We start from the raw sequence: 56,463 nt of genomic DNA, 5'->3' as shown, positions 1-56,463 counted from the left end.
CTGCCGAAGGAGACGCTGCGTTCCGCCCAGGCGTTCAGCACGGGGCTTCGTTCCTCCCAGGTCCCGGGGGCGGAACGACCGGCCGGAGCCGGCTTGCGGCCGAGGGCACTGGCCCACGCGGGCCTGGCGACACGCACGCTGCTCGGCCGTCTGACGGTGCTGCCGCCGGGAGTGGTCCTGCCCGGGGAGGCCGGGGGAGGGGCGGGAGGAGACATCGGAAGGGAGGATCGGACGGGGGTGGCCGGGGGAGGGGCGGGAGGAGACATCGGCGGGGAGGATCGGTCGACGTCGGCCGAGGCCCCACTGCGTGCCGTTGCGGATGCGGCGAGGGAGACCGCCGCCCGGCTCCGCGGCGGAAGCCCCGACGGCCGGGCCCATGCCCACCTGTGGCGGGTACGTCAGGCGCTGACGACACCCGAGGATGCCTCTCCCGCCGTGCTGCGACGCAGTGCGGCGCTCCTGGAGGTGACGGACGCGGCGCTCACGATGTCCACCGCGGCCGACATCGCCGTACGGGGCCGAGCCGCCGACGCACCGGCCCTCGGCTGGTTCTGGTACGCGCGGATGCGGGCGCCGCACTTGTGGTGGCGGCGCCTTGCGGGCCACGCAGGCAGCCGGTCGGTGTTCTTCCAGAACGCCGTACGGATCAGCCTCGCCCTGGCGGCGGCCCGGTCGATCGCGGGCATCGACACCCTCCCGCACGGCTTCTGGGTGCTGCTGGCCACCCTGACGCTGACGCGCACGACGGTACGGGAGACCCGGACGGCCATACGGACGGCGCTGACCGGCACGCTCGCCGGCGCCCTGGTCGCGGCGGCGCTCCTCGCACTGGCCGGCACCGACATCGAGGTCTATGCGGTGGCCCTGCCCCCGCTGATGCTGGTCACCTTCACCCTGGGGCCCGTGAAGGGCATCGGGTGGGCGCAGGCGCTGTTCACGGTGGTGGTCGCCCTGGTCTTCGCGCAGCTGGCGCCGGCCACCTGGCAGCTCGCCGAGTTCCGGCTGCTCGACGTGCTGACCGGCAGCGTGATCGGAGCGGTGTTCGGACTCCTGGCCTGGCCGCGGGGCGCCCACGACGAGCTGCGGCGGTCGGTCGCGCTGATGCTGCGGATCGCCGCGGAGATCGTCGTGGCCACGACGGGGCAGGTCGCGGCGGGCGGCCGGCGCGTACCGGTGGCCACCGCGCCGGGGCACCGGTCGCTGCAGCACGCCCTGGTCATGGCGGAGTCGGCGTACGCGCAGTACCAGAGCGAACCCAAGGGACCCCGCCCGCCGCCGACCGGTCAGGACTGGCAGGCCGCACTGATCACCGGACACCACACCCTGTGGGGCGCCGACCGACTCCTCGTACCTCCCGAGCCGGTCGTGGTTCCACCGCTGGACCGAGAACCGGCGGAGTCCGTCATCCGCACGGGCGACCGGGTCGCGGCCAGAATGCTGCTGACCTCAGCCCGAACGGACCCCACCGGCGATCCAACGGAAACCTCGGCCCCACTCCAGACCCCAACCCCCCTCACCGCGGACCCACCCGACGCACCGCGCGCGTACTACGCGACGGTGTCCTGGCTGACGTCCCTGACGACGGACTTGTCCCGGATCACAGGCGACGGCAAGGGACACGGTGGGTGACGGCGACGGGGACGAGGACGTGACGGCGACGACGGCGTGACGAACGGGGCGGCCACCGACGACGGGCTTGCCGCGAAGGGCAGCAGTGGGCGGTCCTGGAGCCGTTGTCGCCGAAGGGCGCGAAGGCGGGCCGACCGCCCGTCTGGCCTCGGCGGCAGCTGATCGACGGCGTACGCCCTGGGAGCAGGGTGCCCTCTAGAAGGAACCGCTGGGCGGCGTCTGCACCAAGCCTGGGACACTGTGCGGCGGCATCACCACCAAGCTGCACCTGGCCATCGAACAGGGCCCAAGGCCCATGTCGATCGTGGTGACGGCAGGGCAGCGTGGAGACTACCGGTGCTGGAGAGGGTTCGCGTGCCCCGCCTCGGGCCGGGCCGGCCACGCGTCCGCCCTGACCGCGTCCGGGCGGACAAGGCGTACGCCTCCCGCAGGACCCGCGCCACCGCGCAATCCGCTACACCATCCCGGACAAGGCCGCCCCGGCCCGCAACCGCCAGAAGCTCGGCTCCCGTGGCGGCCAACCACCGCGCTTCGACCCGGCCGACTACCGCCAGCGCCATGCCGTCGAGTGCGCGGCCGTCACGCGGTGGGATCCACGTTCCACGCCGCAGGCAGATCGCCGCCGCAGAAGACGCAGACGAAGTCGTCTTCGCGCACGATGTTGTGCTCCTCGCACTCGGAGCACCGCCGGAACACCACCTCGTGGGTGAAGCCGGAGGGCCGCCGGAGCCCTACGGCGTCCAGGGCACGGGCGACCCCCGCCCAGGAGTCGACGTCCGGGCAGTACCCGGTGGACTGGTTGCTGACCTCACTCACGGTCCACCGGTCTGCCTCGTACATGAAGCTGATCTCGCCGGCACTCAGAACCATGTCTCCGCCGGCACAGGCCACGTGCTCGCTTCGCCGCGGCGCCAGCCGAAGCACACCGTCCGTGCCGACGACAAAGGTGAACGGCTCGGCCAGCTCCGCCGCCGATTGCTCCACGATCCAGCCACTGAAGTCAGCCGCCGAGCCGATCCGACGCCCGCCGTCACCCGGCCGGACCGCAGCCTTCAGCTCGATCGGTCCGACATATCGATAACTCCGCCCACGCCCACTCACGTCAGCCAACCTAGTGCCGCATCAGACATCGTTTGCCTGGCCATGGGAGACTGCTCCGTCGCCTGGGGGAGAGTGTGGCCGTGGAGACTGCCAACCGCGCGCTGACGACGGACGTGATCGCGGCACTGACGTATTGGCCCGGTGTCATATGGGGAGGTCAGAAGAATCCTCCGGACCCAGTGGACATGACCGTCCTGCCGCCCTTCTTCAACGAGGTGCTGCAGGATCTTCCGTGGTGGAACCGCGACTGGAAAGTCGACCGCGTCCAGCCGGGACTTCCCGCGGAGACGGGGGATCACCGCTGCGATCCCGCCATAAGGTTCACCGAGGTGTCGATCCCGGGAACGGTCGCCTCCGGTGACGGTGAGAGCCTGCCGTTCGTCGCGAAAGTCGGGTTCACGGGCGACCGGCTGATCCGCTTCCAAGTCAAGGTCGGTGACGTTGTCATCGGCCCGGCCGTTGCCCCTACCGGGCGGTCTGAGCCACATCCGTTCGGACGGATGCTTACCGGCTTGATGGACCTGCGCGGGATTCCGGTCAGGGAGATGGCCAGGGCCGCCGGATTGTCGATGTCCACCATCCACATGCTCCGCCGCGGACACAACCCGAATCTGCTGCAGGCCCGCCTGATCGCCGAGATCCTGGACATGTCCGAAGCGGACGTCAGAGTCATCGCCGGACTCGACGACGGCGGTACGCAGTAGCTGATAGGTGGCGGCGTCACGATGCGGCCTTGGCGCTGCGTCAAGCTACGTTCGCCTTGGTAGCCACGTCGCGTAGGCACTCGTCCGCGGCGTGCTTGTCCGCCAGATGATGTAGCGGCGGATCATGCTGCCCTGGGCCTTGTGACTGGCATGGTCGGTGCCGTCGAGGGCGAAGTAGCGCAGAGCGGTGAACTGGGCTTCGATCCGGTTGAGCCATGAGCTGTTGGTCGGGGTGTAGGCGATCTTGACGTTGCTCGCCGCCGCCCACGTGCCGACCCGCTGGCAGCGCTTGGTCGTCAGGTGCGGCGAGTAGTTGTCGCGGACGATCGTGATGCGCACGTCGATGGGTGCAGGGAGCGCAGGTAGCGGCAGAATTCCAGGAACTTGGACCGTTTCTTGGTCTTCTTGATGTGGCCGTAGAGCTGGTCCTTGGCGAGGTCGTAGGCGGCGGGCAGGTGCCTCACCCCGTGCGGGCGGGTGTAGGTCGCCCGTCGGCGGGGCCGGGGTTCACGCCCCGGGGTCCTTGTGTCGTCCGCCGCGTTCGGCCCGCTGCCGGCCGGGGTGGGGCTGGAGCTTGAGCGGCCTGAACTCGTCCAGAAGGAAGATGACTTCGGGCTCATCTCCCTCGGGTATGACCTCGCCGTCGGCGATCGCGTAGAGGTGCTCGACCCGGGCCTTCTTGGCCGCGTAGTCCGGGGCGCATGAGGTCTTCCAGGTCTTCACGCGTTGAAAGGAGACGCCCTCCTCGCGGAGCAGGGCCCGAAGGCCCTTGTGGCTGATGTCGTCGACTACCCCCTCGGTAACCAGGAAGTCGGCCAGCTTGGCCAGGCTCGAGGTCGAGAACGGCAGGCCGTGCGCGGACGATCGCACCGCTGGGGGTGCGACCGTGGCGGCGTTCGAGGTGGTGCCCGGTGATGGGCTTCACGCCGTCGAACGTGGGCGCGCTCTTCCCGCGGCCTACCGGTGCGTCAGGAACCAGCTGTCTCGGTGATCAGGGCCACCGCCTCGTCGATCGCACCGACCTCCTCCGGGCTGAGCGTCGGGTTAGCGGCCCGTCGCGACCTGGCCTCCGCAAGGTGTACCTCGTCGATGCCGCCGAGATGCCGTAGCAGCGAGGAGAGCACGGCGCGGGCGACAACGGTTACGGCAGGCATGGTGAGGGCGGCCTGAGCCAGGATCAGTGCGGCCATCGCAGAGTCCAGGCCGGGCGGACCCTCCGCCGCCGTGGCCCAGTCGATCACCACCGGTCCTTGTGGTGTCAGCATGACGTTCTCGGGATGAAAATCCAGGTGCAGGACCCGATAGTCGGGGTCGGCGGAGAGTCGGGCCGGGATGGTATGCAGGCTCCGCAGCAGCTCCGCCAGTATCTCGCCCGCCCGTTCGGCCGTGACCGCTCCTTCGATCAGCGCCTCGACCATGGTCATTCCGGAGAGCCGCTGCATCACCAGTTCACCCGCGGCTGTCCCCGGCCAGACAGCCGGAACGGGAAACCCGTGCTCCGCCAGGTACGCCATTACGGCGACCTCGCCTGTGGTGTCATCACCACCCCGATAGCGCCGCAGCACCCGCCCGTCGTCCATCGCGAACACATCCGCCGTCCGGCCGGCCCCCACCAACTCGCCGATCTTCATGCCGAAGAACCTAGTTGGCGCACACAGGTTGACGCTAGATCAACTTGCTGGAGCGCTCCGCCCAAAGTCCTTGCTCCGCGGGTGCCGAGAAAGCCTGCACCAGACGGCCAGGAACCGGTTCGATGCCGCGATCGGCAATCCAGGATCACAGTCGGAGCAGATTGCGTAAAGCTGCGGTCCGCCTTCATGGAAGGTGCGGATCTTCGAAACGCCAGGCTGAGCGACGTCGACCTTCGCTTTGCAACCAAGCGCCGAGGAAGATCACAGCTGCAGACACGAGCCAGAGCACCCCGCCCCGGAGCGGTACTCGCGAACGGCGAGAACGAGCAGCATCACGCTGGCAAGGATGCCGAAGGCCGAGACCAGGGCGCTGATGCGGTGAGTGGCAGGCGGCAGACGTCGCCCGCCATTCGTCCCCCAACGCCAGCCGGGCTGGGTAGTGCCGTGGCTGCGACCTCCCCCAAGCTCTCGGCTGCGCTCGAGCAGGGGGACCCCCATCCCAGCCCGGAGACTCAGGCCGCCTCCGTCGCGGTGTGTTCGTGTGCGCAGGCGTCCTTGATGCCGTACGTCTCCCAAGCGGGGAAGTCGTCATCGGCCGGCACCTGCTCGCCGGGGGCGAGGAGGCAGGCGTCGAGGGCCGCGCGGAGGGCTTCGGTGCGCAGGCCCGTTCCGATGAACACCAGCTCTTGGCCCTGTTCGGTGCCGGGTCCTCGGGCGCCTGAGGGCTCGAAGCGGGCGACGGCGCCGGCCTGGGACCACAGGCCGGTGACGCGCGGCCTGGTGGCGAGCCAGAAGAAGCCCTTGGAGCGCAGGACCCGTCCGTACGTTCCGCTGTCGAGGCCCTTGGTGACGAAGGTCCAGAGTCGGCCGGGGTGGAAGGCGGCTCCGGCGCGGTACACGAGGGAGGAGATGCCGTACTCCTCGGTCTCGGGTACGTGGTCGCCGTTGAGCTCCTTGACCCAGCCGGGGGCCTGCTGGGCGCGTTCGACGTCGAAGAGGCCGGTGCCGAGGACCTGTTCGAGTGCCACGCGGCCGTGGACGGAGGGAACGATCCGGGCCTCGGGGTTGAGGCGGGCGAGTGTGGCGCGGAGTTGTGCGGCCTGGTCCGGCCCGACCAGGTCGAGCTTGTTGAGGACGATGACGTCCGCGAATTCGACCTGGTCCATGAGGAGATCGCTGACCGTGCGTTCGTCGTCCTCGTACTGGTCGAGTCCGCGTGTGACGAGCTCGTCGCCGCCGGCGAGTTCGGGCAGGAAGTTCGCCGCGTCGACGACGGTGACCATGGTGTCGAGGCGGGCGAGGTCGCCGAGGGTGGCGCCGTCGTCGCGGGGGAAGGAGAACGTGGCGGCGACGGGCATGGGCTCGGAGATGCCGCTGGACTCGATGAGCAGGTAGTCGAACCGGCCTTCGCGGGCGAGGCGGTCGACCTCTTCGAGCAGGTCGTCGCGCAGGGTGCAGCAGATGCAGCCGTTGGTCATCTCGACCAGGCGTTCCTCGGTGCGGGACAGGGCGGCCTCGCCGCCGCGCACGAGCGCCGCGTCGATGTTGACCTCGCTCATGTCGTTCACGATGACCGCGACCCGCAGGCCCTCGCGGTTGCCGAGGACGTGGTTGAGCAGGGTGGTCTTCCCCGCGCCGAGGAAGCCGGACAGGACGGTCACGGGCAGTCGGCCGTGCGTCGTCATGAGCGGCTCAGCCCTCGGGGCGGATCAGGCCGCGCTCGTACGCCTTCACCAGGCGCTGCGGCACCTGGTAGACCGAGCCGTCGACGGTGATCGGGACCAGCTGGGGCGTGGTGGCCTTCCACTGGGCCCTGCGGTGACGGGTGTTGCTGCGGGACATCTTCCGCTTGGGGACGGCCATGGGGATCTCCAGGAGGTGCGGGATCGGGTGGTCGCCGAGAATGTATATGAAAATGGATGTCGTTATCAAGCCGGTCGATCGCCTGTGCTTGCAGCCGCCCGGGCGGGCCGAGGTCGGGCAGGCTCTTCGCGCGGAACGCCCAGGTGGAGGGGGTGCGGTCGCCTCGTTGGGAGAACTCCCCTTGGTTGTCCGTGAGTTCTGGCGGCTCATGGGGGAAGCGGCTACCCCTGAGAGCCTAGATGAACATGATTGTCGTCGGCTATTGTGTGCCCGCTCGCGCCGGGCGATCTCCGGGGCGGGCTGGACCCGTTCCGCCGGATCACGGCGGACCAGAGCGAGGGGGCGCGGCGTGGCCGAGGTCTCGGCGAGTACGGCGACGGCATCACCACCACCATCACCACCCCGTCATCAGGGGCATCCCGGCGTCGAGGAGCCGCGCGCGGCCTGGAGCAGCAGGGCGGGCACCCTGCTGGTCGCGGTCGCGTTGGTCATGGTGCCCGTCGGGCCGTGGCTGGAGCGGCTGTTCGGATGGGCCGCGTTCGGGGCCTGGCGGACTCTGCTCGTGGCCATCGTCGTCCAAGGCGTACCGTTCCTGCTCCTCGGCACCGTCGTGTCGGCGGCCATCGGCGCCTTCGTCCCCGCCCGGGTCTTCTCCAAGGTGCTGCCCCGCAACCCCGTGCTCGCCGTTCCGGTGGCCGGTGCCGCCGGGGTGGTGCTGCCGGGGTGCGAATGCGCCTCCGTGCCGGTCGCGGGCAGCCTGATGCGCCGAGGTGTGGCGCCGGCCGCGGCCCTGACCTTCCTGCTGGCCGCGCCCGCGGTCAATCCGGTGGTGCTCGTCTCGACCGCCATCGCGTTCCCCGGCAGCCCGGAGATGGTGGCCGCGCGGTTCGGTGCCTCGCTCGTCACGTCGGTCGTCATGGGCTGGCTGTGGATCCGGTGGGGCCGCGAGGAATGGCTGCGCCTGCCCACGGGCCACGCGGACCACGAACCGGGCGCGAACCGACTGGCGGCCTTCCGCCGCGGGCTGCAGCACGACTTCCTGCACGCCGGCGGATTCCTGGTCGTCGGTGCCATGGCCGCGGCGACCTTCAACGTCCTCGTACCGCCCTCCGTCCTCGAGGTGTTCTCCGGTTCGCCGTGGCTCGGCGTCCTCGTGGCGGCGGCCCTCGCGGTGCTGCTCTCGGTGTGCTCGGAGGCGGACGCCTTCGTCGCGGCCTCGTTCACGGGCTTCTCGCCCACCGCGCGCCTCGCCTTCATGGTGGTGGGGCCGATGGTCGACATGAAGCTGATCGCCCTGCAGTCGGGAGCCTTCGGGCGGGCGTTCGCGGCGCGCTTCAGCGCCGCCACGTTCGTCGTGGCCGTCCTGTGCTGCGTACTCGTCGGAGGCATACTCCTGTGACCGGACGACCCCCCACCCGCGCGGACCAGCCGCGCCCGCTGAGCGAACTCGGACTTCCCCTGCTCCTGACGCTGACCGGCGCGGGCCTGCTGCGTGCCACCGTACGCAGCGATGTGTACCTCCGGTACGTGAAGGAAGGCCTGTGGCCCTACCTCGTCGCGTCCGGCACCCTGCTCGTCGTCCTCGGCCTCGCGGGCCTCGGCGCCGAGGTGGCGCGACGCCTGCGCCAGCCGGTGCTGCGGCGTGACGCGTCCGGGCGAAAGTACTGGCACGATCCGGCGGACGACCACGCGGACGCGCACGACGGGCACGGACACGGACACGGACACGGACATGGGCACGGTGGCGCCTCGCGTGTCGCCTGGCTCCTCGCCGTGCCCGCCCTCACCCTCCTGTTCGTCGCGCCGCCGGCGCTCGGTTCCTACACCGCCTCACGGGACGGTGGCGCGGCCCGCGTCGAGCGGACCGCGTACGAGGAGCTGGCGGACGCGCCGACCACGCCCATGGCGCTCGAGGAGTTCATCGGGCGGTCCGTGTACGACTCCACGAGCCTGCGGGGCCGCAAGATCCGGCTGCTCGGGTTCGTCACCGCCGGCAAGAGCCCGGACACCTGGTACCTCAACCGCCTGAAGGTCAGCTGCTGCGCGGGCGACGCGCGGACCATGCGGGTGGAGGTGCACGGTGTGAAGGCCCCCGGAAACGACACCTGGGTGGAGGTCACGGGCGTCTGGCGGGCCGAGGACGTCACCGTCGAGAACCCCGTCCCGGGCTTGGACGCCGGTGCTCTGAAGCCGGTCGCCGAGCCCCGTAACCCCTACCAGGACGCGCCGCCCAAGGACAGCTGAATCCGGCTGATCCGCCCCACGGCAACGCCCCACCCCTCCGCCCCGCCCGGAACGGCCTCGCAGGCATCGATCCGGGCGGGGCCGCGTTGTCCGAAGGGGCTTCCGGAGCGCTCCTCCTTCACGTCAGACCCCCGCCCCCTCCCCGTACCCCCGTGAGGACCACGCTGTGGCCGCACTGCCAGACCGTGCCCACCGCGGTGAAGCCCGCCTTGCGCATCAGCTCCGCGTGGTCCCGGGCGCCGAGACCGTTGTCGCCGCCCGGTCCGGTGTCCCGGCGGGACCGTTCCGCGAGGAGTTCCGTGAAGCCGTGGTGGGCGGCCGCCGCCCGCCACCAAGCGCCCCAGTCCTCCGCGGGCCGTTCGGTGTGCCGGGCCGAGTGCCCGTGTCCCACGGCGGCTGCCAGCTCGCGCACGGGGGTGTCGTCCTGGAAGAGGTGGTCGGCGTTGACGAGCACCCCGCCGGGCCGCAGCAGGTCGTGGACCTGCTCGTACACGGTGGCGAGTTCGGCGGCCGGCAGATAGTGGAGGGCGGTCGTGGACACCACCGCGTCCAGCGGGCCGTCCTCGGACAGCGCCGTCGTCCACGGTCCCTGCCCGATCCGTGCGTCGACGAAGGCGACGGCCGCGCCGTGCACCGCCCGCCCGAGCGCCAGCAGCAGCGGATCCTCGTCGACCGCGAGCACGCGCGCGTGCGGCAGCCGCTCCGCGAGCCGGGCCGCGAGTGAGCCGGGGCCGCAGCCGAGGTCCGCGATCGCGGGCCGGCGGCTGCGGCGGAGGGCGTGCGCGACCACGTCGGCGACGACGTGGAAGCGTTCGGTACGGGCGGTGGCGTAGAGCTGCTGCTGGATCTCCCAGCGCTCCACCCAGGGGGCGGCCTCGGTGGCCGTCAGGGGTCGTGCCATGGTGCGTCGTGTCCTTGCTGTGGTCGTGCGTCGAACGGTCGGAGAAGGGTGTGATCCGGGCTGTACGAGGTCAGCTCGCGGCCGTCTCCGGTATGCCTCCGGTGGCCGGAGCGGCGTTCTCCAGCCGTGCCACGGCCGCGACCGCCGCGGCGACCGCCGTCGCCACCGCGGCGGCGAGGAAGCCCCAGACGGCCCCGCCAGGCCGGTCGACCACGACCCCGGTGATCGCCGAACCCAGCGCCGCCATCGACAGGTTGACGGTGGTCAACCAGGTGTACGCCTCGTTCAGCATCGGCTCCGGCACGGTCTTCGACACCAGCTCCGCCTCCACCGTGAGCGCCGGGGCGATCACGGCGCCCGATACGAGGAGCAGCGCCCCGAGCGCGTACGAGTTCGGCATCAGCGCCCATGCCGCGTACCCGGCGGCCAGTGCGGCGAGCAGGACGAGGAAGCGCCGCGCGAGCGGACCCTCGAACGTACGGCTGCCGTACCAGAGACCGGCCGCCGCGCTGCCGATGCTCCACACGGCGATGAGGACACCCGTCACGCCCTCCGCCGACGCGCCGTCGTGCGCCTTGGCGTACGCGGCGATCGCCACCGGGGCCCCGCCGAACGAGAACGCGATGCCCGCCGCGCACAGCAGCAGCATCCGCAGCGCCGGCTCCCGCAGCGGGCCGATGCCACGGGTCGGTGTCTTGCCGCCCGACGGGAGGGCGCGCATGGCACGGCCGCGCGCCACCCCGTACGTCCCGAGGCCCGTACACAGCGAGGCGAAGACGAGTGCCGTCGCCGGGCCCGCGGTGGCGGCGCCCGTCCCGAACGCGTCGCCGAGCGGCCCGCCGAGCAGCATGAACCCCGAGAAGATGAGCGGTCCGACGACGAAGACCACCTCGAAGAGCGTGGACTCGGCGGCCATCGCGGTCTGACGCAGCCCCGAACGTCCGCTCTCCTCGTTGGTCAACGTGGTCCAGGCGGCCCGGAGCGCCGGGCTGATCGCCGGGAACGCCGCCCCGGACAGCGCCCCGAGCACACACAGCAGGACCAGGGGCGTCCGGGCCAGGACGGCGGCGAGCAGCAGCAGTTGGAGTGCCGCGTACGCCGTCCCGTACAGCGGAAGCACCCGGCCAGGACCGAACCGGTCGGCGAGCCGGCCGGCCACCGGGGCCGTCGCCGCGGTGGCCAGCGAGATGCTCGCGCCGACCAGGCCGGCCTCGCTGAAGCCGCCGGTGGTCTCCTTCACCAGGAGCAGCCACGCGAGGACGGTGACGCCCTGACCGAGCCGGGCCACCACCCCGCCCGTCAGCAGCAGCGGGGCGCCGGGCACCCGCCACAGCCGGGCGTACTGGGCCATGCCGGTCGCGGTCATCGGTCTCCTCCACAGCTCTCGCCGGTCACCCGGAAGTCGCGGGCGGTCGCCTCGACGGCGGCCGCCACGGTCGCGGCGTCGGGGCCCCGGAACCGGAACCGGCCCCCGACGTGCTCGTAGTACGCGTCGGCGTCCGGCAGTACCTCGCCGGGCCGCAGCAGTTCCTCCGCGTACGGGCCGGGGGAGCGGCCGGTCATCGGCGTGACGTCCGTGATCCGGCACGGGCGTGCCGCCGGGGCGGGGACGAGCAGCCATCCGGCGCACTCCCGCGGCCCGGGCGGCGGCTCCCATCCCGGGGGCGGCTGTCCCAGGGCGATGCGGAAGGCCGCCTCCATCAGGTCGTAGCCGTGCACCTCCCGCCACACGTACGGGATCTCCCCGCCGCCGACCCGCGCCCCGACCTCCAGGAACGTGACGGCCGGGCCGCCGGGCGCGTCGGCGTCGACGAACACCTCCAGGTGGAAGGGCGTCGGTGCGCCGGTCAGCGCGCGGAGAGACCGTACGGCGAAGTCGTGCACCGCCTCCGCGACGTGCGGCCTGTCCTCCTCGACGGAACCGAGCGCGGTGCCCTCCCGGAAGCCGAGGCAGGTGTTGAGATAGCGCGAGACCTTCAGGCACAACGCCTGTTCGCCGTCGAAGATCCCGTCCACGTGGAACACCGGATGGGGGACGTGGGTCTGAACGATCAGGTCCTGGCCGGTGTGGCACGGCACACCGGCCAGGACCCTTTCGTCCGCGACGAGCAGAACCCCCTCGCTGGAGCTCCCCGTCGCGGGCTTGACGACGACGGGCAGGCCGTGCGCGGCGGCGAACGCGCGCACGTCCTCGGGTCCGGTGACCCGGGCCGTCGCCGGGACCGGCAGACCGGCCCGGGCGACGGCGTCCGTCATCAGGTACTTGTCCCGGAACGGCAGCAGCTCGTCCGGGCGTCGGGCGGCGCAGCCCCACTCCTGCGCCAGCTGGGCGGCGACCAGCAGGTCGTCCTCCTTGAGGGCGACGACCGCGCTCGGTGCGCCGTGCCGGGCCGCGAGGCCGTCGACCTCCTTGCGGACCCGGGCGAGGTCGTCCGTGGCGGGGACCAGCACCACCTCGGCGGCTCCGTCGGGCACGGCCGCGGCTCCGACCTCGGTGGTGACGTAGGTGACGGCGTGGGCGTCGTGGTCGACGTACCGCTCGTAGTGCGCGTACCGGGCCCGCCACCGGTGCAGCACGACGACGTGCGGGCGAGCCTCCGCCGAGGGGCTGCTCACGCCGGCCCTCCCGGATCCTTGAGGACGTAGAACCCGGCCCCGTCCAGGTAATGGACGGTGTTGAGGTCACGCGCCAGGACGCTTTCCGACGCGTGCGCGAGGCCGATCATCATCGGCTCCGAGGTGTCGTCGACGGTCAGCGGCAGCTCACCGCCCGGCTGCACCGCGATCTGTACGTTGTGGAAGCTCTCCAGCGCCTCCACCCGCGGCAGCAGCGGGTACGCGGCGAGCGTGCCGCTGACCGGCGAGGTGAGGTACGCCATCGCCACGTGCCGCTCGACCCGGTGGGCGTCGCCGACCGACGCCAGGAACCGCTCGGGGTGGAGGTAGGCGTCCACGGTCCGCTCGATCTGAGACTCGCCGGCCGCGAGCCGGGCGAAGTAGGCGGCGTCCGCGCCGCAGAGCCGGATGCCCGCCTCCACGAGCCGGGGTCCGTCCGGTGTCAGCATGATCTCCAGGTGGGCGGGCCCGTACCGGACTTCGAGCGAGTCGAGGACCTCGCAGGCGTACTCCACCAGGCGGGCGCGCTCCACCGTGCCCGGCTGGACCGAGACCGCGGCGCTGATCCGGTCGGTGACCCCGTTGGCGGAGATCTTCAGGTAGCGCCACACGTCGGTGACCCGGTGCCGGCCCTCGCAGCTGACCGTGTTGACGACGAACTCGGTGCCGTCCAGGTGTTCCTGGACGACGACGCCCTCGTTGCGGACGTCGAAGATGTTCGTCGCGGCCATGATCTTGTCGTAGGCGGCCGCGGTCTCCTGTGGTGTCGCGGAGAAGGTGACGTGGTCGTTGCCCGCGCTGCGCACCGGCTTGACGACCGCCCGGCCACCCCGCTCCGCGTGCCACTGCGCCGCGTCCTCGGCGGACTCCGCCAGGTGTTGGGCGGTGCCGGGCAGTCCCGCCGCCTTGATCGTCTCGATCTGGAGGTGCTTGTGCCGGCGGGCCGCGCTGAGCCGGGTGCCGTTGCCGGGCAGGCCCAGGGCGCCGGCGAGCCGGTCGGCCAGTTCGACGCCCAGTTCGCCGCCGGTCAGCACGGCGACGGGCCGGTGTGCCGCCACGGCGCGGGCGGTGGCGTCGAGGTCGCCGGTGTGGACGATGTTGTCGGCGAACTCGGCGGTGTCGAAGCTGCCCCGGTATACGGGCGGCACACCGGGGGTGCTCTGCACCCGGACCACCGGGTGGCCCGCCTCCTGGAAGGCGCGGGACAGCCGCAGGGTCGGTGCGTAGACGTCGACCATGACGACCGTGCCCGTGCCGCGGGCGGTGTCGCCGCTCCTGTCGTCGCGCGTGTCGCGCACGTCGTGCATCGTTTCTCAGTTCTCCCTGTTGAGGCCGGCCAGGACGTCCAGCAGGCGGTCGATGTCGTCAGGGGTGTTGTGGACGTGCAGGCTCACCCGGACCGAGGAGTCCTTCTCGCCGGCGTGACCCTGGCAATGGCCGTCGGCGCGCACCATCAGTCCATGGCTGGCGAGGATGAACCCGAGGTCGTTGGAACCGATGTCGCGGTGCCGGAAGGTGACGATGCCCTGCCGCCGCTGCACGGTGGACGCGGCGTCGAGGCTCAGCGGGCAGCCGAGGATCTCGTACGAGCCGAGCCGGGAGAGTCCGTCGGTGAGCTGGGCACCGAGGCCCACGGTCCACTGCTCGATCCGGTCGAGGCCCGCCGTGTCCAGCCAGTCGAGCGCCACGTGCAGGCTCACGACGCCGCTGGTGTTGGGGCTGCCGCTCCAGCCTCCCGGCGCGAACCCGGGGCCCCGCTCGTTCCGCGACCAGATCGCTCCCACGCCGGGCAGGGCCATCGCCTTGTGTCCGGAGAACACCGCGAAGTCGACGTCGAGCGCCGTCAGGTCGACCGGCTTGTGGCCGACGCTCTGTGCCGCGTCCAGACAGATGACGACGTCCGGGCCGGCCGTGGCGCGGATGCGGTGCACGTTCATGTCCGCGCCGTAGACGTGGTGGACATGGGTGGCGGCGACGAACCGGGTGCGCGGGGTGATCAGTTCGGCCAGCGCCGCCTGGTCGTAGTCGCGCGAGGCGTCCTCGTACGGCATCTCCCGTACGGCGATCCGCACGCCGCGTTCGGCGAGCAGCCGCTGTGCCTCCAGCCAGGGCAGCGCGTTGGCCTGGTGGTCCGCGAACGGGACGACGATCTCGTCGCCGTCGCGCAGCCATCCGGTCAGCCAGTCCCGGGCGACGGTCCGCAGACCTTCGGTGGTGCCGCTGGTGAAGTGCACCCGGGAGCGCCGAGGGTCGGGGTCGTGGAAGAACGCCTTGACCCGGTCGCGGGCCCGCTCGATCAGCTCGGTCGTGCGGTTCGCCCACGGGTAGGTGCCGCGCCCCGCGTTGGCGTTGCTGGTGGTCAGGTAGTGGTGGACGGCGTCGAGGACCGCCTGCGGCTTCTGCGCGGTGGCGGAGCTGTCGAGGTAGCGCACGTCCGGGTGAGCGGTGACAATGGGGAACTGCGCATGCAGGTCCCGCTGCCAGGAGAGCAGTCCGGCGGTCGGGGAAGCGGTGGCGGGTGTGGTGTCGACGCTCATGGTCAGTCCCTCACCAGCGGGCCGCCGGCGTCGCGCCAGGCGATGATCCCGCCCTCCAGGCTGCGCACGTCCGTGTGCCCCATCCGGGTGAGCAGCGCCGCGTACTTCACCGACTGTTCGCCGACCGGGCAGGCGAGCAGCACCGGCTGCTTGCGGCCGAACGGCAGCCCGCCGTGGAGGAGTTCCGCGAAGATCTCGTCGACGATGTTGACCGAGCCGGGGATGTGCAGCGCGTCGAAGGCGAACGCACCCCGCAGGTCGACGACCAGGGGCCGCGCGTCGGCGATCCACCGACGGGCCTCCCCGGTCGGGATCGTGAGGGCGGCCGCGATTTCCGCCTCTGTCAGGGCGGCGACGGAGTTGCGGCGGGCGGGCTGCCGCAGCAGCTCCGGCCGGCGCTGCCTTACGTAGCTCATGTAGCTCTCGACCCGGTCGCACACGATGAAGACGGCGGTCTTGCGCTCCGCCAACTCGGCGTCGATTCCGCGCAGATGGCGTACGGCTCCGAAGTAGGCGGCGCCGCCCGTCGGTCCGGCGAGCATCCCGCAGCGGCGGACCAGGGTGAGCATCCCGTCGATCGCCTCGTCGGCGGACACCGACTCGATCGTGTCGTACGTGGCCGGGTCGAACAGGCCCACCTCGTGGACCTCGTCGATGTTGCGGATGCCGGGGATGAAGTCCGACTTGTGGGCGACCAGGCCGAGCACGCCGACGTTCGGGTCGTGTTCGCGCAGGGCGCGGGCGGTGCCGGTGGACGAGCCCGCGGTGCCGACGGCGGCGATGAAGTAGTCCGGGGCCGCGCCGTCGAGATCCTTGACGATCTCCGGCCCGGTCGCGGTGTGGTGCGCCTCGACGTTCCGCGGGTTGTAGTACTGGTCGGTGTGGATGTAGCTGTCGGCCTCGGCGGACAGCATGTGGTGGATCTTGGTGAGCGGGTCCTCGGTGTTCGTCGGGTCCAGGCACTCGGCCTGTCCGGGCAGCTCCTCGATCTCCGCGCCGAGCAGGAGCAGCAGGTCCTTGATCTCCGGGACCTTCATCCGGTTGGTGACGCTCTTGAACGGCAGCCCGTGCATGCCGGCGATGACGGCCAGGGCCTTGGCGGTGTTGCCGCTGGAGAGCTCGACGACCGTGCGCCGCCGCTGGTCGTCGTCCTCGGCGATGAGCGGCTGCGCCATGTTCCAGGCGGCGCGGTCCTTCACGGATCCGAAGGGGTTGAGCATTTCGAGCTTGGCGTACAGATCGATGTTCCGCAGGCCGTGTATCTCCGGCGCTATGCGCACGAGCGGTGTGTCACCGATGACCTCGGTGATCGAGTCGTACCTCAACAGTCTTCCCCCGTACAGTGGTTCGGCCAGTAGTTCTCGTCCAGGCACCAGCGCCAGTCGGCGCCGTCCTGGTACGCAGCGACCTTGCGGGCCACGGGCTGGTGCAGCGCGTGATCGGCGCTGAAGTCCATGAAGTAGCCGGCCGTGTTGGCGAAGGCGAGCAGGTCGCCCGGCTGCGGCAGCTCCGGCAGGAACACCTGGCGCCGGGTGATGAAGTCGGCCTCCAGGCAGAGGTTCCCGATCAGGTACACCCCGACCGGACCGCCCACGCCGGCAGCGCCCCGGCTCCCCGGGCGGCGGACGAGCACCGGGTCCATCAGGACGCCGTGCTCCTCCAGACTCACGTCCGACGCGTTCATCTCCAGCCGGACGAACGTCTCCCCGGCCGGGGTGTCACGGACTTCGAGGACGCGCGCGAGCGCGACACCGCACTGGTCGACCAGGGCGCGCCCCGGCTCGACGTGCAGGTCGTAGAGGTTCTCCAGGAGCAGCGTGGCCAGCGGCCGGCCCAGCGACGGCCCCCGGGCGGCGAGGAGTTCGTCGAAGTACCGCGGCCCGGACACCGGCCGGTGCGCCGGATAGAGCCCCAGCGCTCCGCGTACGGTCCCGGCGTCGTTGCGCAGCCCGTAGCCGTGCCCCTGCCAGGTCAGCGGGGTCCGCCGGCCGAGCACCGCGCTCGTCAGCTCGGAGGTGTACGCCTCCCACTGCGCGCCGTCGGCGAGGTAGTCCACGCCGAAGCCGCCGCCGATGTCGACCGCACGGGGCCGGAAGCCACGGGCCGCGCACTCGTTGAGCACCCGGATGCAGCCCTCGAAGGCGGTCGCCTTCTCGGCGGGACCGATGGTGTCGAGGTGGTACGCCACCCCGATCAGGTCCAGTGACTCCCGGTGCTTGTCCAGGAGGTCGAGCAGCCCGGTGGCCGCGCCGGCGGGTGTGCCGAAGCGGCTGCGCCGGCTGAGCACGGTCACGCCGGTGCTCTCGAAGTCCGACAGGCGCAGCAGCACGCGCGCCTGCGGCAGCCGGTGCCGCTCCACCAGCTCGGCGAGCTGGGCGAGTTCGTCGACCGAGTCCACGTTGACGGTGACTCCGGTGCGTGCGGCGAGCCACAGGAACTCGGGGCTCTTGGGGCCCGTCGCCATGATCCGGTCCGGGGCGAAGCCGCAGCCCAGGGCGTGCTGGAGTTCGCCGAGCGAGGCGATGTCGATGTGCGCCCGGGTGGCGGCGAGGCGCCGGACGAGGGCGCTGGAGCGGTTGGCCTTGTGCGCGAAGTAGATGTTCCCGGCCAGCCGGTGCCGGTCGTAGACCTGCTGGAAGCGGTCGACGTTGTCGGCGATGCCGTCCGGCAGGACGAGGTTGAGCGGTGAGCCGAGGGCGTGCAGGAGCTCGTGCAGGAACCCCGCCTCGTCGAGCAGGGAGGCGAGCCTGGGTTCGATTCGTGGTGCGAGATACAGCGGAGTGCTCATGGAGGTGCGAACTCCTGGTCTTCTCGTCATGGGTGTTCTCCCGGCAGGGCTGAGGAGCGCCGGAGGAAACAACGCGAGCGTAATCCGTAACGAGAATCGTTTTCAACTGTGGAATGCGACCCGCCGCTTCTACAGGTCCGCATGGCACGCGACGAGTCGACCGCGGCCATCGCCGCGCGGGCCGTTCCGGGCAAGGCCCGGTCGCACGCCCTCGCACAGCCCCCGGAGGGCGGAGTCGAGCGAGGGCAGCAGGGGGCACCTGTGCCGGAACGCGCAGGCCGTGTCCGTACCGGCCGGCGTCACCGGATCGCCGTACAGCACGATCCGCTCGCGGTTCCGCTCCCGTACCGGATCGAGGGTGGGGGAGGCGTCGATCAGGGCGCGGGTGTACGGGTGGCGGGGCCGTTCCAGTACGTCGCGGGTCCGGCCGCTCTCCACCACTCGCCCCAGGTGCGCCGCCGCAGCAGTCGCGGAACCACCGCGCCCGCATCCCGGGGGCGGGTCACTTCAGGTACCCGGCGCGCTCGAAGCCGTACGAACCCAGGCCCCCGGCTGCGCGCCGGGCACGATCCGTCCGAGCAGGGCGCTGGTGATCGCCTGCGGATCGACGGCCTGCGCGACGGCCCGGCGCAGGCGTTCGTCGGCCAGCGGCGCGCCCGCCGCCCCGTTGAAGGTGACCTGGCCGGCGAGCCGCTCCGGGGCCTGCCGGATCTCCACGCCGGGCATCGACCGGGCGCGGGTGTACAGGTCCAGATCTGCGCCGATCGGGTAGAGGTCGATGCCGTGGTTGGCGAGCTCGTCGGCGCGTGCGGCCGGGTCGAGGACCCGCAGCACGATCCGGTCCAGCGGAGGCCTCTGTGCCCACCAGGCCGGGTTGCGCCGGAGCGTGATCACCTTCCCGCTCTTGTCGATCCGGTCGACCGCGAACGGCTCCGCCGTGATGGCCGGAGACTCCAGCCACCCGGTGTTGAAGGCGGCCGGAGTGGCGGTCACCTCCTTGGGCAGGAGCGGGGAGAACAACCCCTGCCACTCGGCGAACGGCCGCCGCAGCGTCACCACGGCCTCGCGGTCCGAGCGGCCGCGCCGTACCGAGGAGATGTCCGCGTAGCCGACGTGGTGGTAGCCCTCGTACGCGGTGTCGGCCCCGCTGAGCGCCTGCCACTGGCCGCGCAGGTCCTCCCAGGACAGCGGGCGGCCGGTGCTCCGGACGGCGCCCTCGGCGATCGTGTACGTGATCACCTGGGGGGCTGTCGAGGTCAGCTCGGCCGCATCGAAGAAGGAGCGGTTCAGCACGGGTTCGCCGTCCGGTCCGTCGTCGAAGGTCCGGGGCAGGATCGCCTCGGCGAGCTGCCAGGTGACCACCCGCGCGCCGTTGACCTGGATCGGGTTGTAGTTGGCCGGCAACGCGTCCACGGGCAGACGCAGTTCGCCGCCGTCCCGCAGAGCCGTGAGCGGCCTGGCGTTGGCGGCCTGAGCGCCGCGCGCCGCGGTCCGGGGCGGCGCACCGTCCGCGCCGCCGGGCGCACTGCAGGCGCCGGACAGGAGCAGGAGGCAGGTCGCCGCTGCCGCGGCGGCCCCGCGTCGTATCCACGTTCCGGGCATGGCTGAGCGTCCCCTCGTTCGAAAGTAGCGGCTCCCTGGACTCACGCGCCGCCGCTTATCCATGCGGCAGGGGGATCTCGAAGTGGACGGTGTCGACGCCGGGGCCGTGTTCGCCGGTCGTGCGGGCGTCGAAGACCTCCTTGGCCATGCTCCGCCAGAAGGCTTCGGCGCCCGCCACCCGGACGTTGGTGTGCAGGTAGACGCTGTCGTAGCCGGGCGTCGCGGCGGCGAAACGGCACGCCCTGTCCACGAGGGCCCGCGCCAGGCCGTGCCGGCGATGGTCGGGATGGACGTAGACCCGGACCAGTTGGGCGGTGGTCACCGGGGGATAGCGGTCGGCGAGCCGGCGCGGGTGGGGCGGGTGACGGGGTCCTCCCGACCGAATGCCGGTGGTGGCCACGACCTCGCCGTCGAGCGTGGCCACCAGCAGGATGTGGCGAGGATCGTCCAGATAGGTGCCCTGGATGTCCACGACGTCGCCGTGCCACGCCGGGACGTAGCCGTAGCCGAACTCCCGGTAGAAGGTGTCGAGCATGAGGCGCCGCGCCCCCTCGACGTCGGCGGTCGTGGCCGGACCCAGGGTGTACGGGTGGTGTGGTGAGGCATCGGCCATCACGGGTCTCCTGTGTCGGGTTTGTCGGTGAGGCGCGGCTCGCCGGGCCTCCTCCGTCGGTCATGCCGACGAACCGGCCGGCGACGGCCAGTTAGATGACAATGAAAACGATTATCGATAACGTTGCGGCTCGTCAAGGCGGGACCGCCCGGCGAAGGCGTTCCTTCCCGTGTGTCCTCCACGCCCCCAGCCGCTCGTCACAAGGACACGCCATGCCCGAAACGCCCGTCTCCTCCGTCGACGCATCCCGCTACCCGGGACCGCGCCGCCGGGGCTTCCTCGCCGCCGCAGGCGGCATCGCCGGCCTCGGCGCCCTCGCCCTCACCGGCTGCGCCGGCTCCGGTCCCGCCGACGCCACCGACTCCAGCCAGGCGGACAGCGCGCCGCGGCGCGGCGGGCGACTCCGCGCGGCCTTCGCCGGCGGTGGCGCCGGCGAGACCCTCGACCCGCACCTCGCCAACCTCTTCGCCGACGCCGCCCGGGCCAAGGCGCTCTTCGACAAGCTCGCCGACCACGGACCCGACCTCTCCGCCCGGCCCCGCCTCGCTTCGGCGTGGGAGCCCGACGCCGGACTGGTGCGCTGGAAGGTGACGCTGCGCAAGGCGACCTTCCACGACGGCAAGCCCGTCACCGCCCAGGACGTCCTGTACAGCTACCGCCGCATAGCCGACCCCGCGAAGGCGTTCCGTGCCAAGGCGTCGCTGGAGCCCATCGACCTCAAGGCCAGCCGGGCCCTCGACGAGCGGACGGTCGAGTTCGTCCTCAAGCGACCGACCGCCGAATTCCCCAACGTGCTCGCGGCCTTCGGCGCGTACATCGTCCCCGACGGCGCGCAGGACTTCGACAGGAACCCGATCGGCAGCGGGCCGTTCCGCTTCGTCTCCTTCGCCCCCGGAAAGTCCGCCGTCTTCCGGCGCAACGACGCCTACTGGGACGGTGCCCCGCACCTCGACGAGGTGGAGTTCCTCGTCGCCAACGAGGAGTCCGCACGCGTCAACGCCCTTCTGGGCGGCCAGATCGAGTACGCGCACGAGCTCAACCCGACCACCGCCCGCGCCCACGAGAAGAACGGCACGATCCAGATCGTCCGGCTGCGGAACAGCGCCATGCAGGGCTTCGTCATGAAGACCGACCGGCCGCCGTTCGACGACAAGCGGGTCCGCGAGGCGTTCTTCCTGATCGCCGACCGCAAGGAACTGGTCGACGGGGCACTCTCCGGCGCCGGAGAGATCGGCAACGACCTCTTCGGCAAGGGCTACGAGTACTACCCCTCCTCCCTGCCCCAGCGGACACAGGACCTCGACCGCGCCAGGGCACTGCTCAAGCAGGCGGGCGCCGAAGGGCTCGAGGTCACCCTCGACACCTCGCCCGTCGCCGCCGGATTCACCGAGGCCGCGGCCATCTTCCGCGACCAGGCCGCCAAGGCCGGTGTCACCGTCACGATCAGGACCGGCAGCAAGGACAGCTACTGGAAGGACATCCTCGACTCCGGCGTCCTCGCCTCCTACCGCTCGGGAGCGATGCCCATCGAGGCGCACATCTCCCAGCGCCTGCTCACCGGGTCCACCACCAACGCGACCAAGTGGCACCACAAGGACTTCGACGCCCTGTACCAGCAGGCGCAGTCCACCAGGGACAAGACGGCACGCGCCGCGGTCTACGAGCGGATGCAGCGCCGCCTGCACGCCGAGGGCGGATTCCTGATCTGGGGCTTCGCCGACTGGATCATCGGCACCGCCCGCACGGTCCACGGCGTCGAGACGAAGGCGCCGGCCAACTCCCTCGACTGGGCGCGCTTCGACAAGGTGTGGCTGGCGTGAGCGGACTCCGCTCCTGGCTCGCCCGGCGGCTGCTGCTCGGCCTGGGGCAGACGGCGGCCGTCGTGCTGCTCGTCTTCGCCCTCACCGAGGCGTTGCCGGGCGACGCCGCCGTGGCCCTCGCCGGCGACCAGCCCGATCCGGAACGGATCGACGCCATCCGTGCGGCCATGCGCCTGGACCGGCCCGCGCACGAGCGGCTCGCCGAGTGGGCGGCAGGACTGCTGCACGGCGACTTCGGCGTCTCCCTCACCTCCGGCCGCCCCGTCGCCACGTACATCGCCGACGGCTTCGGGCCGACGCTGACCCTCACGGCCCTCACGGTGGTCCTGCTGCTGCCCGTCGGGGTCGGCCTCGGCGTGCTGGCCGCCCGCCACGAGGGGCGGCTCGTGGACCGCCTCGTCAGCTCGGTGACGCTCGGCGTGTACGCCGTACCGGAGTTCGCGTTCGGCGTGCTGCTCGTCACCGTCTTCGCCCTGCGGCTGGGCTGGCTGCCGCCGACCGCCGTCGGATACGGCACGGATCTGCTCGCCCACCCGGCGGCCCTGGTCCTGCCCGTTCTCGTCCTCCTGTCCCGCCCCGTGTGCTCCCTGGCCCGCCTGGTACGGGCCGGCATGATCGACGCACTGGCCTCGCCGTACGCCCTCCACGCACGGCGCTACGGCGTCCCGGGCGCCCGCGTCCGCTACACCCACGCGCTGCCGAACGCGATCACCCCCGCCGCCCAGCAGCTGGCGCGCACCATCGACTGGCTGCTGTGCGGCGTCATCGTCGTGGAGGCGCTGTACGTGATCCCCGGACTCGGCACCGTACTGATGAACGCCGTCGCGGAGCGCGACGTGCCCGTGGTGCAGGGCCTGGCGGTGGTCTTCGGAGTCACCACCGTCGTGCTCAACCTCGGCGCCGACCTGGTCACCCGTCGATTCGCCCCCCGGGCGGGGGTGGCGGCATGAGGTCACGCCGCGCACTGGGCGCGGTCCTCGTGGGCGTGCCCCTCACACTGGCCCTGTTGGGGCCTCTGCTCGCAGGTGAACCCGGTCCGCGCGCCGCCTCCTTCACCCTCGGCGACGGACACTGGCTCGGCACCGACTTCACCGGCCGCGACACGGGGCACCAGGTTCTGCTGGGCGGACGCTCCGTGGTGCTGGTCGCGCTCGCCGCGACGGCCCTCGCCTACCTGGTGGCGCTGCCCCTCGGACTGATCAGCGCGCTCACCCACCGGACATGGCTGGAGGAGCTGCTGATGCGGCCGCTGGACGTACTCCTCGCCGTGCCGTCGTTGTTGATGATCCTGCTGGTGGCGGCCGTCATCACCCCGGGAGCGGCGGGCCTCGCGCTGCTCGTCGCGTTCGTCAACATCCCGGACGCGGCCCGGATCGTGCGGGCTGCGGCCGCTGAGGTCGCCGCCCGCCCGGCGGTCGAAGCGCTGCGCATGCAGGGGGAGAGCTGGTGGCGCATCGCCTTCGGGTACGTCGGCAGGTCGGTCGCGCGCACCCTGGCCGCCGACGCGGGAGTACGGCTCACTGGGGTGCTCTACCTGGTGGCGACGGCCGCGTTCCTCGGTGTCGGGGTCGCGCCGGACGCCCCCGACTGGGCCGTGATGGTGGACCGCAACCGCACAGGACTGTTCGTGCAGCCCTGGGCCGTGGTGGTGCCCGCCCTCCTGATCGTCGCCCTGACCATGGGGAGCAACCTGCTCGTCGACGCCGTACTGCAGAAGAGGAAACGCACGTGAACGCGGTCGCCGAACTCAGGGATCTACGGGTCGGCATCGGCGGCCGGACGATCGTGGACGGGGTCAGCCTCCGGATCCCGCCCGGGAAGGTCACCGCGCTGGTCGGCGCGTCCGGCAGCGGCAAGACGACCACCGGACTCGCGCTGCTCGGCGAGTACCCCGCCGGCGCACGAGTGAGCGGCGAGGTCCGCGTCGCCGACGGCCTCGTCGGATACGTACCCCAGCACCCGGGCTCCGTCCTCAACCCCGCCCGGCGGGCCGGCGCCCTCCTGTGGGACATCGCCCGCGCCCGGGTACGGGCACTGCCCCGAGCCGCACGCGGGGCCGCCGCCCGGGAGCGCATCGCACAGGCCCTGTCGCTGGCTCAGATCGAGGAGGGCGAGGCGCTCCTGCGCCGCTACCCCCATCAGATGTCGGGCGGTCAGCAACAGCGCGTCGTCCTGGCCCAGGCCCTGCTCCTCGGGGCCAGGCTCGTGGTGGCCGACGAGCCGACCACCGGACAGGACCCACTGACGAAACAGCGCATCGTCGACCAGTTCGCCAAGGTCGCCCGAGAAGGCATCGCGGTGCTGCTGCTCAGCCACGATCTGGATGTCGTACGGGCACTGGCCGACGACGTCTTGGTGATGCGCGAGGGCCGGGTGGTGGAGTCGGGACCGGTCGAACGGCTCTGGCGAGCACCGCGACACCCGTGGACCCGAGAGCTCCTCGCGGATGCACGGGGCTCCGCATCCCCACCGGCGGCCGGCCGGGGCGAAGCCGTGCTCCAGGTCCGCGACCTCACCGCCCGGCACGGCCGGATCCCGGTGCTCCGCGCCGACGAGCTCACCCTCGACGCCGGCGCGTGCCTGGCCGTCGTCGGCCGCTCCGGCAGCGGGAAGACCACACTCGCCCGCTGCCTGGCCGGGCTCCACCGCGACCATGAGGGCGAGGTCCTGCTCGACGGGATGCCGCTGCCCCGAAGCCTGCGCGCCAGGTCCCCGGAACAGCTGGCCGCGGTGCAGTACGTCTTCCAGGACGCGCGAGCCGCATTCGACGAACACCGCCCGGTCCTGGACCAGGTGGCACGCACGGCGGTCCGGCTGCGGGGGACGCCGCCGGCCGAGGCCCGGGGCGAGGCACTGGCCGTCCTGACCACCCTCGGCCTCTCCCGCGAGCTCGTGGGGCGCCGGCCGGGGCGGTTGTCGGGCGGCGAGCTCCAGCGCGCCGCGCTGGCACGTGCCCTGTCGGCCCGGCCGAGAGTGCTGATCTGCGACGAGGTCACCTCCGGCCTCGACACGGTGACCCGGCGGGCCCTGCTGAACGTGCTCGCAGACCTTCGGCGCGACCGCCCGGACCTGACCGTCGTGCTGATCACTCACGACCTCGACGTAGCGGCCCTGGCGACTCGCATCGCCGTACTGAACGCCGGTGAACTCGTCGAGCAGGGGCCGACCGGAGAGGTGCTGGCACGGCCACGCCACCCGTTCACCGTCTCCCTCACGGAGACGTCGGCGCGCAGGACGGCGGCGACGAGGCCGTAGGCGGCTCATGCCGCCACGCGCTCGTACGGGCGGTGGTCGAACAGCCCCCCGTGGGCCGGCTGTTCGACCACGCCGAGCGTCTCAGCCCGGCCGCAGAGTCCTGCGGCCGGGCTGAAGGGGGTGTCTACCAGGATGACTTGGTCACTCCGGGCAGGAATCCCGCGTGGGCCTGCTGGCGTGTCCGTACGCGCGAGAGCCCGAACTTGCGCAGGAAGCCTCGGGGGCGGCCGTCCACGCTGTCCCGGTTGCGGACGCGGGTGGCGCTGGCGTTCCGCGGCTGCCGACGGAGCTCCTCCTGGGCGGCCGCCCGATCGGCCGGAGTGGTGGACGGGCGCCGGATGATCTCCTTCAGCTCGGCCCGCCGTGCGGCGTAGCGCTGGACGACCTCCTTGCGCTTCTCGTTCTGCGCGATCTTGCTCTTCTTCGCCATCAGACCTTCCCTCCCCGCGCGCGGATCCGCGCCACAGCGGCCTCGATGCCGATGGTGTCGATGGTCTTGATGGCCTTGGCGCTCAGGGTGAGACGGACGTGACGTCCCTCGCTGGGCAGCCAGTAGCGCTTGCGCTGGATGTTGGGGTCGAAGCGTCGTGACGTACGCCGGTGCGAGTGGGAGATGGCATTGCCGAATCCCGGCTTGGTGCCGGTCAGTTGGCAGTGGGCTGACATGGCTGTGCCGCCTTTCTCAAGGGCCGAGCTTGTCGAAAATGAAAATCGTTGCCATATAGTACCTGGCATGGCGCGCACCGAGATCCGCGCCGTCGGCCGACGCCACGTCGACTTCCGCGAAGAGCGCTGACGCCGCCCCTTCCCCGTCCCCACCCCACCCTCGAAAGGCTCCTGCCATGAAGCCCGGCATCCACCACGCCCACGGGCCCGTCCTCCTCCGCGACCCCGCCGGCCACCCCTCCCGTACGGGCACGGCCCGCGTGGAACGCTTCGAGCGCCGCTACGGGGCCCGCTGATGGCGCGCGATCAGCAGCTCCCGGTCGTGATCGTCGCCGGGCTGCACTCCGACGCCCGCAAGGAGGTCGTCGAACGCCTCCTGCGAGCCGTTCCGGGGAGCGTGGCACTGCACCACGACCTGGCCTCGGCGCCCGACGGCACCGTGCTCCGCCTCGTCCGCGACGCCTCCGGCCCCGTCTCCAGCGGCGAGACGCCGCTCGTGAACGACTGCGCCTGCTGCGCACTGCGCGAGGACCTCGTCCCCGAGCTGGAGCGCATGGCCGACAGCGGCCTCACCCGGCTGGCCGTCGTCGAACTGTGGGACTCGGTCGAACCCAAGGCCATGGCGGAGGTCATCGCCGGACACGGTGGTGACCGTCTGGCCGTGACGAGCGTGATCACCGCCGTGGACCCCGCACTCGTCCTGCCCTATCTCGGGAACGGGGACGATCTGGCCGAGGCCGGGCTGGCCGCCGCCGCCACCGACCAGCGGACCGTCGGCGACACCTGGGCCCGCCAGCTCGAGTACGCCCCCGTCCTCGCCGTGGTCGACAGCGACGAGGCCGACGAGGAGGACCACGCCCTCCTCGCCCAGCTGCATCCCACCGCCCGCCGCGTACCGGCCGCCTCCGCCGAACTCGCCAGGGCCGCGCTCGCGGGCTTCGACGTCGAGGCCGCCGCGGCCGCCCAGCACCCGGCGTGCGCGCTGCTGCCCCAGGAGGCGGACGAGGCCGGAGTCGCCACGTTCGTCTGGCACCGCCGGCGGCCCTTCCACCCCGAGCGCCTCTATCAGGCACTCGAGGACCTGTGCTGCGCGGCGGCGCGGAGCCGCGGCCGCTTCTGGCTCGCCGACCGCCCCGACACGCTGCTCGCCTGGGACGCGGCCGGCGGAGCGCTGTGCGTGGAGAGCGCCGGGCCCTGGCTGGCGTCGCTGCCCGACGCGGCCTGGGAGATGGTTCCTCCCGTGCGCCGTGCGGCGGCGGCGCTCGACTGGCATCCCGAACACGGCGACTGCTGCCAGCACCTCGTCTTCACCTCGCCCGGCCTGGACCGGGACGGGCTGGAACAGCTCCTCGACTCCTGTCTGCTGACCGACGCGGAGTACGCGTCGGGACCCGAGGCCTGGAAGCGACTGCCCGCCGCCTTCGCTCCCCTCCTCGACGCCGCCTGACGCACCGCCGTACGAAGCGAACCGCCCGATCACACAAGGAGAAGCCGCCATGGCTCGACGCGCCGAAGCCCGCAAGCCCGCCAAGTCCCGCCCCAACCCGCTCGACGCGGCCGGGATCACGTACATCGACTACAAGGACACCGACCTGCTGCGCAAGTTCATCTCCGACCGGGGCAAGATCCGCAGCAGGCGCGTCACCCGCGTGACGGCCCAGCAGCAGCGGTCCCTCGCCGCCGCCATCAAGAACGCCCGCGAGATGGCACTCCTCCCGTACGCGAGTCGCTGACCGCATCCGCGCACTGTGCCGGCCGCCTTCCCCCGGAGGGCGGCCGGCACAGGCGTGAGTGCGTCCCTTTCGTAACGGGTGCCCCAGGGGACACTTGCAACCCCTAGATGAAAACGATTATCGTCTTACTTGTTCTTGTCATGCTCAATCTCTGCCCAAGGGGGGCTTCTTTTGCGTGCCTTCACGCGCACTCTCACCGTTGCCGGTTCCATTGCCGCGGCCATCGCCGTCGGCGGAATGACCGCCGCACACGCCGCCGGGACAACCCTCTCCAAGGGGCACGTCGACGTCCTCGACGTCGAGTACGACGGGGCCGGCCTCGACCTGCACGTCCACGACGAGTCGGTCACCCCGGACGTCGAGTACGCCCCGGCGGACGTCGTCCTCCAGGCCCTGCCGGCCTCCGCGTACACCGTGCCGAGCGGCACCTGCTACAGCCACCTGGGTACGGCCGGCACCACCGTGTACCGCCTGCCGCAGGTCGAGAACACCACCCTGCTCTGGCCCGGCATCTCCGGCGAGCACCTCTCCACCGGCGTCTTCCAGAACGACAAGGTGCAGGTCAAGCTCACCTCCGTCAGCGGCCCGGGCAAGCTCACCGTCTACAAGAACGGCCTCTGCCCGAAGAGCAACCGCTCCTACGACAGCGGCGACGCGACGCTCACCAACAGCAAGGACGTCGCGGCCGGCGAGCACGACCACGCCAACTGGGTCTTCACCAAGGCCGGTTCGTACACCGCCACCTTCCAGGTGAGCGGCACCCTCACGAACGGCACCCCGGTCGGACCGACCTCCGCCACGTACACCTTCCAGGTCGGCTGACCCCGACCCGCGTCACAAGCCCCGCGCCGGGGGCGGGCCGTGCCCGCCGTTCGAACCGCCCCCGGCGCGGCCGTGGTCCGTCGTTCCCAGCCCCGAAGGAGACGCCCCGCCATGCGGGCCCCCATCGCACCCCGTCCCGTACGAGCCGCCACCCTCGCGGTCGCCCTGTCGCTGCTCTCCGCGGCCCCGCTCGCGCACGCGGCCGACACGCCACCGAGGGAGGCACCCCCCGGAGAGCGCACCGTCCTGAACGGCGGCCACCTCGACCTGGCGGCCAGGCTGAGGAACGGGCAGCTGGAGTTCAGGATCAAGGACGGGACGGTGCCGGGCTCGCTCGTCTGGCGCGAACCCTCCGACGTGCTGCTGCACTTCGACCCCCGCCACGAGATCGTCATCCCGCCGCGCGAGGAGGTCCCGCAGTTCGAGGGGTTCGGCGAACCGGGCGGCAGCCTGTGGGTCGACAAGGACTTCGAGGTGAAGGAAGGGCTGCTCTGGCCCGGCTGGAACACCCTGGAGATCCTGCCCGCGGACGTGGCGGGCGGGGTGAAGGTCACCTTCCCGAAGATCGAGGGACCGGGCCGGTTCGTCCTCGGGCAGTGGGCCGACGACCCCGACCTGGGGGTGAAGATCGGCGTCACCGTCGACAGCGCGAAGACCGACCCGGGTGCGGTCGACCTCCCCGCGTTCACCCACGCCCACCCGCTGTGGATCTTCAACGCCGAGGGCGTGTACCGCATCACGATGCAGATGACCGCCACCTTGCCGTCCGGTGCCACGGTCTCCGACCGGGAGACGCTGGCCGTCGTCGTCGGGGACGACGTCGACCCGGGGACGGTCGTACCGGGCGACGGCACGAACCCGACGCCCAGACCGACGCCGACGCCGACGCCGACGCCGACGCCCACGCCGAGTACGGGATCGCCTTCTGCGACTCCCACACCGTCCGCCACGCCCACCGTCACGACGAGCCCGTCCGAGACGCCCACCATCGGGACGAGCCCGTCCGCCCCTCCCGCCGAGCCGCCGACCCCCACCGCGAGCCCGACGGCGTCGACAACCCCCGCCGCCACGCCCGCTCCGGACTTCCCCACGGGAGACGACGGTTCCACCGTGGCGAACGCGGGCGCCGGCCGCCTGGCGTCGACCGGCGCCGGCGCGGCCCTGCCCGCCGGACTCGCGGCCGCCGCGCTCGCGGCGGGCGTCACGGCCGTCGTGGTCGTCCGGCGGAAGCGGGCGGTCCGATGAGCCACCGCCGCCGCACGGGCGCCCTCACTGCCGCCGCCCTCGCGACCGCCCTGCTCGTGTCCGGCTGTGGCGCCGGACCGGGCAAGGAAGGCGAGGACGCCGAACTCACCGTCTCCACGACCACCGCGATCATCGCCGACCTGGTGCGCAACGTGGGCGGCGAGCGGGTCGACGTCACCTCCATCGTCCCGCACCACGGTGACCCCCACTCGTACGAGCCGAGCCCCGGCGACGCCGCCAGGATCGCGAAGTCGGACCTGATCTTCAGCAACGGGCTGCTCCTCGAAGAGCCCGGCATCATGAAGATGATCCACACCAACGCACCCGAGAAGACCCCGAAGGTGCCGATCAGCGAGAAGCTGGAGCAGTACGGCGGCTCGGTCATCAAGCTCAAGGAGGACCTCGGCCTCGACGTGCTGTGGCTGGGGTGGGCCGTCGAGGGCGAGGTCGCGGGCGACGGGTCCCAGGTCCGCACCACGGCGACGAGGCTCGAAGGTCCGGGCGACCTCCACGTCTACCTGACCGACACCCTCGGCACCCCGCAGATCTCCATCGACTCCACGGACGGCTTCGACGCGAAGGACTCCTTCGCTCTGCCGCCGGAGGCCCACACCCACGTCAACTGGGCGTTCAGCAAGCCCGGTACGTACCGCCTGACCGTCGAGGGGCGCACGGAGACCCTGGACGGGAGGACGGCGCCCCTCGCGAGCGGCACCCTCACGTTCGTCGTCGGCGGCACCCACGGCCCCCCGGGCAGGACCGTCCTGGACGGCGGGCACGCCGACATCGCCGTCAACGCGCAGACCCGTACCGTCCAGGTGCGTTCCGACGATCCCAGGACCGGGCGGCGCACCCGGCATCGGGCCGACGCGGTCGTGCTCTCCGTCCCCGACCGGGCGAAGGCGGCCGTGCCCAAGGAGGAGACGTACCGCTTCCTGGGGCGTCCGGGCGCCGACATCTGGGTGCTGCCGCAGGCGGTCATCGGCAAGCACGTGCACGGCGAGATGGACCCGCACGCCTGGGAGGACGTGGCCAATGCCGAGGCGTACGTCCGCCGCATCGAGGCCGAGCTCATCACGGCCGACCCCGAGGGCAAGGCCGCGTACGAGCGCAACGCGGCGCGCTACCTGAAGCAACTGGGCGCGCTCGACGACGAAGTGGCCGGAAAGCTCGCCGCCGTCCCGGCCGAGAACCGCAAGCTGATCACCACCCACGACGCCTTCGGCTATCTGGCCCACGCCTACGGCATGGAGGTGGCCGGCTTCGTCGTCCCCGTGCCCAGCCGCGAGCCGAGCGCCGCGGAGATCGCCGCGCTCCGCGCCACGATCCGCGAGAAGAAGGTCCCGGCCGTGTTCCTGGAGCCGAACCTCGCCGCACGGGCGGACGTCCTGCGCCGGGTCGCCGAGGACGAGGGCGTCGGCATCTGCACCGTCTACGGCGACTCCTTCGACGACAAGATCCACGACTACGTCGCGATGATGCGCCACAACGCGAACGAACTGGCCCGCTGCCTGGGCCGCGAGGGGAGTGGGGCCCGATGAGGCTCGTACGCAACAGCAGGGTCGCCCTCGCGGCGGCGGGAGCGCTCGCGCTCGGAGGAACGGCCATGACCGTCCCGCCCGCGCCCCCGCTCGTCGTCGCGGCCGTCACGCTCACCGACGGCGTGCTCAGCCTGGGGGAGGGCGGGGTGATCGACGTCGACGACACCCACAAGGTGGTCGGGCCGGACGGCGCGTACCGCTGGGAGCTGAACCCGGAATGGGACACGACCCGGCTGCCCTCGGGCTCGGTGCACTGGTCGCTGACCGGCCTCGCGGGGCCGGGCATCCTCCGGGTCACCGAGCCGAACGGCGCCGAGATCGGAGAGGCCGGCGATGAGCCCCTCGTACGGTTCGACAGTGCGGACGGGCTGCCCGACGGGTACGACCTGCCGGCGGCGGCGCGCGGCGCGACCCGCTGGTCGTTCGACGCGCCCGGAACGTACACGCTGACCTTCACGGCCCGGACGCCGGGGGAGACGGAGGGACCGCCTCTGGTCGCCGAGACCACGTACACGGTACGGGTCGGGGACGCGGCCCTCGCTCAGCCGCAGCCGCAGCCGCAGCCGCAGCCCGTGCCGGAGGAGGTCGTTCAGCCCGGTCGAGAGCCGGTCCAGCCGGTGGAAACCGTCCCCGCACCGACCACCGGCCGGCAGGTCGCGGCCCAGGCCCCGAACCTGCTCCCGGCCGCCGAACCGGTCGAGACGGTGAAGAAGGTCCTCGACGAAGGACACATCGACATCGCGGCGCGCGTCGTCGACAGCAGGCTGCAGATCCACGTCAAGGACGGCACGGTCCCGGGCAAGACCCTGTGGCGCGAGCCCTCGTCGGTCGTCCTGCACGTCAAGCCGGGGGCGAAGAAGACGATCCCGGCGAACAAGGACTTCGCCTTCCTCGGGAAGGCGGGCGACCCGGTCTGGCTCCTCGACCAGGTGCAGCAGCCGGGGCTGCTGTGGCCCGGCTGGTCCACCGACAACATGGCGGCCGGAGCGACGCGGGGCGAGGTCGAGTTCAAGCTGGCGAAGGCCGACGGGCCGGGGAACTTCGCGCTGTACAACTACGACGGCCTTTCGGGCGCGACCGTCCGCTTCAACAGCGGAGACGGCGTGCCGGACACGTTCGGCGTACCGCAGAACACCCACGCGCACGGCGGCTGGGCCTTCGGCAAGGAGGGCGTGTACCGACTGACGCTCACGATGTCGGCCACACTGGCCGACGGTTCCCGGTCGACCGACACGGAGACGCTGGCCTTCAGCGTGGGCTCGGGCGACCCGAACCAGGTGACGCCCGGCGGCACGGGCGGAGGCTCGACCGGAGGGTCCACGGGGGGTACGACCGGTGGTACGACCGGTGGTTCGACCGGCGGCTCGACGGGCGGTGGGGCGGCTGACGGCGGCACCACGGGCGGTCCCACCGGCGGGGCGACGGGCGGCGGCACCGGCGATTCGACCGGCGGTACCACGGCTGGCTCCGGTTCGCCCACCGGCGGCGCCATGGCGAACACCGGATCGGACGGTACGTGGGTGCTCGCCGGTACGGCGGCCGCGCTCGCCGTGGCCGGTGCGGGTGCCGTCGCACTGACCCGCAGGCGCACCTCGTGAGCGCCCCCGAGCAGTTGCTCGGCGTCGAAGGAGTCTCCGTCGTCCTCGGCGGCCGAACGGCCGTACGGGACGCGTCGCTGACGGTGGCGGCCGGTGAACTCGTCGGCCTCCTCGGACCGAACGGCGCGGGCAAGACCACCCTCCTGCGCGCGGTCCTCGGCCTCGCCTCGCCCGCGACCGGTCGTGTCGAAGCTCCAGGACAGGTCGGCTACGTACCCCAACGGCACGAATTCGCCTGGGACTTCCCCATCGACGTGGCCGGTGCGGTGCTCAGCGGTCGTACCCGCACGATCGGCTGGCTCCGACGTCCCCGGGCGCACGACCGCGCCGCCACCGACGAGGCGCTGGAACGGGCCGGCCTGACCGCACTGCGACGCCGCCCCATCGGCGAGCTGTCGGGCGGACAGCGCCAGCGTGTTCTGGTGGCGCGTGCGCTCGCCGCGGAGCCCAGGCTGCTGCTTCTGGACGAACCGTTCACCGGTGTGGACGTCCCCACGCAGGAACTGCTGAACGAGCTCTTCGGTCGCCTCGCGGCCGAGGGCCGAGGACTGCTGATGACCACACACGACCTGGCCGCCGCGGCCCGCACCTGCACCCGCGTGGTCCTGCTCAACCGCACGGTCGTCGCGGAAGGCGGACCCGAACTCCTCTCCGACGCGGACCAGATGCTGCGGGCCTTCGGACTCGACCGAGCCGTCGCCGCCGCGGCCGGCGCGGAGGTGGCGGCATGACCGACCTGCTCGCCTTCTTCGCCGACCCGTGGCAACTGCCCTTCATGCGCCGCGCGTTCACCGTCGCGGCGATCGTCGGACTGGTCTGCGGAGTCGTCGGCGTCTACGTCGTCCTGCGGGGCATGGCCTTCATCGGTGACGCCGTCGCCCACTCCGCGTTCCCGGGCGTGGCGCTCGCCTACGCCTTCGAGGGCAACCTGCTCCTCGGCGGCGCGGCGGCCGGCGTCACGACGGCGGTCCTCATCGCCTTCGTCTCCCAGAACAGAAGACTGAAGGAGGACACCGTCATCGGCGTCTTCTTCGCCTTCGCGTTCGGCCTGGGCATCGTGCTCGTCTCGACCCGCGACAGCTGGACGACCGATCTGTCGTCCTTCCTCTTCGGGCAGGTGCTCGCCGTCGACGACGCCGACATCTGGCGGGTCGCGGCCATGGGCGCCGTACTCGTCGCGGTCGTCCTCGCGCTCCGCAAGGAACTCGTGGCGGTCAGCCTCGACCGCGAGACCGCACGCGCGGCCGGTCTCCCGGTGCTTCCCCTCGACCTGACGCTGTACGTGGCCGTGACCGCGACCATCGTGATGTCCCTGGAGGCCGTCGGCAACATCCTCGTCCTCGCCCTCCTGATCACCCCGGCCGCCACGGCCCGCCTCCTCACCGAACGACTGTGGGCGATGACGGCGCTCGCGTCTCTCTTCGGGTGCGCCGGCAGCCTGGCCGGGCTGTACGTCAGCTACGCCTACGACCTCGCGGCCGGCGGCTCGGTCGTCGTCGTCCTCACCGCGGTGTTCGCCCTCGTCTGGCTGCTCGCGCCCCGCCACGGACTGGCCGCGAAACTCCGCACCCGAGGCGGAGCCGTCGAGGAGGGGACACCAGAAGGCGGGACGGCTCCCATGCGGGCGTCCGCCGAGGTCCCGGCCGTGCGCTGACCGGCTCCGGGCGATCTGACACGCGCGCCGGAAGTCAGTCCCGGTGCTGGTCGGCCGGTTCCTTCAACAGCCGATCCAGCTCGCTCCCGGCCTCGGCATAGCCGGCGTCGGAGATCCGCTGCAGCTCGCGCAGGTCTCCGGCGGCGGTGGCGCGCCGGGTGAGCAGGAACCCGGCGCGCAGGGATCCCTCGTCCAACAGCTCGCTCAGCTCCTCCAGGTCACCGGCTGCGTCGACGAGGTCGGCCAGGCGGTCCAAGGCGGTCTCGCTGCCCTCGTCGGCGAGTGCGCGCAGGGTCTCACGATCGATGTTCATGTGCTCCATGACGCCATGGTGCGGCCCTGCCCCTGGGGAAAGGTCAAGTGGGACGATGGCCGGGTGATCACCATCGGGCAGCTCGCCGACTACGTCGGAGTGTCGGTCAAGACCATCCGCGTCTACCACGACAAGGGACTCCTCCCCGAGCCCGACCGGGACTCGTCCGGCTACCGGCGCTATGGCGCCGGCGACGTCGTCGACCTCATCAAGATCCGGACGCTCGCCCGGGCGGGCGTCCCCCTCGCCCGCATCCGAGACCTGAGATCAGCGACCGAGGAGGAGTTCCAGCAGGCGCTGCGGGGGATCGACCGCGAGCTCACCGCCCGCATCCGTGACCTGCGGGAGACACAACGTCGCCTGCGACGGCTCTCCGCCGGGCAGCCGGCACCGGTTCCCGCCGAGGTCGCCGCACATCTGGAGCAGCTGACGGACTGGGGGTTCACCTCGCGCTGGGTGGACCTCCAACGCGATCTGTGGATCCTCGTCTACGCCACGCACCCGGACCACGCGCCCGCCCTCTTCCACGACCAGGCCGCGTCCCTGGCCGACCCGGCGCTACGGCAGCTCTTCCACGACTACGACCACACGCACGACCTCGACCCCGCCGATCCACGCATCGACGACCTCGCCCACCGCATCGTCACCGCGGCCAGGGAACGCTACGGCTCCGAGGAGCCGCCCGGACTGACCGGGGACTCCGCCATCCCCGCTCTCATCCAGTCCTCGGTCAACGCGTCGTCCCCGGCCTGGGCGCGACTCGATCGACTGATCCGCGGACAGGCGGCGGGCGACTGACCGCCGGGCGGGTCCTTCCTGGGGGATCACACCCTGCTGATCCGAGGGCGGATCGCCTTGCAACCTGTACCCGGGTACAGGTTTACCGTCGGAGGTGTTCCCCACCGTGGGGACGTGCCGACGGGAGTGAGCGCGATGAGCGATCCGGAGTGGGTACCGCGGTCCTGCACGCTGCCCACCGAGGAGCGGCCCCTCAGGGTCGCCGAGTGGGATGCGCTGTGGGCCGAGCGCCTGACCTCCCTGTCCCGGCCGGAGCCGCTCCACCTGCGGCTCGACCTGGCAGGTGGAGACGGCGTCGAGGACCGGGTCCGAGACCTGGTGGAGCGCGAGAGCGGCTGCTGCGCCTTCTTCGCCTTCACCACGACTCCTGGCGCGGACGTGATCCGGCTGGACATCTCTGTGGACCCGGCGCACAAGGCCGTCCTGGACGCCCTCGTCGCACGCACAGGTGCTGCGGGGGAACAGCGGTGAGCACGGGCCTGCGCAGCGGCCAGGTCGCCGCTGCGGCGGGGGTGAACGTCCAGACGTTGCGGTACTACGAGCGGCGGGGCCTGCTGGCCGCGCCGGAACGCAGCAACGGCGGCCACCGCGTCTACGGATGGGCATGTCGCGCAGGTGCCCGGGGCCTGCCCGCGCCGGCCTGCGTGGTGCCCCCGACCTGCTGACGATCACGGGAAGGGGTCGCCGGTAGTGTCGGGCGTCATGACCGTCACCCGTTCCGTCGCCCTGTTCGTCGTCGCCGCCCTCTTCGAGATCGGCGGCGCGTGGTTGGTCTGGCAGGGCATCCGCGAACACAAGGGATGGATCTGGATCGGCGCCGGCGTCATCGCGCTCGGCCTGTACGGCGTCGTGGCCACCCTCCAGTCCGACGACAACTTCGGGCGCATCCTGGCCGCCTACGGCGGAATCTTCGTCGCCGGTTCGATCGCCTGGGCCATGGTCGCCGACGGCTACCGCCCCGATCGCTACGACGTCATCGGCGCCCTGGTCTGCCTGGCCGGCATGGCCGTGATCATGTACGCACCGCGCAGCCACTGACCGGGCAGCGGCGCGTCAACCCCGTGTGCGGCCACGTGGCACGTCCGGGTCCGTCAGGGACGCGCATGAAGACGACCGGCGGTCGTCAGGATCCCGTCAGGGGCCACCAGGAAGCGGTGGGTCGCGGGCATAGCTTCGATGTCGTGCCGGATCGCGCTCACGGGTCCGGCACGTACCTGTCCGACCGAGGTTCCTCAAGGAGCACCGCATGTGCCTCTACCAGTACGACGACGATCCCGAGCCCGAGGAACCCGACCCGGCCGGGCCCCTGTACGTCCCGGTCCGGCCGGGGACACAAGCGGTGGCGCTCCGCGCCTTCCGGACACCGCTGGGCAGCCGTACCGCCGTGGGGTTCACCACCGTGGAGGGGCTGACCGCCACACTCGGCGCGGAGCAGCCCTGGATCAGGCTCTCGGAGCCGGTTCTGCGCTCGCTGGCCGAGCCGCTCGGCATCGACCTCCTGACCGTCGACCCGACGCTCACCGCTCCCGCGGTCACCGGCCCGCCGCTCGCCGTCCAGGCAACGCGGAAGGGGCGGCCCGTCCGCGACATCGGACCGGCGGCCCGGACCACCTGACCCGTGCTGCGCACCGCGCCCCGCCGGATCCGCGACGACGGAACCGGCGGGGCGCGGTCGTGGCACACCACCCGGTGACCGCCGGTTCCGTGGGCTCTCGCGTCGCCTCGGGTGTCAGCCGACGTGGACCCGCGGGCGGCGTTCGCGGTTGGACTCGGCCTCGCGGAGGATCTCGCGGGTGGTGGGGGCGACCTCGCCACGGCCGAGCAGGAAGAAGCGGAAGAAGTTGGCGAAGGGGTTGCCCTCGGTCCACTCGAAGTAGATGTGCGGGCGGACGCCGGTGAGGTCGCGGGCGTGGAGGAGGAGGGCCGCGAGGGCGTTGGGTACGGAGGAGCTCTCCACGGTGAGGACCCGGAAACGGTCGTGGAGGACCTCGCCCTTGACCGTCAGACCGGCCTCGAACTCGGAGGGGTCCGTGACGGTGACCTCGACGAAGACGAAGTCCTCCGTTCCGGGGATCTCGTTGTCGGCGCGGATCTGGTCCTTCTTCGCCCGGTACTCGTCGGAGTCACGGGCGCCCGGTTCGTTGGCGATGAAGCGGGGGGTGCGGCGTGAGATGTCCTGGATGAATCGTTCCGCCATCTCGTCGAGCTCGATGTGGGTGACGCGGAGCTCGAAGGCGCGGCCGAGCCGGGAGAGGAGCGAGATGAGGATGATGCCGGCGATGAAGCAGGCGCCGATCTTCACGCCGTCGGGGCGTTCGATGACGTTGACGACGGTGGTGTAGAGGAAGACGGCGGAGATGGCGCCGAAGCCGATGGTCCAGCCGCGCTGGCCGGCCTTGCGGGCGGCGATGGTCACGGCGATGGCGGCCGAGCAGATCAGGACGAGGACGCCGGTGGCGTAGGCGCCGCCCTGGGCGTCGACGTCGGCGTCGAAGATCCAGGTGACCAGGAACGCGACCAGGGTGAAGACGATGACCATGGGGCGTACGGCGCGGGCCCAGTGGGGTGCCATGCTGTACTTGGGCAGGTAGCGCGGCATCAGGTTGAGCAGGCCCGCCATGGCGGAGGCGCCGGCGAACCAGAGGATGGCGATGGTGGAGATGTCGTAGATGGTGCCGAAGGTGTTGCCGATGTATTCGTGGGCGAGGTAGGCGAGCGCGCGGCCGTTGGCCTGGCCGCCGGACTCGAATTCCTTCTCCGGGATGAGGACGGTGGTGATGAAGCTGGTGCAGATCAGGAAGACGCTCATGATGAGCGCGGCCGTGGTCAGCAGTTTCTTCGTGTCCCGGATGCGGCCGGCGGGCTTCTCCTCGGTGTCGCCCGGGTCGCCCTGGACGTGGGGCATGACGGCGACGCCGGTCTCGAAGCCGGACAGGCCGAGGGCGAGCTTGGGGAAGACGAGCAGGGCGACGCCGATCATGGCGAAGACGTTTCCGTGTTCGGCGGTCAGGGCGGCGGTCCAGTCGGTGACGACATGGCCCTCGGTGATCACGTGCCACAGGCCGTTGACCACGACGACCACGTTGAGGGCGAGATAGACGCCGACGAGGAAGACCGCGACGCCGATGGCCTCCAGGAAGCCCTTGAGGAACACCGCGCCGAGCAGCGCGATGAGGATCATGGTGATCAGAACCTGCTTGTCGTGCAGGGCCGATTCGAGATGCGGGTTCTCGACGAGGTGGGTGGAGGCGTCGGCGGCCGACAGGGTGATGGTGATGAGGAAGTCGGTCGCGGCGAAGCCCAGCAGGGTGAGGACGAAGAGCTTGCCCTTCCAGAAGGAAAGCAGGCGCGCCAGCATCGCGATCGAACCCTCGCCGCGCGGGCTCTCCTCCGCCACCCGCCGGTAGACGGGCAGCGCGCCGGCCAGGGTGACGATCACCAGGACGATCGTGGCCACGGGGGAGAGGAGCCCGGCGGCCAGGGCGGCGATGCCGGGCTGGTAGCCGAGGGTGGAGAAGTAGTCGACACCGGTCAGGCACATGACCCGCCACCAGGGCTGGCCCTTGTGGTCGCCGTCCGCCGACGGTTCCTTGGGCCGGGAGGGCTTGCCCTTCCCCATGTCGGAGAGGCCCTCCAGCATCCACGCCCGCAATCGGGTGAGGCGCGCGTCCGGTGTGGTGGCCATGGGGTTCTCCTGAGCTGGGCTGGATGAGGGGTATTCGTCCATACGTGTGGACGGCCGGGCCAGCGTAAGCAACGCGTCAACGACTGATCGGCGCGGGCGCGTCAGGAAAGCGTCAAGATGCGCCGGACGGGCTCGTTTCCGGCGCTCTCCGACCGACGGTGCCGGTCCGTGGCACGACTGTGGCCCGATGGGTCCCCCTCGGATGCTCGACGATCGGCGGTTCCTGGGCCCTGGTGTCAAAGACGATCGGCGGTTCCTGGGCCCTCGTGTCAAAGACGTGTGAAGAGAGCGGCACCCGGCGCAAAGAACGCGCCAGGAAGTGCGGGAACGACGCCTGGCGGGGGACACCCTGAGCGGACCTGAGTACGAAGGAGATCACTCGCATGTCCGCTCTGACCACCGAGAACGGGGCCGCGCCCGTCACCGAGGAGCCCCCGGACACCGCTGCCCGGCACAAGCTGACCGCTGTCACCGGCCTTGCCGCGCTGTCGCTCGACGCGATGGCCTCCGTGGCGTACGGGCCCGAGGCGATCGTCCTCGTTCTCGCTGCGGCCGGCGGGTACGGCCTCGGTTTCACCCTCCCGGTCACGCTGGCCATCGCGCTTCTGCTGGCCGTGCTCGTGGCCTCGTACCGGCAGGTCATCGCCGCCTTCCCGGACGGGGGCGGATCGTACGCGGTGGCCAAGACGCACCTGGGCCGCCGCACCAGCCTCGTGGCGGCCGGCTCGCTCGTCCTGGACTACGTCCTGAACGTGGCCGTGGCCGTGACGGCCGGCGTCGCCGCCCTCACGTCGGCGTTCCCCGAGCTGTACGGGGACCGCCTGTGGATCTGCCTGGCGGTCCTCGTCCTGATCACAGCCGTGAACCTGCGCGGGATCGTCGACTCGGCGCGCGCCTTCATCCTTCCGACCGCCGTCTTCATCGGGGCGATCCTGGTGGTGATCGTCGTCGGCCTGTTCCGTGACGCGCCGGTCTCCACGGCCGCCTCGGACGGTCACGCCTCCGTCCTCGCCGACAACGCCACCACCGTCGGCGCCCTGCTCCTGCTGAAAGCGTTCGCCTCCGGCTGCTCGGCGCTCACCGGTGTGGAGGCGATAGCGAACGCGGTGCCGTCGTTCCGCGCCCCCGCCGCCCGGCGGGCCATGCGCGCCGAGGTCGCGCTCGGCGCGCTGCTCGGTGTGATGCTGATCGGCCTGTCCGTACTGATCTCCCGCTTCGGCCTCCAGCCGGTCGAGGGCGTCACCGTCCTCGCCCAGCTGGCCGACGCCTCCCTCGGCCACAACTGGGCCTTCTACGTCGTCCAGTTCGCCACCATGGTGCTGCTCGCGCTCTCCGCGAACACCTCCTTCGGCGGTCTGCCCGTCCTGCTGAAGCTGCTCGCCCGCGACAACTACCTGCCGCACGTCTTCGGCCTCAAGGCCGACCGGCAGGTGCACCGGCACGGTGTGGTGTGGCTGGCCGTGGTGTCGGCGGCGCTCCTGGTGTTCTCCGGCGGTGACACCAACACCCTCGTCCCGCTCTTCGCGATCGGCGTCTTCATCGGCTTCACCATCGCCCAGACCGGCATGGTCCTGCACTGGCGCCGGGAACGGGGACCCAAGTGGGCGGCGAAGGCCCTGCTCAACGGTTTCGGCGCGGTCCTCACCGGCGTGTCGGCGGTGGTGGTCACCGCCACCAAGTTCCACGACGGCGCCTGGCTGATCGTCATCGCCCTGCCGGTCCTCGTCCTCGCTTTCGAGACCGTCCATCGCGCGTACGGAAGGATCGGCGAGCGTCTCGGCATCGGCCGGATCCCGGAGGCCCCGCACCGCGAGCGTTCCCTCGTCCTCGTCCCGGTCTCCTCCCTGACCCGCGTCACCAGCGAGGCCCTGACCGCCGCCGTCTCCCTCGGCGACGAGGTCCGCGCCCTCACCGTCTGCCACTCGGACGCCGAGGACCTGGCGGCCACCGAGGCCCTGGAACGGGACTGGGCCCTGTGGAACCCCGGCGTTCCTCTCGTACGGCTCCCCTCCGAGCGCCGCTCCCTCGGCCGGCCCATCACCGCCTACGTACGCGGCCTCGCGGCGAGCGAACCCGGCACCCGGGTCACGGTCCTCATCCCGGAGGCCGAACCCGAACGGCTCTGGCAGCGCGCCCTGCAGAACCAGCGGGGCGCGGTCGTCGCCCACGCCGTCCGCCGCGACACGAACGCCGTCGTCTGCCGGCTCCGCTTCCGCTGCTGACCGCGGCGTGACGGATCCCTCGTCGGAGATCCGTCGTCAGGGATCCGTCGTCAGGGATCCGTCAAAGTCCCCTCCGCCCGGTGCCCTCCACGCCGCACCGGGCGGAGGCTTGATGTGTCGGGGGAAGACAGGGGAGGGCCGGATCCTGCGAGGTGGGTCATGAAGCTTCCGGTGCGGGACACGACCGCCGTCGCCGCCGGAGCCCTGGCGCCGTTCGCCGCGGCCCTCGTGCTGCTGCCGCTGCGCACCTCCGTCACGCACACCAATCTCGCGCTGCTGCTCGTCGTCGTGGTCGTCGCCGTGTCGGCCTTCGGCAACCGGTTCGCCGGCGCCCTCGCCGCCCTGTCCGCCGCCGCGTGGTTCGACTTCTTCCACACCGAGCCGTACCAGAGCTTCCACATCCGGGACCGCGCCGACATCGAGACCGCCGTCCTGCTCCTGGTCGTCGGCCTGATCGTGTCCCAACTGGCCGCGCGCGGACGGACGATGCGGCGCGTCGCGGTGACGGACGCGACGCACCTGGAGAGACTGCACGGCACGACCAGGCTGGCCCGCTCCACCACGTCGTCCGACGACATCGTCCAACGGGTGAGGCAGGAGCTCATCGAGGTCCTCGAACTACGGGGGTGCCGTTTCGAGTACGGCACGCTCCTCGGCCGTCCGCCACGGCTCGACGCGGACGGGACGGTGAAGGTGGACGGCTGGATCTGGGACCTGGAGCGGCAGGGCTGGCCGGACGGCGAGATCGAGCTGCGGGTCATCGCGCACGGTCGCTACCAGGGCCGCTTCCTGATGACCCCCGCACCCGGCTCCGTACCCCCGCCGCTGGAGGCACGCCTCGTCGCCGTCGACCTGGCCGCTCAGGCCGCTGCCGCGCTCGACGAGGACGGGGTCAGCGCAGGCCGGAGATCGTGAAGACCGAGTGGGCCGTGTCCCGTTCGACGTGGCGCGCGAGCCGGTCGAGGTCCCGTACGCCGTGAAGGGTGCCGTTCTCGTGGGAGGCCCGTGCGTCGGCTTCGAGGAGGAGCCACAGGGCCGGGTTGGCGAGGAGGACGCGTACGTCGAGCCGGGCCCGGCCGCCGTCCGTGTCGGTCAGTACCAGACGCCGCTCGATTCCGTCCGGCCAGCTGAGGGTCGCCAGGCTGTCCGTGCGTACGGTCGTCCGGGTCCACAGGGTCCGGACGGTGAGCCGGCCCGGTGCCGCGCCGACCCTGGCGGGCAGCAGGACCACGAGGAGGACGACGGCCAGGGCGATCCACAGCAGCGCCGCAGGCAGGTGCAGACCGCCGTCGCAGGCGTCCACCGTCAGCGACACGGCCAGCAGGAGGCCGGCGCAGCCGACGGCGGCGCGGGCCTCACCGGCCCACGCGCTGTCCTGGACCGTGCGGCCGTAGGGCTCTGGCTGCGGGACGAATCGTGGCTCCATGCAGCGACGCTAGAACCGCTGCGTCACGCCGCCGGTCCGTCCTGACGCGGTTCCTACGCGGCCTTGCTCAACCTTGACGCATGGCTGACGGGTCCGGCCACGTGGTGGACGTACTCGTGGGTCAGCCGGAAGCCGGCGGTCCAGGCGAGGAGGCGGCTCGGGCGGTTGTCGCGGGAGCAGCTCCAGCTGGCGCGGTGGCCACGGGCCGCGATGTCGGCGGTCAGGCCGGCGACACAGGCCAGGGCCAGGTGCTGACGGCGTTCGCCGGGCGCGGTGGCGCAGGCGACGTCCTCGTACCGGCTGCCGAGGAAGCGGGAGCAGGCCACCGCCAGGACCCTGTCCTTGCGCAGGGCGATCCAGCCGAGGCCCGAGGCGGCGAGGGCGGCGGGCCCTGCCCAGCTCTCGTGGATCCAGGTCATGGCCGGGTCGAGCGCCCTGAGCGCCGGGGTGTCGTCGGGGGCGATTCTGCGCACGGTCACGCCACGGGGCGCGCGGGGCGCCACGGCCGGCACGCGGTGGACGTAGAGCATCCGCTCCCACGGGACGAGCTGCTCGAAGGCGGCACCGAGCACGGGGACGAAACGGCCCGGCGTCTCGACGTAGTGCCCGGCGAGCGGGGCCAGTTCGTCCGGAGTGACGGCGCTGGGGTCGCCGGCCAGGAGGGCGTGTCCGCCGCAGGTCACCGCCACGACGCGGGGCTCCCTGACGCGGTCGGTCCACCATTGGCCGTGGCCGGTGGTGAGGACGTGCTCGGCGAGGGCTCCGGTGCCGGGTGCGCCGGAGAGGAACACACGGGCGGGCGCCGGCGGCTGGTGGGACGCGTGCGGGATCACGGGCACCTCCTGGTGCGGGAAGGAAGCGGAAGAGGGGGCGGCCCGGCGCGGGCCGCCCCCGGGTTCAGCGGGCGCCGGCCCTGCGGCCGTGGTTCGCCTTCTTCTTGCGGCGGTCTTTCTTCTTGCGGGCGCGCTTGGACATGAGCGGTCCGGGTCCTTTCAGGAGTTCTGGCCGACGAGGAGGTCGGCGAGCTTGGTGAGGCGCTTGACGGTGCGGGCCTCGGAGGCGGCGGGCGCCGGGGCGACGCGCTGGTCGCGGTCGTAGTAGGCGCCGTTGACGATCTCCACGGCCGGGTCGCAGAGCCGTACGACATGGGCCGCGCCCTCGGCCGGCGCCACGCCCTCGTGGGCGTAGAGGGGAAGGAGGCTGGTGGTGCAGATGCCGGGGTGGACGGAGACGGCGGTGACGCGCGGGTCCGCGGCGAAGACGGTCAGGGCCAGCTGGGACTGGGCGTAGGCGGCGAGGCGCGAGTAGCGGCGCACCCGGTTGGGGTCGTTCCACTGGATGGAGCCGGTGCGGTGCAGGGAGGACGAGACGTTCACGACGCGGCCGCCGGTGCCGCCGGTGAGCGCGGGCTCCAGGAGGTGCGTGAGCAGGTAGTGGGCGAGGAAGTTGACCTGGAAGGCGATCTCGTTGCCGTCGGCCGTCACGGTGTGCCGCTCGGGCGCGGCCATGCCGGCGTTGTTGACGAGGACGTCGAGGCGCGGGTGCTCGGCCAGGACCCGGTGCGCGAGGTGCTCGACCTCCTCCAGGCGGGTGAAGTCCGCGCCGAGCGGGCAGAGCCGGGACCCGTCGACGTCGGCGAGGGTCACGAGCCGGTCGGTGGCGGCGTGGGCCTCTTCGGCGGTGCGGCCGTGGACGAGCACCGTGGCGCCGCGCTCGGCGAGCAGCCGCGCGGTCTGGTAGCCGATGCCGGAGGTGGCTCCGGTGACGAGAACGGTGCGTCCGGACAGGGAGGAAGACATGGTTCGTCCAGGGGTAGGTGAGGTGGTGGTACGAGAAAGGGGCGCCGGACCGGTACGGTCACGGCGCCCCGAGGCTGCGGAGCGGTCGTCAGCGGGAGGCGGACGGCTCCGGACAGCGGGGCGCGCGACACGGCGACGCCTGATGAGGCGGCCGGTCGAGCAGGAGCCACGCGCTGTTCATGATGTCCATCGAACCGCCGCCGGAGGCCCCGGACAAGGAGAACGGTATTTCCCTTACGTCCCCCTGACGAAGGTTCATCCCAGGCCGGGAACGGCGGAGACGAGCAGGTCGATGGCCTTGATGCCGAGGAAGGGCAGCACGAGTCCGCCGAGGCCGTACACCAGGAGATTGCGGCGCAGCAGGTCGTGCGCGGAGGCGGGCCGGTAGCGGACGCCGCGCAGGGCCAGGGGGATCAGGGCCACGATGATCAGGGCGTTGAAGATGATGGCCGAGGTGATGGCCGAGGTGGGGCTGTGGAGCCCCATGATGTTCAGGGCTTCCAGGCCCGGATAGGCGCCCGTGAACATGGCCGGGATGATGGCGAAGTACTTCGCGACGTCGTTCGTGATCGAGAAGGTCGTCAACGCGCCTCGGGTGATGAGGAGTTGCTTGCCGATCTCGACGATCTCGATGAGCTTGGTCGGGTTGGAGTCGAGGTCGACCATGTTGCCGGCCTCCTTCGCGGCGGACGTGCCCGTGTTCATCGCCACGCCGACGTCGGCCTGCGCGAGCGCGGGCGCGTCGTTGGTGCCGTCGCCGGTCATCGCGACGAGCTTCCCGCCCTCCTGTTCCTTCCTGATGAGGGCGAGCTTGTCCTCGGGGGTGGCTTCGGCGAGGTAGTCGTCGACCCCGGCCTCGTGCGCGATGGCGCGCGCGGTCAGCGGGTTGTCGCCGGTGATCATGACCGTACGGATGCCCATGCGGCGCAGTTCCGCGAACCGTTCCCTGATGCCGTCCTTGACGACGTCCTTGAGGTGGACGATGCCGAGGACACGAGGGCCGTCCCAGTCGTTGACGGCGACGAGGAGCGGAGTTCCGCCGCCGGCCGCGATCTGGTCGCTCCACGCCCGTGCCTCGCCGGGCACCCGCCCGCCGTACATCTCGACCCAGGCGATGACCTGGGCCGTCGCGCCCTTGCGGAGGTGGCAGACGGCCCCGTTGTCCCAGCGCAGGTCGATGCCGCTCATCCGGGTCTGGGCGCTGAACTCCACGAACCGGGCGTTCGCGAGCTCGCCCTCGGCCGGGGCCCGCAGCCCGTACCGCTCCTTCGCCAGCACCACCACGGACCGGCCCTCGGGCGTCTCGTCGGCGAGCGAGGCCAGCTGCGCGGCGTTCGCGAGCTGGGCCTCCTCGATCCCCGGCAGCGGGACGAAGTCGGCCGCCTCCCGGTTGCCGAGGGTGATGGTGCCGGTCTTGTCGAGGAGGAGGGTGTTGATGTCGCCCGCGGCTTCGACGGCGCGTCCCGACATCGCGAGGACGTTGCGCTGCACGAGCCGGTCCATGCCGGCGATGCCGATCGCGGAGAGCAGAGCGCCGATGGTCGTCGGGATCAGGGTCACGAGCAGGGCGACGAGGACGGTGGTGGAGGGAGCGGCGCCGGCATAGGTGGCCATGGGCTGGATCGCGACGACGACCAGGACGAAGACGACGGTGAGCGCGCCGAGCAGGATGTTCAGCGCGATCTCGTTCGGCGTCTTCTGCCGGGAGGCGCCCTCGATCAGGGCGATCATCCGGTCCATGAAGGAGTGACCGGGGCGGGAGGTGACCCGTACGACGATCCGGTCCGACAGCACCGTCGTACCGCCGGTCACTCCCGTCCGGTCGCCGCCGGACTCACGGATGACCGGGGCGGACTCGCCGGTGACGGCGGACTCGTCGACCGCCGCGACCCCGTCGACGACGTCGCCGTCCGCCGGGATCAGTTCGCCCGCCTCGACGAGCACGAAGTCGAACAGCCGGAGGTCGGTGGCGGCCACGGCCTCGGTCTCGGCCCGGTCGAGGTCCGTGCCGTAGCGCCAGTGCCTCAGCCGCAGCGCCACCGTGTCCGTCCGCGCCCTGCGCAGTGACTCGGCCTGCGCCTTGCCCCGGCCTTCCGCCACGGCCTCGGCGAGGTTGGCGAAGATCACCGTCAGCCACAGCCAGACGCTGATCACCCAGGTGAACACGGACGGGTTGAAGACCGCCGACAGCGTCGTGAGGACCGATCCGACCCCGACGACGAACAGCACCGGATTGCGCACCAGGGCCCGTGGGTGCATCTTGCGCACCGCCTCCGGGAAGCACTTCACGAGCTGTACGGGGTCGAGCAGCTCGCTCCGTTCGGCGCGCCGTCGCTTCGGCGCGGGGGCCGGGAAGCGGGGCGGCGCCTGCGGGGCGGACGGCGTCGGGGGAGCGGAGGGCGCCCGGTGGGGCGCGCGGGAATGCATCGCGGAAGACCTTCTGGATGAGCCCGGCCCCGCCCGATCGGCGCCGGCCGGGAGAGCACGGCAGGGCCGTCCTCGTCCGCGTCCCGTGGGCGCACAGGGAGTCCCGGCAGGCGTGATCCCCGGCGCCCACAGGACGGCTGCGGACGGACAGCGACGCTCGTGGTGCGGGGGCACGGCAGCCGGATGGGAGGGGGTGCCGTGCCCCCGCGGTCCGGGGACGATCAGGCCACTGACGTCCGCGGCCCGGTGAGCGACCGAGAAGAAAACTAGGCCCCCGGCGCGGCGCGAGCATCATCGGAACGCCCGAATTGACGGCCCCCTGACGGACGTTGGCCCCGGCCGTCAAGGTCCCGTCAAATCGGAACGCAAGGGCGTCAGGGCCGCGTCAACGCCGCCGGACCGTGGCCGAAACGAGCCACAGACTCCTCACCACGGGGGATCGGACAACCGTCCGAGGTGTGAAGGTGGGAGGGAAGCGTGGTTACCACTGCAGGTAGCACGCACGGTCCGGAAACGACGGCCCGGAGCGTCACCACCACACCCAGGGCGGCTGTACGAGGGGTGGGCCGGCCCGGTCCGCGACCACGAGGGGGTCGCGGACCGGACGGCCCGTCCGCCGGCGGCATCGTCCGGCGCCTGGCCCACCGCCTCCTCACGGCACGGCGCGGCGCCTGGAGCACCGTGCCCGCCCGCCTGCGGCTGCTGGGTGCGGCGATGCTGCTGCTCACCGCAGCCTGCGCCGCGCTGATGACCACGGCCGGATTCGCCGCCTCGGACACCTGGAGCGCCGTCACCGGCCACCACGCCCCGCGCACCGTCAGCGCGACCGGCCTCAACCTCGCCCTCAACGACATGGACGCCCAGGCCGTCAACTCCCTCCTCGCGAACGGCGACGCGGGCCAGGGCCGGATGACCGTCCCGTACGACAAGGCCATCCAGCTGTACGACGCGGCGCGCGAGGCCGTCAGCCGCGATCTGCGGACCCTCGGCGTGGCCGCGGACGGCGACGCCGACGCCGAGCACACCGTCGAGCGCGTCACCGCCGACTTCGCCCGGTACCAGGAGTTCATCGGACGCGCCCTGGAGAGCGACACCCGCACCGGCGGCAGACCGGACGCCGTCGAGAACTACCGCACGGCCAACGACCTGCTCACCCAGCGGCTCCTGCCCGAGGCCCGCGACCTCGTCGACAGCACCAACCGCCAGTTCGAGGACGCCTACGAGGCCGAACGGTCCGATCTCGGCACACAAGGGGCCCTGCTCACCGCCCTGGGAGCGACCCTCCTCGCGGTACTGGTCCTGCTCCAGTGGTACCTCGCGCGCCGCTTCCACCGCATGCTCAACCCCGGCCTGCTCGCCGCCACCGCCTGCGCACTCCTCGCCGTCGTCCTCGGCTCCCAGGCGCTCACCACCACCTCCGAGGACCTGAGGGTCGCCCGCCACGACGCCTTCGACTCCGTCGTCGCGCTCTCCCGCGCCCGGGCCGTCGCCTACGACGCCAACGCCGACGAGAGCCGCTACCTCCTCGACCGGGACCACCGCGCCGCCCACGAGGCGGACTTCCTCGCCAAGTCGCAGAGCCTGTACGGCATGACGGGCGCCGACCTCCCCTCGTACGCGTCACGGCTGGCCGACACCTGGAAGGCGTACCGGACGGACCACGAGGACAAGCGGTTCACCGGCGAGTTCCGGCGCGAACTCGACAACATCACCTTCCCCGGGGAGCGGGCCGCCGCCGAACGCACCGTCGAGGCGTACGCGGTGTACCAGCGGGACGACCGCACCATCCGGTCCCTCGTCGCCGCGGGCAGGGAGAAGGAGGCCGTCGCCTTCTGCATCAGCTGGGAGCCGGGCAGGTCCAACGCCCACTTCGGCGCATGGATGAAGGCCCTCGACGAGGTCACGGCCGTCAACAGCCGGGCCTTCGACGCGGCCGCCGACGACGGCAGGAACGCCCTCACCGGGCGCCTGCCCTGGGCGGTCGGAGGCCTGCTCGCGGCCGCGGCCCTGGCCGCCCTGGGGCTGCGTCCGCGGCTCGCCGAGTTCCGCTGACCGCCGCAGCTTCAGCGGCTATGGGCTTGCGTCCGCGTCCCGCCGAGTTCCGCCGACCGCCGCTGGGCCTGCGTCCGCGTCCCGCCGAGTTCCGCCGACCGAATCCCCCGAACGAGCGGCTCCGCGCCAAGGAACCGCCAAGACGCCGTCAGCGTGCGGCGGCACCCCGCAAGGGACCCGTCAAAGTGCTCGTACGCGCGCCGCGCACGGGGTTTCCTCACCAGAAGACACCCGCAGGAACTCACCAGGGAGTGACGCGCTCATGAGCGTGGAGAACGTGGTCGGCCTGATCGTCGCCTTCAGCATCGTCGGCTATCTCGTGGCCGCACTGATCCGCCCGGAGAAGTTCTGAACCTGCCCGCGCCGTCGGGGCCCGTCGACCCGGAAGCCCGTCCGGGGAGGCTCAAGGTCTTCGTCGGTGCCGCCGCAGGGGTCGGCAAGACCTACCGCATGCTGGACGAGGGCCGGCGCAGAGCCGCGCGCGGCGCCGACGTGGTCGTCGGCGTCGCCGACTGCCGCCGCCGCCCGCACACCGAGGCGATGCTCGCCGGCCTGGAGCACCTGGAGCCCGCACGCGCCGTCCACGACGACCGCGTCCGTCCCGAGTTCGACCTCGACCGGGCCCTGCGGCGCGGACCCGCCCTGATCCTCGTCGACGACCTCGCCCACACCAATCCGCCGGGGCACCGCAACGCGCACCGCTGGCAGGACGTCGCGGAACTGCTCGCCGCCGGCATCGACGTCGCGACCACGGTCAACGTCCAGCACCTGGAGTCGCTGAGCGACGTCGTCGAGAAGATCACCGGGGTGCCACAGGGCGAGACGGTGCCCGACGGGGTGGTCCGCGGGGCCGATCAGATCGAGCTCGTGGACATGGACCCGCAGGAGCTGCGGCGCCGGATGGCCCACGGCAACATCCACCCCCCTGAGGACGTCGACGCGGCCCTCGCCAGCTACTTCCGTACGGGCAACCTCATCGCGCTGCGCGAGCTGGCCCTCCTGTGGGTGGCCGACCGGGTCGACGAGGCCCTGCGCACGTACCGTTCCGAGCGTGGCATCGGCGGCGTCTGGGAGATACGCGAACGGATCGTCGTGGCCCTCACCGGCGGGCCCGAGGGCGACACCCTGATCCGGCGCGCGAGCCGCATCGCCGCCCGGACGGCGCAGGGCAGGCTCCTCGCCGTGCACGTCGTCCGCAGCGACGGCCTGGCGGCCGGCACCTCCTCCGCGGCCCTCGGCCGTCAGAGACGGCTCGCCGAGAGCCTCGGCGGGACGTATCACACGGTTGTCGGGGACGAGGTGCCCACGGCCCTGGTGGAGTTCGCCCGCGCCGAGAACGCCACCCAACTGGTGCTCGGCACCAGCCGCCGCGGCCGTCTCGAACGCTTCCTGACGGGCCGGGGCATCGGCGAGACGACCGTCGCGCTCTCCGGGGACATCGACGTCCACACCGTCACCCATGAACGGGCGGGCCACGGCCGACTGCTTCCCACCCGCCGCCCCACGCTGCCGGTCTCGCGCCGGATCGCCGGGCCGCTCGCGGGGCTCGTCCTGCCGGTCCTGCTCACCCTGCTCCTCGACCACACACGAGGCGTGTTCAACCTGACCAGCGAGGCCCTGCTCTTCCTCGCCACCGTGGTCGGCGTGGCCTGTATCGGCGGGGTCGTCTCGGCGCTCGTCGCCGCCGTCACCGCGTCGCTCCTGCTCAACTACTGGTTCATCCCACCCGTGGGCGCCTTCACCTTCGCCGACGCGGACAACATGCTGGCCCTCGCGGTGTTCGTCCTGGTCGCCGCCGTCATCGCCGGAGCCGTCGACCGTTCCCTCCGCCTGTCCAGACGGGCGGCCCGGGCCACCGCCGAGGCCGAGACCCTGTCCTCGCTCGCCGGCTCGGTCGTACGGGGTGACCACACCGTGCCGGAACTCCTCGCCCGTACGCGGGAGATCTTCGGCGCCGAATCCGCCGAACTCGTGCCCGCCGCACACCTCACCGCCGCGCACGCCGGCGACCCCGGCGTCAGCCAAGTCGCGGTCGGTGACGGCCACTTCCTCGTCCTGCGCGGCCGGACCCTGCCGTCCTCCGACCGCCGCGTCCTGGCCGCCTTCGCCGCCCACGTCACCGCGGCCGCCGAACACGCCCGGCTCGCCGAGGCCGCGGCCGAGGTGGAGCCCGTACGGGCCGCCGACCGGATGCGCACGGCGCTCCTCGCCGCCGTCAGCCACGACCTGCGCACCCCGCTCGCCGCCGGATGGGCGGCCGTCGCCTCCCTGCGCAGCACCGACGTCGAGTTCACCCCGGACGAGCGCGAGGAACTGCTCGCCACCGCCGACGAGTCCATGGCCCGACTGGCCCGGCTCATCGACAACCTGCTCGACATGAGCCGCCTCCAGGCAGGCGCCCTGAAGCTCTCGCTCCGCCCCACAGCCCTGGAAGAGGTCCTGCCGGCCGCCCTCGACACCCTGCCCTCCGACGCGCCCCGACCCGTCCTGCACGGCTTCGAGCAGGCCCCACCGGTCTTCGCCGACCCGCCCCTGCTCGAACGGGTGATCGCCAACCTCGTCGGAAACGCCAGCCGTCACGCACCACCGGCCCACCCCGTCCTGCTCACCGTGAGCGCACTCGCCGGCCGGGTGGAGCTGAGGGTCGTCGACCGCGGCCCCGGGCTCCCGCCCGGCGACCGGGAGCGGGTCTTCGAGCCGTTCCAGCGCCTGGGCGACACCGACAACACCACGGGCGTCGGCCTCGGCCTCGCCCTCGCCCGCGGCCTCACCGAGGCCATGTCCGGCACCCTGACCCCGGAGGACACCCCGGGCGGCGGCCTGACCATGGTCGTCTCGCTGCCGTGCGCGGCGTGAGAAGGCCGTGAAGGAGGCTTCCCGGCGATCCTGACGCGACCTTGACGCCGAACCCTCGTACGAAGGAGGACGTGACGGGCTGCGTTCGGCAGGGTTGCCGGATGTGACGTCAACGCTCCATCTCCGTATGCCACTTGGGCAGCGCTCCCAGCACATGGTGATCTGTGGGGACGACGGTCTCGCCCACCGCCTCGCCGTCGAACTCGACGCCGTCTGCGGCGAGGCGGTCACCGTCGTCCTCCCCTCACGACGCGACCAGCACGGCGCCGACATCGCCGCCCTGCACAGAGACCCGCGCTCCCCGATCGAACTGATCGTGGCCCCCGCCCCCGACGAGCGGACACTCCGGGCCGCGGGCGTCGAGCGCGCCGCAGCGCTCGCCCTCACCTACGCCGACGACCAGGTGAACATGACGGCCGCGCTCCTGGCCCGCGGTCTCAATCCCTCCATACGCCTCGTCATCCGCATGTACCACCGCGAGCGGGGCCGGCACCTGGAACGGCTTCTGGACCGGGCGGCGGGGGTACAGGGGGAGTCGGACGCCTCGACCACCGTCCTCTCCGACAGCGACACGGCCGTCCCCGAACTGGTCGCCGCAGCCGCCGTCGGCGAGGGCCACACCCTCCAGGTCGAGGGGAAGGTGTTCCGCGGCGTCGTGCGGGCCGCCGGAACCTCGCCGCACGCCGCGGACCTCGCCACGCTCGCCATCCTGTCCGGCGCGCACGAGGACGACCCGGCAAGCGAGGACAGCGCCGAGACCACGGGCAGCGGGGGCACCCAGCTGCTGCCCGACACCCGGACCGCGGACCGCCGTCAGTTCACCCACGGCCGCCTCATGCTCGAAGAGGTCACCCACCACCATGCGCCGAGGGCCCCGGACGACCGGAGCGGCAGCGGCACGTGGCTGCGCGGACGCCTCTCGCATCTTCCCTGGAAGGTGTTCCTCGCCCGGGAGGTCCTCGCCGTCTTCGGCGTACTCGCCGCGATCGTCGTCGTCCTCTCCGTCGCCACCTGGCTGGCGGAGGACGGCCCGCTGTGGCGAGCCGTCTATCTGCCGCTCCTGGACATCTTCACCATGGGTGATCCCGCCACCGGCGACGACGAGACCGCCGCACGGCGGATGCTCCAGCTCATCGCAGGCTTCGTCGGGCTCGCCATCCTGCCGCTGGTGGTCGCCGCGACCATGAACGCCACCGAGGCCTTCCGCACCGGCTCGGCGAACCAGCCACCCGCCCCGGAGATGGCCGACCACATCGTCCTCGTCGGCCTCGGGAAGATCGGCACCCGCGTCCTCGCCCGCCTGCGCACCACCGACCACAAGGTCGTCGTCATCGAGCGCGACCCGGCGGCGCGCGGCGTCGCCTATGCCCGGGAGCTGGGCGTTCCCCTCCTCCTTGAGGACGCGACCGCGCCCGGAGTCCTCGAACAGGCCAGGATCCGGCACAGCAAATCCCTGCTCGTCGTCACACACGGTGACGGGGAGAACCTGGACATCGCGATGGCGGCGCGGGAGGCCAACCCGGCGATCCGCGTGGTCATGCGCCTGTACGACGACGACTTCGCCGCCACCGTCTCCGCGACCATGCGTGCCTCGTACCCCGACGCCCTCACCCGCAGCCGCAGCGTATCCGCCCTCGCCGCGCCCGCGTTCGCCGCCGCGATGATGGGGCGGCACGTCCTGGGCGTGATGCCGGTCGAGCGAGGCTCGCTGCTCTTCACCGTCGTCGACGTGGCGGGCCACCCGGAGCTGGAGGGGCGCTCGGTCCACGAGGCGTTCCGGGAGAACGAATGGCGGGTCCTCGCGGTAGGAGCGGGGGGCCTGCCGCCGATGGCCGCCGGGGACACCCTGGCGGGCTTCCGCCCGGAACGACCTACCGGTTTCGACTGGCGTCCGGTGCACGGCCGCGTGCTGCGCGCGGGTGACCGCGTCGTCCTGGCGACGAGCCGGCAGGGCCTGGACGTCCTCATGTCCGGGGTCCAACCGCACCCGCCGGGGCGCAGACGCGAACGGGCGGGGGAGTGACCTGGTTCCGCGTCGGGAGCCAGGGAGCCGTACGAGAGGCGTCAAGACGGCGCTGCGGGGCGTAAGAGGGCCGTTAACGAGAGCCGATCCGTGGCCGAAGGGCGATTTCCTCATCTCGTCCGAGAATCCGTTCTTCCTTCTTCCTTCATCCGGGAGCTCACGATGGCCGACGTGGCCTTCGTCGTCACCACGATCGCGGTCTTCGCGCTGGTGGCCTTCATCGCCAAGGGGGTGGCCAAGCTGTGACTGCCGAGAACATCGTCGGTCTGGTGGTCGCCGCCGGCCTGCTGGCCTATCTCGTCCTCGCCCTCGTCAAGCCGGAGAGGTTCTGAGTACGGATATGAGTCCCGTTCTGGCTGGAACCCTCCAGCTCCTCGCCCTCGTCGTCGCTCTCGGTCTCTCCTACCGGCCGCTCGGTGACTACATGGCCAAGGTCTACTCCTCGGAGAAGCACTACCGGCCCGAGAAGTGGATCTACAAGGCGATCGGTGCGAACCCGAACGTCGAGATGCGCTGGCCGGCGTACCTGCGCGGCGTGCTGGCCTTCTCCGCCGTGAGCGTCCTCTTCTTGTACCTGCTGCAGCGGGTGCAGGGCTCGCTGCCCGGCTCGCTGGGCTTCGTGTCGATCGATCCGGACCAGGCGTTCAACACGGCCGCCTCGTTCGTGGCGAACACCAACTGGCAGTCGTACTACGGCGAGCAGGCCATGGGCCACGTCGTGCAGACCGGCGGCCTGGCGGTGCAGAACTTCGTGTCGGCGGCGGTGGGCATCGCGGTGGCGGTGGCCCTGGTGCGTGGCCTCGCCCGGTCCCGTACCGGTGAGCTGGGCAACTTCTGGGCCGACCTGGTGCGGGGCACCGTCCGGATCCTGCTGCCGATCTCGGTGATCGGCGCACTGGTGCTGGTGGCCTGCGGTGCGATCCAGAACTTCTCCGGCATCCACGAGGTCGGGCAGTTCGCGGGCGGCTCGCAGCAGTGGAACGGCGGGGCGGTGGCCTCGCAGGAGGTCATCAAGGAGCTGGGCACGAACGGCGGCGGCTACTTCAACGCCAACTCGGCCCACCCCTTCGAGAACCCCAACGGGCTGTCGAACCTGTTCGAGATCTACCTGATCCTCGTCATCCCGTTCGCGCTGACGCGGACCTTCGGCCGGATGGTCGGCTCGATCAAGCAGGGGTACGCGATCCTCGGCACGATGGCGGCCATCTGGGTCGGCTTCACCGCGCTGATGATGTGGACCGAGTTCGCGCACAACGGCCCGGCCTTCGACCTGGCCGGCGGGGCGATGGAGGGCAAGGAGACCCGGTTCGGGATCGGCGGCTCGTCGATCTTCGCGGTGGCCACGACGCTGACGTCGACCGGTGCGGTGAACTCCTTCCACTCCTCGTACACCGGTTTCGGCGGCGGGATCACGATGCTGGGCATGCAGCTCGGCGAGATCGCGCCCGGCGGTGTCGGCTCCGGCCTGTACGGCATGCTGATCATGGCGATCATCGCGGTGTTCATCGCCGGACTGATGGTCGGCCGCACGCCCGAGTACCTGGGCAAGAAGATCGGCACCCGCGAGATCAAGTTCGCCGCGCTGTACATCCTGATCACCCCGGCCCTGGTGCTGTGCTTCACGGCGGCCTCGTTCGTCCTGGACACCCCGTCGCACTCGATGACCAACTCCGGCGCGCACGGCTTCTCCGAGATCCTCTACGCGTACACGTCCGGTGCGAACAACAACGGTTCCGCCTTCGCGGGTCTGAACGCCGACACCCAGTGGTTCAACTCGACCATCGGCATCGCGATGCTGCTCGGCCGCTTCCTGCCGATGGTGTTCGTCCTCGCGCTCGCCGGGTCGCTGGCGGAGCAGACGCCCGTACCGGAGACCGCGGGCACCCTGCGCACCGAGAAGCCGCTGTTCACCGGTCTTCTCGTCGGCACGATCGTGATCATCACCGGTCTCACCTACTTCCCGGCCCTCGCTCTGGGACCGCTCGCCGAAGGGCTCGCGGCATGACCAACGACCTGAAGAAGCACGAGGACGACATGTCCACCACGACGACTGCCCCCAAGGCGCCCCACGGCGACCTGTCCGGGGGGCACCACGCCCCGGGGAGGATCGGCGGGGGACTCTTCGACCCCAAGCAGCTCATCAAGTCTTTCCCCGATGCTCTGCGCAAGCTCGACCCGCGCGTGATGGTCAAGTCGCCGGTGATGTTCGTGGTGCTCGTCGGCTCGGTCGTCACGACCGTGCTGGCGGTGAAGAACCCGGGGGACTGGTTCGGCTGGGCGATCACCGCCTGGCTGTGGC

General features: G+C 71.7%; 53 protein-coding genes and 2 pseudogenes (1 of these 55 only partly in view). 31 read left to right on the top strand and 24 right to left on the bottom strand.

All coding sequences use genetic code 11. The features are described from left to right. Window positions 1-1,629 carry the 3' portion of an FUSC family protein gene (locus ACWGN5_RS21720; RefSeq protein WP_453517573.1) on the top strand. The gene continues 582 nt to the left of window position 1, outside the view, so 1,629 of the gene's 2,211 nt are visible here — the last part of the coding sequence; its start codon lies off the left edge, out of view; its stop codon occupies window positions 1,627-1,629. Between the two features lie 579 nt (window positions 1,630-2,208). Here ACWGN5_RS21720 and ACWGN5_RS21715 read toward each other — a convergent pair. Further along, window positions 2,209-2,730, bottom strand: coding sequence for a hypothetical protein (locus tag ACWGN5_RS21715; protein WP_453517571.1), 522 nt, complete (start codon window positions 2,728-2,730; stop codon window positions 2,209-2,211). 80 nt (window positions 2,731-2,810) lie between these two features. On the opposite strand from ACWGN5_RS21715, the gene ACWGN5_RS21710 reads away from it, so the two are divergent. After that, the gene (locus tag ACWGN5_RS21710; RefSeq protein ID WP_453517570.1) at window positions 2,811-3,434 is read left to right on the top strand and encodes a helix-turn-helix domain-containing protein; all 624 of its coding nucleotides are present in this window, start codon (window positions 2,811-2,813) and stop codon (window positions 3,432-3,434) included. Window positions 3,435-3,474: 40 nt separating this feature from the next. Here ACWGN5_RS21710 and ACWGN5_RS21705 read toward each other — a convergent pair. From ACWGN5_RS21705 to rpmF, 4 genes and pseudogenes are all read right to left on the bottom strand, one after another. Then, a pseudogene (locus ACWGN5_RS21705) lies at window positions 3,475-4,301 on the bottom strand (transposase); the annotation flags it as partial. Window positions 4,302-4,402: 101 nt separating this feature from the next. Continuing rightward, entirely contained in the window at window positions 4,403-5,065 is a 663-nt protein-coding gene (locus ACWGN5_RS21700) for a phosphotransferase (protein ID WP_453517568.1), read from the bottom strand. Between the two features lie 512 nt (window positions 5,066-5,577). After that, window positions 5,578-6,750: a GTP-binding protein gene (locus tag ACWGN5_RS21695; RefSeq protein WP_453517565.1), complete on the bottom strand. Its 1,173-nt coding sequence runs from the start codon at window positions 6,748-6,750 to the stop codon at window positions 5,578-5,580. Window positions 6,751-6,757: 7 nt separating this feature from the next. Further along, window positions 6,758-6,928 carry a 50S ribosomal protein L32 gene (gene rpmF / locus ACWGN5_RS21690; RefSeq protein ID WP_150529992.1) on the bottom strand — a complete coding sequence of 57 codons (171 nt, stop codon included), beginning with the start codon at window positions 6,926-6,928 and terminating at the stop codon, window positions 6,758-6,760. A gap of 349 nt (window positions 6,929-7,277) precedes the next feature. Here rpmF and ACWGN5_RS21685 point away from each other — a divergent pair, with 349 nt between their 5' ends. Both ACWGN5_RS21685 and ACWGN5_RS21680 read left to right on the top strand, forming a co-directional pair. After that, the gene (locus ACWGN5_RS21685; RefSeq protein ID WP_453517562.1) at window positions 7,278-8,327 is read left to right on the top strand and encodes a permease; all 1,050 of its coding nucleotides are present in this window, start codon (window positions 7,278-7,280) and stop codon (window positions 8,325-8,327) included. Beyond that, complete coding sequence (locus tag ACWGN5_RS21680; protein WP_453517559.1) at window positions 8,324-9,172, top strand: TIGR03943 family putative permease subunit; 849 nt, start codon at window positions 8,324-8,326, stop codon at window positions 9,170-9,172. The genes ACWGN5_RS21685 and ACWGN5_RS21680 overlap by 4 nt, the downstream gene beginning before the upstream one ends. A 118-nt stretch (window positions 9,173-9,290) precedes the next feature. Here the strand turns inward: ACWGN5_RS21680 and ACWGN5_RS21675 are convergent, their stop codons facing one another. The 10 genes from ACWGN5_RS21675 to ACWGN5_RS21630 form a co-directional block, all read right to left on the bottom strand. Next, complete coding sequence (locus ACWGN5_RS21675; RefSeq protein WP_453517557.1) at window positions 9,291-10,073, bottom strand: class I SAM-dependent methyltransferase; 783 nt, start codon at window positions 10,071-10,073, stop codon at window positions 9,291-9,293. Between the two features lie 70 nt (window positions 10,074-10,143). Beyond that, window positions 10,144-11,439, bottom strand: a complete 1,296-nt coding sequence (locus ACWGN5_RS21670; RefSeq protein WP_453517554.1) for an MFS transporter — start codon at window positions 11,437-11,439, stop codon at window positions 10,144-10,146. Then, window positions 11,436-12,689, bottom strand: coding sequence for an ATP-grasp domain-containing protein (locus ACWGN5_RS21665; RefSeq protein ID WP_453517551.1), 1,254 nt, complete (start codon window positions 12,687-12,689; stop codon window positions 11,436-11,438). Before ACWGN5_RS21665 ends, ACWGN5_RS21670 begins: the two co-directional genes overlap by 4 nt. Then, complete coding sequence (locus tag ACWGN5_RS21660; RefSeq protein ID WP_453517549.1) at window positions 12,686-13,987, bottom strand: ATP-grasp domain-containing protein; 1,302 nt, start codon at window positions 13,985-13,987, stop codon at window positions 12,686-12,688. The genes ACWGN5_RS21665 and ACWGN5_RS21660 overlap by 4 nt, the downstream gene beginning before the upstream one ends. A 15-nt stretch (window positions 13,988-14,002) precedes the next feature. Continuing rightward, the gene (locus tag ACWGN5_RS21655) at window positions 14,003-15,226 is read right to left on the bottom strand and encodes an aminotransferase class V-fold PLP-dependent enzyme (RefSeq protein ID WP_453517546.1); all 1,224 of its coding nucleotides are present in this window, start codon (window positions 15,224-15,226) and stop codon (window positions 14,003-14,005) included. 2 nt (window positions 15,227-15,228) lie between these two features. After that, a complete protein-coding gene (locus ACWGN5_RS21650) occupies window positions 15,229-16,551 on the bottom strand; it encodes a pyridoxal-phosphate dependent enzyme (protein WP_453517543.1) in 1,323 nt (440 codons plus the stop codon). Beyond that, window positions 16,548-18,014, bottom strand: coding sequence for an alanine racemase (locus tag ACWGN5_RS21645; RefSeq protein ID WP_453517540.1), 1,467 nt, complete (start codon window positions 18,012-18,014; stop codon window positions 16,548-16,550). The genes ACWGN5_RS21650 and ACWGN5_RS21645 overlap by 4 nt, the downstream gene beginning before the upstream one ends. A 129-nt stretch (window positions 18,015-18,143) precedes the next feature. Continuing rightward, window positions 18,144-18,452: an oligopeptide/dipeptide ABC transporter ATP-binding protein gene (locus tag ACWGN5_RS21640; protein WP_453517537.1), complete on the bottom strand. Its 309-nt coding sequence runs from the start codon at window positions 18,450-18,452 to the stop codon at window positions 18,144-18,146. A 69-nt stretch (window positions 18,453-18,521) separates the two neighbouring features. Then, window positions 18,522-19,616: an ABC transporter substrate-binding protein gene (locus ACWGN5_RS21635; RefSeq protein WP_453517534.1), complete on the bottom strand. Its 1,095-nt coding sequence runs from the start codon at window positions 19,614-19,616 to the stop codon at window positions 18,522-18,524. A gap of 55 nt (window positions 19,617-19,671) precedes the next feature. Beyond that, entirely contained in the window at window positions 19,672-20,229 is a 558-nt protein-coding gene (locus ACWGN5_RS21630; protein WP_453517532.1) for a GNAT family N-acetyltransferase, read from the bottom strand. 212 nt (window positions 20,230-20,441) lie between these two features. Between ACWGN5_RS21630 and ACWGN5_RS21625 the strand changes: the two genes are divergently transcribed. Genes ACWGN5_RS21625 through ACWGN5_RS21610 form a run of 4 tightly spaced genes read left to right on the top strand, consistent with a single transcriptional unit; the run spans window position 20,442 to window position 25,304 of the window. Next, window positions 20,442-22,049, top strand: coding sequence for an ABC transporter substrate-binding protein (locus ACWGN5_RS21625; RefSeq protein ID WP_453517529.1), 1,608 nt, complete (start codon window positions 20,442-20,444; stop codon window positions 22,047-22,049). After that, the gene (locus ACWGN5_RS21620) at window positions 22,046-22,999 is read left to right on the top strand and encodes an ABC transporter permease (protein ID WP_453517527.1); all 954 of its coding nucleotides are present in this window, start codon (window positions 22,046-22,048) and stop codon (window positions 22,997-22,999) included. Before ACWGN5_RS21625 ends, ACWGN5_RS21620 begins: the two co-directional genes overlap by 4 nt. Further along, window positions 22,996-23,781 carry an ABC transporter permease gene (locus ACWGN5_RS21615; RefSeq protein WP_453517525.1) on the top strand — a complete coding sequence of 262 codons (786 nt, stop codon included), beginning with the start codon at window positions 22,996-22,998 and terminating at the stop codon, window positions 23,779-23,781. Before ACWGN5_RS21620 ends, ACWGN5_RS21615 begins: the two co-directional genes overlap by 4 nt. After that, on the top strand, window positions 23,778-25,304 hold the full coding sequence (locus ACWGN5_RS21610; protein ID WP_453517523.1) for an ABC transporter ATP-binding protein: 1,527 nt from the start codon (window positions 23,778-23,780) through the stop codon (window positions 25,302-25,304). Before ACWGN5_RS21615 ends, ACWGN5_RS21610 begins: the two co-directional genes overlap by 4 nt. Before the next feature lie 124 nt (window positions 25,305-25,428). On the opposite strand, the gene rpsN is transcribed toward ACWGN5_RS21610, so the two are convergent. Together rpsN and rpmB are read right to left on the bottom strand one after the other, a co-directional pair. Further along, window positions 25,429-25,734, bottom strand: a complete 306-nt coding sequence (gene rpsN, locus ACWGN5_RS21605) for a 30S ribosomal protein S14 (protein WP_453517521.1) — start codon at window positions 25,732-25,734, stop codon at window positions 25,429-25,431. Further along, a complete protein-coding gene (gene rpmB, locus ACWGN5_RS21600) occupies window positions 25,734-25,970 on the bottom strand; it encodes a 50S ribosomal protein L28 (protein WP_453517519.1) in 237 nt (78 codons plus the stop codon). Before rpmB ends, rpsN begins: the two co-directional genes overlap by 1 nt. 295 nt (window positions 25,971-26,265) lie before the next feature. Between rpmB and ACWGN5_RS21595 the strand changes: the two genes are divergently transcribed. The 8 genes from ACWGN5_RS21595 (at window position 26,266) to ACWGN5_RS21560 (ending at window position 34,563) form a co-directional block, all read left to right on the top strand. Beyond that, window positions 26,266-27,417 carry a CobW family GTP-binding protein gene (locus ACWGN5_RS21595; protein WP_453517516.1) on the top strand — a complete coding sequence of 384 codons (1,152 nt, stop codon included), beginning with the start codon at window positions 26,266-26,268 and terminating at the stop codon, window positions 27,415-27,417. Window positions 27,418-27,466: 49 nt separating this feature from the next. Continuing rightward, complete coding sequence (gene rpsR, locus ACWGN5_RS21590; protein WP_453517513.1) at window positions 27,467-27,703, top strand: 30S ribosomal protein S18; 237 nt, start codon at window positions 27,467-27,469, stop codon at window positions 27,701-27,703. Between the two features lie 237 nt (window positions 27,704-27,940). Then, on the top strand, window positions 27,941-28,525 hold the full coding sequence (locus ACWGN5_RS21585; protein WP_453517510.1) for a choice-of-anchor M domain-containing protein: 585 nt from the start codon (window positions 27,941-27,943) through the stop codon (window positions 28,523-28,525). A gap of 111 nt (window positions 28,526-28,636) precedes the next feature. Beyond that, window positions 28,637-29,770: a choice-of-anchor M domain-containing protein gene (locus ACWGN5_RS21580; protein ID WP_453517508.1), complete on the top strand. Its 1,134-nt coding sequence runs from the start codon at window positions 28,637-28,639 to the stop codon at window positions 29,768-29,770. Then, window positions 29,767-31,311 (top strand): anchored repeat ABC transporter, substrate-binding protein, encoded by a 1,545-nt coding sequence (locus ACWGN5_RS21575; RefSeq protein WP_453517506.1) that lies wholly within the window; start codon window positions 29,767-29,769, stop codon window positions 31,309-31,311. Before ACWGN5_RS21580 ends, ACWGN5_RS21575 begins: the two co-directional genes overlap by 4 nt. Continuing rightward, window positions 31,308-32,909: a choice-of-anchor M domain-containing protein gene (locus ACWGN5_RS21570; protein WP_453517504.1), complete on the top strand. Its 1,602-nt coding sequence runs from the start codon at window positions 31,308-31,310 to the stop codon at window positions 32,907-32,909. Before ACWGN5_RS21575 ends, ACWGN5_RS21570 begins: the two co-directional genes overlap by 4 nt. Beyond that, window positions 32,906-33,640 carry an anchored repeat-type ABC transporter ATP-binding subunit gene (locus ACWGN5_RS21565; protein WP_453517503.1) on the top strand — a complete coding sequence of 245 codons (735 nt, stop codon included), beginning with the start codon at window positions 32,906-32,908 and terminating at the stop codon, window positions 33,638-33,640. The genes ACWGN5_RS21570 and ACWGN5_RS21565 overlap by 4 nt, the downstream gene beginning before the upstream one ends. After that, window positions 33,637-34,563 carry an anchored repeat-type ABC transporter permease subunit gene (locus tag ACWGN5_RS21560; RefSeq protein WP_453517501.1) on the top strand — a complete coding sequence of 309 codons (927 nt, stop codon included), beginning with the start codon at window positions 33,637-33,639 and terminating at the stop codon, window positions 34,561-34,563. The genes ACWGN5_RS21565 and ACWGN5_RS21560 overlap by 4 nt, the downstream gene beginning before the upstream one ends. 34 nt (window positions 34,564-34,597) lie before the next feature. Here ACWGN5_RS21560 and ACWGN5_RS21555 read toward each other — a convergent pair whose 3' ends face one another. Next, window positions 34,598-34,885 (bottom strand): hypothetical protein, encoded by a 288-nt coding sequence (locus ACWGN5_RS21555; protein WP_453517499.1) that lies wholly within the window; start codon window positions 34,883-34,885, stop codon window positions 34,598-34,600. Window positions 34,886-34,939: 54 nt separating this feature from the next. Between ACWGN5_RS21555 and ACWGN5_RS21550 the strand changes: the two genes are divergently transcribed. The 5 genes from ACWGN5_RS21550 to ACWGN5_RS21530 all read left to right on the top strand — a co-directional run bounded on the left by ACWGN5_RS21550 (window position 34,940) and on the right by ACWGN5_RS21530 (window position 37,289). After that, the gene (locus tag ACWGN5_RS21550; RefSeq protein WP_453517497.1) at window positions 34,940-35,674 is read left to right on the top strand and encodes a MerR family transcriptional regulator; all 735 of its coding nucleotides are present in this window, start codon (window positions 34,940-34,942) and stop codon (window positions 35,672-35,674) included. 114 nt (window positions 35,675-35,788) lie between these two features. Beyond that, window positions 35,789-36,145 carry a hypothetical protein gene (locus ACWGN5_RS21545; protein WP_453517495.1) on the top strand — a complete coding sequence of 119 codons (357 nt, stop codon included), beginning with the start codon at window positions 35,789-35,791 and terminating at the stop codon, window positions 36,143-36,145. Further along, complete coding sequence (locus tag ACWGN5_RS21540; protein ID WP_453517493.1) at window positions 36,142-36,339, top strand: MerR family DNA-binding transcriptional regulator; 198 nt, start codon at window positions 36,142-36,144, stop codon at window positions 36,337-36,339. Before ACWGN5_RS21545 ends, ACWGN5_RS21540 begins: the two co-directional genes overlap by 4 nt. 37 nt (window positions 36,340-36,376) lie before the next feature. Further along, window positions 36,377-36,712: a YnfA family protein gene (locus ACWGN5_RS21535; RefSeq protein ID WP_453517490.1), complete on the top strand. Its 336-nt coding sequence runs from the start codon at window positions 36,377-36,379 to the stop codon at window positions 36,710-36,712. Window positions 36,713-36,920: 208 nt separating this feature from the next. Next, window positions 36,921-37,289, top strand: coding sequence for an SAV_915 family protein (locus ACWGN5_RS21530; RefSeq protein ID WP_453517488.1), 369 nt, complete (start codon window positions 36,921-36,923; stop codon window positions 37,287-37,289). Window positions 37,290-37,403: 114 nt separating this feature from the next. Here the strand turns inward: ACWGN5_RS21530 and ACWGN5_RS21525 are convergent, their stop codons facing one another. Then, a complete protein-coding gene (locus ACWGN5_RS21525; protein WP_453517486.1) occupies window positions 37,404-39,359 on the bottom strand; it encodes an amino acid transporter in 1,956 nt (651 codons plus the stop codon). 383 nt (window positions 39,360-39,742) lie between these two features. Between ACWGN5_RS21525 and ACWGN5_RS21520 the strand changes: the two genes are divergently transcribed. Both ACWGN5_RS21520 and ACWGN5_RS21515 read left to right on the top strand, forming a co-directional pair. Beyond that, a complete protein-coding gene (locus ACWGN5_RS21520; RefSeq protein WP_453517485.1) occupies window positions 39,743-41,581 on the top strand; it encodes an APC family permease in 1,839 nt (612 codons plus the stop codon). 159 nt (window positions 41,582-41,740) lie between these two features. After that, window positions 41,741-42,496: a DUF4118 domain-containing protein gene (locus tag ACWGN5_RS21515; protein WP_453517482.1), complete on the top strand. Its 756-nt coding sequence runs from the start codon at window positions 41,741-41,743 to the stop codon at window positions 42,494-42,496. Here ACWGN5_RS21515 and ACWGN5_RS21510 read toward each other — a convergent pair. The 5 genes from ACWGN5_RS21510 to kdpB form a co-directional block, all read right to left on the bottom strand. Beyond that, a complete protein-coding gene (locus tag ACWGN5_RS21510; protein WP_453517479.1) occupies window positions 42,474-43,007 on the bottom strand; it encodes a hypothetical protein in 534 nt (177 codons plus the stop codon). The two genes, ACWGN5_RS21515 and ACWGN5_RS21510, sit on opposite strands and share 23 nt — an antisense overlap. Before the next feature lie 53 nt (window positions 43,008-43,060). Next, window positions 43,061-43,840 (bottom strand): GNAT family N-acetyltransferase, encoded by a 780-nt coding sequence (locus ACWGN5_RS21505; RefSeq protein ID WP_453517477.1) that lies wholly within the window; start codon window positions 43,838-43,840, stop codon window positions 43,061-43,063. 64 nt (window positions 43,841-43,904) lie between these two features. Then, complete coding sequence (locus tag ACWGN5_RS21500) at window positions 43,905-43,982, bottom strand: 50S ribosomal protein bL37 (protein WP_371637667.1); 78 nt, start codon at window positions 43,980-43,982, stop codon at window positions 43,905-43,907. A gap of 17 nt (window positions 43,983-43,999) precedes the next feature. Beyond that, window positions 44,000-44,806, bottom strand: coding sequence for an SDR family NAD(P)-dependent oxidoreductase (locus ACWGN5_RS21495; RefSeq protein ID WP_453517474.1), 807 nt, complete (start codon window positions 44,804-44,806; stop codon window positions 44,000-44,002). A 255-nt stretch (window positions 44,807-45,061) separates the two neighbouring features. Further along, window positions 45,062-47,233 carry a potassium-transporting ATPase subunit KdpB gene (kdpB, locus tag ACWGN5_RS21490; protein WP_453517471.1) on the bottom strand — a complete coding sequence of 724 codons (2,172 nt, stop codon included), beginning with the start codon at window positions 47,231-47,233 and terminating at the stop codon, window positions 45,062-45,064. Between the two features lie 681 nt (window positions 47,234-47,914). On the opposite strand from kdpB, the gene ACWGN5_RS21485 reads away from it, so the two are divergent. From ACWGN5_RS21485 to ACWGN5_RS21450, 8 genes and pseudogenes are all read left to right on the top strand, one after another. Beyond that, complete coding sequence (locus ACWGN5_RS21485) at window positions 47,915-49,285, top strand: hypothetical protein (protein ID WP_453517468.1); 1,371 nt, start codon at window positions 47,915-47,917, stop codon at window positions 49,283-49,285. Window positions 49,286-49,547: 262 nt separating this feature from the next. Beyond that, on the top strand, window positions 49,548-49,637 hold the full coding sequence (gene kdpF / locus ACWGN5_RS21480; protein WP_453517465.1) for a K(+)-transporting ATPase subunit F: 90 nt from the start codon (window positions 49,548-49,550) through the stop codon (window positions 49,635-49,637). A 98-nt stretch (window positions 49,638-49,735) separates the two neighbouring features. After that, the gene (locus tag ACWGN5_RS21475) at window positions 49,736-52,141 is read left to right on the top strand and encodes an ATP-binding protein (RefSeq protein ID WP_453517462.1); all 2,406 of its coding nucleotides are present in this window, start codon (window positions 49,736-49,738) and stop codon (window positions 52,139-52,141) included. Window positions 52,142-52,268: 127 nt separating this feature from the next. After that, complete coding sequence (locus ACWGN5_RS21470; protein ID WP_453517460.1) at window positions 52,269-54,164, top strand: NAD-binding protein; 1,896 nt, start codon at window positions 52,269-52,271, stop codon at window positions 54,162-54,164. A 90-nt stretch (window positions 54,165-54,254) separates the two neighbouring features. Beyond that, window positions 54,255-54,410, top strand: coding sequence for a hypothetical protein (locus ACWGN5_RS21465; protein ID WP_453517457.1), 156 nt, complete (start codon window positions 54,255-54,257; stop codon window positions 54,408-54,410). Beyond that, window positions 54,407-54,496, top strand: coding sequence for a K(+)-transporting ATPase subunit F (kdpF, locus tag ACWGN5_RS21460; RefSeq protein WP_453517455.1), 90 nt, complete (start codon window positions 54,407-54,409; stop codon window positions 54,494-54,496). Before ACWGN5_RS21465 ends, kdpF (ACWGN5_RS21460) begins: the two co-directional genes overlap by 4 nt. Before the next feature lie 8 nt (window positions 54,497-54,504). After that, complete coding sequence (gene kdpA / locus ACWGN5_RS21455; protein ID WP_453517452.1) at window positions 54,505-56,169, top strand: potassium-transporting ATPase subunit KdpA; 1,665 nt, start codon at window positions 54,505-54,507, stop codon at window positions 56,167-56,169. Next, a pseudogene (locus ACWGN5_RS21450) lies at window positions 56,166-56,463 on the top strand (potassium-transporting ATPase subunit B); the annotation flags it as partial. The gene kdpA and the pseudogene ACWGN5_RS21450, both read left to right, overlap by 4 nt.

The organism is Streptomyces sp. NPDC055815 (assembly GCF_053616475.1).
This window is presented reverse-complemented; position numbering and strand designations above follow the sequence as displayed.

Bases quoted from the DNA above. Each gene is read 5' to 3' on its own strand.
- ACWGN5_RS21700 (WP_453517568.1), bottom strand. From the start codon at position 5,065: ATGAAGATCGGCGAGTTGGTGGGGGCCGGCCGGACGGCGGATGTGTTC.
- ACWGN5_RS21695 (WP_453517565.1), bottom strand. From the start codon at position 6,750: ATGACGACGCACGGCCGACTGCCCGTGACCGTCCTGTCCGGCTTCCTC.
- rpmF (WP_150529992.1), bottom strand. From the start codon at position 6,928: ATGGCCGTCCCCAAGCGGAAGATGTCCCGCAGCAACACCCGTCACCGC.
- ACWGN5_RS21675 (WP_453517557.1), bottom strand. From the start codon at position 10,073: ATGGCACGACCCCTGACGGCCACCGAGGCCGCCCCCTGGGTGGAGCGC.
- ACWGN5_RS21670 (WP_453517554.1), bottom strand. From the start codon at position 11,439: ATGACCGCGACCGGCATGGCCCAGTACGCCCGGCTGTGGCGGGTGCCC.
- ACWGN5_RS21655 (WP_453517546.1), bottom strand. From the start codon at position 15,226: ATGAGCGTCGACACCACACCCGCCACCGCTTCCCCGACCGCCGGACTG.
- ACWGN5_RS21645 (WP_453517540.1), bottom strand. From the start codon at position 18,014: ATGAGCACTCCGCTGTATCTCGCACCACGAATCGAACCCAGGCTCGCC.
- ACWGN5_RS21635 (WP_453517534.1), bottom strand. From the start codon at position 19,616: ATGCCCGGAACGTGGATACGACGCGGGGCCGCCGCGGCAGCGGCGACC.
- ACWGN5_RS21630 (WP_453517532.1), bottom strand. From the start codon at position 20,229: ATGGCCGATGCCTCACCACACCACCCGTACACCCTGGGTCCGGCCACG.
- ACWGN5_RS21625 (WP_453517529.1), top strand. From the start codon at position 20,442: ATGCCCGAAACGCCCGTCTCCTCCGTCGACGCATCCCGCTACCCGGGA.
- ACWGN5_RS21615 (WP_453517525.1), top strand. From the start codon at position 22,996: ATGAGGTCACGCCGCGCACTGGGCGCGGTCCTCGTGGGCGTGCCCCTC.
- rpsN (WP_453517521.1), bottom strand. From the start codon at position 25,734: ATGGCGAAGAAGAGCAAGATCGCGCAGAACGAGAAGCGCAAGGAGGTC.
- rpmB (WP_453517519.1), bottom strand. From the start codon at position 25,970: ATGTCAGCCCACTGCCAACTGACCGGCACCAAGCCGGGATTCGGCAAT.
- ACWGN5_RS21595 (WP_453517516.1), top strand. From the start codon at position 26,266: ATGGCGCGCGATCAGCAGCTCCCGGTCGTGATCGTCGCCGGGCTGCAC.
- rpsR (WP_453517513.1), top strand. From the start codon at position 27,467: ATGGCTCGACGCGCCGAAGCCCGCAAGCCCGCCAAGTCCCGCCCCAAC.
- ACWGN5_RS21585 (WP_453517510.1), top strand. From the start codon at position 27,941: ATGACCGCCGCACACGCCGCCGGGACAACCCTCTCCAAGGGGCACGTC.
- ACWGN5_RS21580 (WP_453517508.1), top strand. From the start codon at position 28,637: ATGCGGGCCCCCATCGCACCCCGTCCCGTACGAGCCGCCACCCTCGCG.
- ACWGN5_RS21575 (WP_453517506.1), top strand. From the start codon at position 29,767: ATGAGCCACCGCCGCCGCACGGGCGCCCTCACTGCCGCCGCCCTCGCG.
- ACWGN5_RS21570 (WP_453517504.1), top strand. From the start codon at position 31,308: ATGAGGCTCGTACGCAACAGCAGGGTCGCCCTCGCGGCGGCGGGAGCG.
- ACWGN5_RS21560 (WP_453517501.1), top strand. From the start codon at position 33,637: ATGACCGACCTGCTCGCCTTCTTCGCCGACCCGTGGCAACTGCCCTTC.
- ACWGN5_RS21555 (WP_453517499.1), bottom strand. From the start codon at position 34,885: ATGGAGCACATGAACATCGATCGTGAGACCCTGCGCGCACTCGCCGAC.
- ACWGN5_RS21535 (WP_453517490.1), top strand. From the start codon at position 36,377: ATGACCGTCACCCGTTCCGTCGCCCTGTTCGTCGTCGCCGCCCTCTTC.
- ACWGN5_RS21530 (WP_453517488.1), top strand. From the start codon at position 36,921: ATGTGCCTCTACCAGTACGACGACGATCCCGAGCCCGAGGAACCCGAC.
- ACWGN5_RS21525 (WP_453517486.1), bottom strand. From the start codon at position 39,359: ATGGCCACCACACCGGACGCGCGCCTCACCCGATTGCGGGCGTGGATG.
- ACWGN5_RS21520 (WP_453517485.1), top strand. From the start codon at position 39,743: ATGTCCGCTCTGACCACCGAGAACGGGGCCGCGCCCGTCACCGAGGAG.
- ACWGN5_RS21515 (WP_453517482.1), top strand. From the start codon at position 41,741: ATGAAGCTTCCGGTGCGGGACACGACCGCCGTCGCCGCCGGAGCCCTG.
- ACWGN5_RS21510 (WP_453517479.1), bottom strand. From the start codon at position 43,007: ATGGAGCCACGATTCGTCCCGCAGCCAGAGCCCTACGGCCGCACGGTC.
- ACWGN5_RS21500 (WP_371637667.1), bottom strand. From the start codon at position 43,982: ATGTCCAAGCGCGCCCGCAAGAAGAAAGACCGCCGCAAGAAGAAGGCG.
- ACWGN5_RS21495 (WP_453517474.1), bottom strand. From the start codon at position 44,806: ATGTCTTCCTCCCTGTCCGGACGCACCGTTCTCGTCACCGGAGCCACC.
- kdpB (WP_453517471.1), bottom strand. From the start codon at position 47,233: ATGCATTCCCGCGCGCCCCACCGGGCGCCCTCCGCTCCCCCGACGCCG.
- kdpF (WP_453517465.1), top strand. From the start codon at position 49,548: ATGAGCGTGGAGAACGTGGTCGGCCTGATCGTCGCCTTCAGCATCGTC.
- ACWGN5_RS21475 (WP_453517462.1), top strand. From the start codon at position 49,736: ATGCTGGACGAGGGCCGGCGCAGAGCCGCGCGCGGCGCCGACGTGGTC.
- ACWGN5_RS21470 (WP_453517460.1), top strand. From the start codon at position 52,269: ATGCCACTTGGGCAGCGCTCCCAGCACATGGTGATCTGTGGGGACGAC.
- kdpA (WP_453517452.1), top strand. From the start codon at position 54,505: ATGAGTCCCGTTCTGGCTGGAACCCTCCAGCTCCTCGCCCTCGTCGTC.